Raw genomic sequence first — 56,873 nt, forward strand, 5'->3', positions numbered from 1 at the left:
CCTCGCCATTGGCGAGCGCGAGCTGATGCGCGCGGAAGCCGACGCGATAGACGCCGTCAGCCAGCGACGCATACAGCCCCGAGGCCGGTGAGGCGATGCCGCCGGCATATTGCACGGAGCCATTCCTCTTCTCGATGCCGACGAGGTTGAGCGGCGGATCGGAAAAGACCTGCGCGACGCGCAAGGTCTTCGGCCGGCGGTAGACGCTGGCGGTCTCGCCCATCTGCAGCGCCTGGCCCTCCCACATGCACACCGTGTTGCCGCCGAGCAGCAGCGCCTCGGTCGGCTCTGTGGTGGCATAGACGAAGATCGCGCCCGAGGCCTCGAAGATGCGCGGCAATTCGGCGCGCAGCTCCTCGCGCAGCTTGTAGTCGAGATTGGCGAGCGGCTCGTCGAGCAGCACGAGGTCGGCGCCCTTGACCAGCGCCCGCGCGATCGCGGTGCGCTGCTGCTGGCCGCCCGAGAGCTGGAGCGGCGTGCGCTTCAGGAACGGCTCGAGCCGCAGCAGTTTTGCCGCCTCCGCCACGCGCGCCTCGATCTCGTCGCGCGGCTTGCCCTGCACGCGCAGAGGCGAGGCGATGTTCTCGTAGACCGTGAGCGAGGGATAGTTGATGAACTGCTGATAGACCATCGCGACCGAGCGCTGGCGCACGTCGGCGCCGGTGACGTCCTTGCCGTTGACCAGCACCTTGCCCGTGGTCGGCTTGTCGAGACCGGCGAGCAGCCGCATGATCGAGGTCTTGCCCGACAGCGTCGGCCCGAGCAGGACGTTGAGCGTACCGCTCTCGAGAGTCAGGGAGACATCGCGGATGTGCTCGACACCCTCGACGGTCCGGGTCACGTGATCCAGTGTCACGGTCATGAGCGTCCTCCCGCTTCCAGCAGGGGACTTTGCGGCACGGCGTGGGTCCTGATCCAGTCGTCGAGCGTCGCAATCTCGTCGGCAGATAGTCGCAGGCCGAGCTTGGAACGGCGCCAGACCACGTCCTCCGCCGTGACGGCCCATTCATTGGCCATGAGATAGCGGACCTCGCGCTCGGTCAGGGTCGCGCCGAAAGCCTGGCCGAGATCGCCCAATGATTTCGCATCGCCGAGCAGCTTCATCGCCCGCGTGCCATAGGCGCGCGCGAGCCGCCTTGCATGCTCATGGCTGAGGAAGGGATAGCCGCGCTGAAGCTCGGCGATCAGGCCGTCGATATCCGACACATCCATGTCGCCGCCGGGCAGCGGCCATTTGCCGGTCCAGCCCTCGCGCGCTTTCGCGCTGCGAAGATAGGGCGCAAGGCGTTCCAGGGCCTCTTCGGCGAGCCTGCGATAGGTCGTGATCTTGCCGCCATAGATGGACAGCAGCGGCACGCCACCGGGCGTGTCGAGCTCGAACACGTAGTCGCGCGTCGCGGCCTTGGCTTCGCTCGCGCCGTCGTCATAGAGCGGCCGCACGCCGGAATAGGTCCAGACCACGTCATCCGGCGTGACCGGCTTGGCGAGATATTCGCTCGCCGCGGTGCAGAGATACTGGATCTCCTCGGCCGTCGCCTTCACCTTGGCGGGATCGCCGTCATAGTCGCGGTCGGTGGTGCCGATCAGCGTGAAATCGTCCTGGTACGGGATGACGAAGATGATGCGGCCGTCGGCATTCTGGAACATGTAGGCACGGTCGTGGTCGTAGAGTTTCTTCACGACGATATGTGAGCCCTGCACCAGGCGGACTTTTGCCTTCGCATTGACGCCGACGCCGCGACCGAGCACGTCCTCGACCCAGGGACCGCCGGCATTGACCAGCGCACGCGCCCGGACCTGCGAGCGCTCGCCGGTCAGCGTATTGACCATGCTGACCGTCCAGAGGCCGCCGGACTGGCGGATCTCGGTGGCGCGGGTGCGGGTCCGGATCTCGGCGCCCTTGTCGGCGGCATCGCGCGCGTTGAGCACGACGAGGCGGGCGTCGTCGACGAAACAGTCGGAATATTCGAAGGCGCGGCTGTAGCGATTCGGGATCAGCGGCTTGCCGACCTCGTCGCGCCTCAGATCGACCGAGCGCGTGGCGGGCAGCAGATGCCGGCCGCCGATATGGTCATAGAGGAAGAGGCCCAAGCGCAGCAGCCAGGCCGGGCGCAGGCCGGCATGGTGCGGCAGGACGAAACGCAGGGGGCGGATGATGTGGGGCGCGATGCCCCAGAGGATCTCGCGTTCGATCAGCGCCTCGCGGACCAGGCGAAACTCGTAATATTCGAGATAGCGCAGGCCGCCATGCACCAGCTTGGTCGACCAGGACGATGTCCCGCTCGCCAGATCGTTCATTTCGCACAGGAAAACCGTGTTGCCGCGGCCCACCGCGTCCCGCGCGATGCCACAGCCGTTAACACCGCCTCCGATGATGGCGAGATCGAAAATACGCTCCAACAGACGCATCCCCCGGCGACCGCTCGTTCCGTCGAGCGGCTACTTTCGTTTTTGATTAGATCACACCGAAAAACGAAAGCAAGATGAAAGAGAGGCGGAAGGAAGTGAAAGAGGATCTTTGTTGATGGGCATGAGGGCCGCCAAGTCGGCAGGCAGACGGATAAAGTTGCGGCAAGACGCGCGATTGAACGGCAACCATGGACCAGCCGGCCGGCTTGCATGTAGCAACATTTCTACATAAATTCCCCAAACAGAGCATGGCCACGGCTTGGAGGCTCAGACGATGGTGACCACCCTGACCAGCCGAGAATTCAATCAAGACACCAGCGGCGCCAAGAAAGCGGCATCGCAAGGACCCGTCTTCATTACGGACCGCGGCCGTCCAGCCCATGTCCTGCTAACCATCGAGGATTATCTGCGCCTGACCGGCGGACACATGAGCCTTGCGGAAGCTCTGGCGCAAACGAACTCGGATTTTGATTTCGATCCGCTTCGCGTCAACGAGGGGATCTTCAGGGTTGCTGATCTCGACTGATGTTCCTGCTGGACACCAATGTCATTTCCGAATTGAGGCGACCGGACAAGGCCGATCAGCGCGTCATTGCCTGGGCAGGCGCAAATCCAGCAGCAAATTTCTTCATCTCAGTCATTTCGATTCTCGAGATCGAACTTGGCGCACGCCTGATCGAACGCAGGGACGCAGCGCAGGGTGCCATCTTGCGCAGCTGGATCAACAGCCAGATTCTGGCTCGCTTCGAGGGTCGGATCCTGCCTATCGATACGGCTGTCGCGCAGCGTTGCGCGCAACTTCACGTTCCCAACCCGCGCGCTGAACGCGACGCGCTCATTGCTGCAACCGCGCTGGTTCATGGTTTGACGGTTGTTACGCGCAATGTAGAGGATTTCAAACCGACGGGCGTTCCGCTGCTCAACCCGTGGGACGACGCTTAGCCCCTATCTCAGCCGCACCACTGGCGCGGCTTCCGGCGCGGCATCCTGGGCGTCGGCCGGGGAATCGTCGATATCCGCGCCCTTCGGCATCGCCTCGACCACCTCGATGCCCTTGCTGTGGCAGATGGTGGCGAGGCGCTCGGGGAGCTCCTGGTCGGTGACGAAGGTCTGGATCTGGGTGATGTGGGCGATCCGCACCGGCGCGCTACGGCGCAGCTTGGTGGAATCGGCGACCAGCATGACGCTGCGGGCATTGGCGATGATGGCCTGCGCCACCTGCACCTCGCGATAGTCGAAGTCGAGCAACGCCCCCTCCTCGTCGATCGCGGACGCGCCGATGATGGCGTAGTCGACCTTGAACTGGCCGATCAGCTGCGTCGCGGTCGAGCCGACCACCGCGCCATCGGCGCGCCGCACCGTGCCGCCGGCGACCACCACCTCGATGCGGGGATGGCGGTAGAGCAGCATGGCGACGTTGAGGTTGTTGGTGATGACGAGCAGGTCCTCGTGCGAGGTCAGCGCGCTCGCGACCTCCTCCGTCGTGGTGCCGATGTTGATGAACAGCGAGCAGCCGTTCGGGATCAGCGACGCCGCCGCGGCGCCGATCGCCTTCTTCTCGTCGGCAGCGACGAAGCGGCGCGCCTCATAGGCGAGATTTTCGACGCCGGAGGCGATGATGGCGCCGCCATGGATGCGGGTCAGCGAACGCCGCTCACAGAGGTCGTTGAGATCCTTGCGGATGGTCTGCGCGGACACCTCGAAGCGGCGCGCGAGCTCCTCGACCATGACGCGGCCGGAAGCGCGCGCGATGTTGAGGATTTCGGCTTGGCGATGGGTCAGTCCGGTCACGGCAACGGCCTCAAATCAGAGTGATGCATGGTGCGGCGGTTCGCGCCTTCGGTCAATGCGCGCGCTGATCACGGTTAACGGATGAGGGGCCCTCACCACGCCATTTCCTACCACGCCATGGCACTCGCGAGATGCGCGAGCAGCGTCGGATCGTCGAACGCGCTCGCGGATGTGACCGCGCCTGCTCCAACCAGGTCGGCATGGCTGAGGCTGGTCCGGATGCCGATGGTAGGAATTCCGGCCGCCGTGGCCGATTGCACGCCGGTGCGGGAATCCTCGAATGCGATCGAGGTTTCCGGCCTCGCGCCGACGAAACGCAGCCCTTCCTGATAGGGCAGCGGATGCGGCTTGCCGTGCGGCAGCTCGGCGCCGATCACGAGCGCCTTGAAGCGATGCGTGATGCCGAGACCGGACAGCAGTAGCTCGGCGTTGAGGCGCGGCGCATTGGTCACGGCGACCATCGGGATGCCGGCGCTGTCGGCCCGGTCGAGCAGCGCCATCAAGCCCGGCAGCGGTGCGATCTGCCCGGCCACCAGCGTGCGGAAGACCTCCTCCTTCTCGTCGAGGATCAGGGCCCGCCGTTCCGGCGCCTCGTCGGGCAGAAAGCGCTCGCCGATCGCCACATTGGCGAAACCCTGCAGCTCCCTGGAGAAGCGTGCGTGGTCGAAGACGTGGCCGTGCGGACCGAGCACCTGGTTGAAAGCCTTCAAGTGCAACGGATCGGTGTCGGCGAGGGTACCGTCGATGTCGAACAACAACGCCTTGCCCATCGCATCGTAGCTGGCCTCGATCATTTCCGTACTTTCCCAAATGCGCGACGCATCGATGCGCGAGACGTATCAATACGGTCCCGATCGCGCAATCACGCATTCAGATGACGACAATGCCACCCTCGACAAAGTCACGCGCGGCTGCAACACTCGGTGCAAGATCAAAAAGGAGGAAACGATGACCATCAACCGACGCGATCTGGCTCTCTCCACTCTCGCCGTCTCGGCGCTTGCGCTCGCCACGCCGGCGCTCGCCGCGTCGGCAGACGAGGAAGCCGTGGCAAAGAAGGTCGAGGCCTTCCGCCTTGCCCAGATCGCGGCCGATCCGAAAGCGCTTGCTGCGCTGTGCTGGGACGATCTCAGCTACAGCCATTCCAGCGGCAAGGTCGAGGACAAGGCGACGTTCATCGCCAACGCGACCGACGGCAAGTCGAAGTTTCTGTCGATCGAATACAAGGACCCCACCATCAAGGTCGTCGGCCCCGCGGCGATCGTACGTTTCCACTGGCTGGGCGAGCAGGAGATGGCGGCCGATGGGAAAAAAGTATCGACCAACCTTCACATCCTGATGAACTGGCAGAAGCAGGGCGACGAGTGGAAGCTGCTGTCGCGGGCTGCGACGAAGTTGTGATGACGTCTCTTCCCCCTCCCCTTGTGGGAGAGGGTGGCTCGCCGCGTAGCGGCGAGACGGGTGAGGGGTTTCTATCAACCAGCAAGCCTCTGGCGATTGAATTCGCGGACACATACCCCTCATCCGACGCTTCGCGCCACCTCCTCCCACAAGGGGAGAAGGGAGGGTAGATGTGTGCTCGGCAAAAAATTCCGGCCTCGCGCTTCGCGCGCCCCGGAATGACGGCGCTTACGCCGCTTCCTTCACGTCGCCGTTAACCAGCTTGCGCGCCGCGCGTTCGGCTTCGCGGGCGTTGCGGAAGAGCTGGCCTTCGAGACGGTTGAAGCGGTGGGACGAGGCGAAGAAGCAGTAGCCTCCTTGAGAGCGAACGACGATACCTGCGGTCTGCGAATTGACTTCAATGATGTAGCTGTCCGGCATGGTCCGTGGATCCCTCAGTGCGGGCAAATAACGGCACTCATGCCCAAAGGTTCCCAGGCATTTGAGGCCGTTTCCACCCCGAATCGACACGCAATTGAGTACGCCGGGACCTCATCCGTTTTATGACTGGTTCTTGGCGAAGCCGCGACGAGGATGACTCACCCGCGCCGCGTTCTGCAGCAATCGCCACGTCTCGCAGGATGAGGCCGAGCGTCGCGCGCGATTACGTCGCGATCGGCGGATCGTTTCGCTGGATTTCCTGCGGACGGCCGTGGTCGTCGATCGAGACATAGGTGAAATTGCCGTCGGTGACGAGGAACGGATGAAGCTCCTTGCGCCGCAATGCCCAGGCCTCGAGATGCACCGTCAGCGAGGTGCGCCCGACGCGGACGAGATTGGCGTAGACCGAGACGAGATCGCCGACATAAACCGCTTTGCGAAAGTTCATCGCCTCGATCGCGACCGTCACGGTGCGCGACCTCGCAGCCTTCGAGGCGAACACGCCGCCGCCGACGTCCATCTGGCTCAGGAGCCAGCCTCCGAAGATGTCGCCGTTGGCATTCGTGTCGGCCGGCATCGCTAGCGTGCGGATGCAGAGATCGCCGCTCGGCCCGATGGCTTGTTCGCTCATGTCTTTCTCACTTGAAATTGTCCCAGCCCGGATCAGGCGCGAAGCGCTCGCCGAATCGCTCGGCCAGCGCGCGCAGGGTGGATACGACATTTTCGACGCCGCGCGTGCGCGCATAGTTCAGCGGGCCGCCGCGGAACGGTGCGTAGCCGGTGCCGAAGATCATGGCGCCGTCGACCGCATCGGCATCGTCGACGATGCCCTCTCGCAGAGCCGCGACGCAGACATTGGACATCGGCAGCACCAGGCGGTCGATCATCTGGTCAGTGACGCGCGGGCCGGTCTCGGGAAGCGGTGCCTTCTCCGCCTTGCCGTCCTTCCAGGTGTAGAAGCCCTTGCCGGTTTTGCGGCCAAGCTCGCCCTTGGCGACCTTTTCGCGCAGCCAGGCCGGCGTCGGCGGCAGCAGATCGCCGAACTTGGTGCGCAGCATGTCGCCGACATCGAGGCAGATGTCGAGCCCGACCTGATCGGCGAGCTCGATCGGCCCCATCGGCATCCCGAACTGCTCGGCCGCGGCGTCGATCAGGCGCTGGTCGGTCTTCTCGTCCAGCATCACCATCGCTTCCAGCATGTAAGGCGTCAGCGCGCGGTTGACGAGGAAGCCGGGCGAGCTCTTCACGGCGAGCGGCAGGCGGTCGATCGCGCCGACAAAGGCGAGCGCGTCCTTCAGCACCTGCGGATCGTTGCCGTCATGACTGACGACCTCGACCAGCTGCAACCGCGACACCGGATTGAAGAAATGCAGGCCGACCAGCCGCTCCGGACGCGCCAGAGTGGTGCGCAAGTCCTGAAGCGGAATGCTCGACGTGTTGGTCGCAAGGATCGCGCCGGGCTTCATGCGCGGCTCGAGGCCGGCATAGACCTTCTGCTTCAGCTCGAGCTTCTCGGGCACCGCTTCGATGATGAGATCGGCGTTGCGGACGCCCTCCCCGTCGATGTCGGGGACGAGGCGGTCGAGCGCGTCGCGCACGTCGGTGGGCTTGCGGATGATCTTGCCGTAGAGCTCGGCTGCGCGCTTCACCGCACCAGCGATCGGCTCCGCCTTCATGTCGGCGAGCGAGACGCGAAGGCCCTGCCCCGCACACCAGGCGGCGATGTCGCCGCCCATGGCGCCGGCACCGATGACGTGGACGTGCTTGACCGTGTTGCCGCTGCCTGCCGCCTTCTTCATCTGCTCGCGCAGGAAGAAGACGCGGATCAAATTCTGCGCGGTCGGCGTCACCATCAATTTGGCGAAGGACGCCTGCTCCGCCCGGAGCATCGCGGCCTTGCTGCCGCCATGGGTCTCCCAGAGATCGATCAGCGCGTAAGGCGCGGGATAATGCTCGCGGGATGCAGCCTTCGCCGCCTCTGCGCGCATGCGCCTGGCCAATAGGCCACGCACCGGCCCGAGATTGGCGGCGCGCGTGAGCAGACCGGGCCTGGCCCGCTTCAGCCGGCCGAACAGCGCGTCCTTCACCGCGCCCTGGACGTGGCGCTCCTGCGTCACGGTATCGACGAGGCCGAGCGCCCTGGCGCGGCGCGCATCGATGGTGCGGCCGGTCAGCATCAAGGACATCGACTGGGTCGGATTGACCAGCGCGGTGAACCGCGCCGTGCCGCCGAGACCGGGATGCAGGCCGAGCATCACCTCAGGGAAGCCGAAGCGCGCACCGTCGATGGCGATGCGCGCCTGGCAGGCGAGCGCGACCTCGAGCCCGCCGCCGAGGCAGAAGCCATGGATGACCGCGACCGTCGGCAGCTTCAAGGCTTCCAGGTGGTCGACCACCGCATGCGCGGCGCGGATGCGCGTCTCGACCATGGCGGGATCTGACGCGCCGCGGAATTCGTTGACGTCGGCGCCCGCAATGAAGCCGGAGGGTTTGGCCGAGCGGATCACGAGGCCGGCCGGACGCTCGGTCTCGATCGCGGCGAGCACGGCGTCGAACTCCTCCATCACATCGGAGGACAGCGTGTTGGCGCTGGCGTCAGCGCGATCGAACAGCAGCCAGGCAATACCATCGGCGTCACGCGTCAGCTTGAAATGCCTGTACGGGCTGTCGGCCGCGGGCGGAGGGCCGAGCGTCAGGACGCGGTCGCCCAGCGCGGTCATGATCTTCGAATCCATGGTCACACCGCCTCGATCAGCATGGCGCCGCCGAGCCCGCCGCCGATGCATTCGGTGGCAACGCCGCGCCGTGTGCCGAGCCGCTTCATGGCGTTGACGAGATGCAGCACGATGCGGTTGCCGGACGTGCCGACGGGATGGCCGAGCGAAATGGCGCCGCCGTCGACGTTGAGCCTGTCACGGTCGATCTCGCCGGCGGCGCCGTCCAGCCCAAGAATCTCGCGGCAGAATTTGTCGTCGTTCCAGGCGGCGAGACAGCCGAGCACCTGCGTCGCAAAGGCCTCGTTCAGCTCCCAGGTATCGACATCCTTGATCGTGAGATTGTTGCGCGTGAGCAGCGGCGTCGCCGACATCACGGGCCCGAGCCCCATGATGCTGGGATCGAGCGCGGCCCAGTTGCTGTCGACGATGACGGCCTTCGGCGTCAGCCCATATTTTGCGACCGCGGCGTCGGACGCCAGGATTACCCAGGAGGCACCGTCGGTGATCTGCGAGGAATTGCCGGCGGTGACCTGTCCCCAGGGGCGCTCGAACACCGGCCGGAGTTTTGCCAGCGACTCGACCGTCGAATCCGGACGCACGCCGTCATCATGGTCGAAGAACTTGCCGTCGCGGGAGAACGCGGTCTCGACCTCGCCCTTGAGAAAACCCGCGCCTTGCGCATGCGCGAGGCGGCGATGGCTTTCGGCGGCGTAAGCATCGGACTGTGCGCGGGTGATGCCGAAGAGATGGCCGACCACTTCCGCGGTCTGGCCCATGTTCAGCTCGGTGACGGGATCGGTCAGCCCGCGCTCGAGGCCGATAATCGGCTTGAGATAGCGCGGCCGCAGCTTGAAGGCCGCCGCGAGCTTGGCGGCGACGCCCTTGGCGGTGGCGAGGCCGGCGAACCAGCGCACGCCGGAATTGGGCCAGACCAGCGGCGCGTGGCTGAGCGCCTCGGTGCCGCCGGCGAGGATCATGTCGGCATGGCCTTCGCGGATGTAGCGGTAGGCGGTGTCGATCGACTGCGTGCCGGAGCCGCAATTGATCTGCACGGTGAAGGCGACCATGTCTTCGCCCATGCCGAGCCGGAGCGCAGCGACGCGGGCCGGGTTCATCTCGTCCGCGATCACGTTGACGCAGCCGAGGATGACCTGGTCGAAGCTGTCAGGCGAAAACGGCTGGCGCGCCAGCAGCGGCCGGCCGCATTGCACGGCGAGATCGACCGGCGTGAACGGACCGGGTCCTGAGCGCGCCTTCAGGAACGGCGTCCTGCTGCCGTCGACGATGAAAACCGGTCGTGCCATCAGCTCGCCGCCCTCTGCTCACCGAGTTCCTGGAAGAACTGATGCACATTGACGCTTTTCTTGTAAATCGGCGACAGCGCCTCCGGCGCAAAATCGTCGACCTCTATCACTTTTGTGACGGCTTCGCGGGCTGCGGCGAGCTGCTCGCCCTCAGCCTGCGTGATCACGCCCTTGGCGACCGCTTCCTTCCAGTCGCGGATCTGCGCGGCGCGGAGGCGCCTGGCGATGGCGTCCGTGCCGGCGACCAGCTCGAACGCGCGCTCCAGCCGGGCAAAGCCGCCGTCATCGTCGACCCGGGCGAGATCCGGCGTGAGACGCTCGCGTGCCGCCGACGGCTCCAGAGCCAGGCTCGCGCATTGGTGGACGACGCGGTCGGAAGGGCCGAGCACGCGCGCGCCGAACGGCTGGACCACGAGCCTGAGGAAACCCGCGACGAAGCGGTTGGGCAGATTGGCGAGGATCTCGGCGAGCCGGTTCTCGATGGTCCGGAAGCCCGTCGCCATGCACCATTCCAGCGCGGCAAAATCCTCCTTCTGCCGGCCCTCGTCCTGCCAGCGCTTCAGCGCGGCCGAGAGCAGATAGAGCTCGGACAGGATGTCGCCGAAGCGGGCCGACAGCATCTCCTTGCGCTTGAGCGCGCCGCCGAGCGTCAGCAGCGCCATGTCGGCGCAGACCGCAAAAGCCGCGGAGTAGCGCGAGAGCTGGCGAAAGAACGGCGTCGCATCGCCCGCATCGGGCGCCGGCGCGAATGCGCCAAAGGTCCAGCTGCGGCCAAAGGCGCGGAACAGTGTCCGGAAACTATGACCGACATGCTTCCAGAACGCCTTGTCGAACGCGGTGAGGCCGCGCTCGCGGTCGGAATCGGCGAGCGCATTCATCTCGTCGAGCAGATAGGGGTGCGCGCGGATGGCACCTTGCCCGAACACGATGAGGTTGCGGGTTAGGATGTTGGCGCCCTCGACCGTGATACCCACCGGCACGGCGCGGTGCAGATTGCCGAGATAGTTTTGCGGACCGTCGATCACGGCCTTGCCGCCATGGATGTCCATGGCATCATCGATCGCGGTGCGCATCCGCTCGGTCGCGTGCAGCTTCATGATGCCGGAAATGACGGCGGGATGAATGCCGGCATTCAGCGCCGCACAGGTCAGCCGGCGTGCCGCGTCGAGCTGGTACGCGGTGGCATTGATGCGCGCGAGCGGCTCCTCGACGCCTTCGAACTTGGAGATCGAGATGCCGAACTGCTCGCGGATGCGGGCATAGGCGCCGGTGGTGCGCGCCGCATAGGCGGCCCCGGCGGCCGAGAGCGACGGCAACGAGATGCCGCGGCCGGCGGCGAGCGCGGTCATCAGCATCTTCCAGCCCTGTCCGAGGCGCTCCTTGCCGCCGATCACGTAGTCGAGCGGAATGAAGACGTCGCGTCCCCAATTCGGACCGTTCTGGAACACCTGCATCGATGGCAGATGGCGCTGCCCGATCTCGACGCCGGGCAGATTGGTCGGGATCAGCGCCACGGTGATGCCGAGCTCTTCCTGATCGCTGACGAGATGATCGGGATCATGGGCCTTGAAGGCGAGGCCGAGCAGCGTCGCGACCGGACCGAGCGTGATGTAGCGCTTGTGCCAGTTGAGCCTGAGGCCGACGACCTCGCGGCCCTCGAACTCGCCCTTGCAGATGACGCCGGTGTCGACCATCGAGGCGGCGTCGGAGCCGGCCTCCGGACTGGTGAGCCCGAAGCAGGGAATGTCGCGGCCATCGGCGAGGCGTGGCAGCCAGCGTTCCTGCTGCTCCCTGGTGCCGAAGCGCATCAGGAGCTCGCCCGGGCCGAGCGAGTTCGGCACCATCACGGTGACGGCCGCCGCGATCGAGCGGGTCGAGATCTTGCGCACCACTTCCGAATGCGCGTAGGGCGAGAAGCCGAGGCCGCCGAACTCCTTCGGGATGATCATCCCGAAGAACTTCTCGCGCTTGACGAAATGCCAGACATCCGGTGGCAGGTCGCGCCATTCCCAGAAGATCCTCCACTCATCGAGCATGGCGCAGAGCTCGTCGACGGGGCCGCTGAGGAAAGCCTGTTCCTCGTCGGTCAGCCTCGCCTGCGGCACCTTCAGCAGCTTCGACCAATCAGGGTTGCCGGTGAAGAGATCGGCATCCCACCAGACGTCACCCGCCTCCAGGGCCTCGCGCTCGGTCTCGGACATCGCCGGCAACACGCCGCGCGCCCAGGAAAAGATCGGCTTTGTGATGGTGTCGCGGCGGAAGCTCATGGCAGACCTCATGCATCGGCGCGGTTATCGAGCATTTTAGCGGAAAGTGGCCGGGGTACGTGAACACTTCGCGCGCAAAAGGAAGCGAATTGACGCGGCCGGGCGGCCGCCCAGGCCATAACGGCCGGGGCTCAGGGGCAGTTCCGGGAGGGGGAATGGGGCACAATGTCTTCTCACCGTCATTCCGGGGCGCGCCTCTTGGCGCGAGCCCGGAATCCATACTCCCGATTGTGGTTATGGATTCCGGGCTCGACGCGACGCGTCGCCCCGGAATGACATGTGGAGAGAGAGAGGCGCCGGCCTAATCCGGCCGGATCATCTCGAACATGTTTTCCGGCTTGATCTCGAAATAATCGCCGCGGCGGCCGGCGCGGACGATCGGGCGGGCGGCGGCGGTCTGGTAGACGCCGTCCTTGATCATGGCCTTGTCGATATGGACGGCGACGACCTCGCCGAGCGTCAGCCAGGCGTCGGCCTCCTTGCCGTCGGCGCCCTTGAGGCGGACGATGTCGGACACCTTGCACTCGAAGGCGACGGGGCTCTCACCCACCCGCGGCACCTTGACGAGCTTGCCGGGCACGGCGGTGAGCCCCGCAAGCTTGAACTCGTCGACCTCGGGCGCGACATGCGCCGCGGTCGCGTTCATGTGCTTGGCCAGATCCATCGTGGCCAGATTCCAGACGAACTCGCCGGTCTGCTGCATGTTCTCGACCGTGTCCTTCCAGTTGGTGGAGGAGAAGCCGATGATCGGCGGCACGTAACAGAACGCGTTGAAGAAGCTGTAGGGCGCGAGGTTGACGTGGCCCTTGGTATCGCGGGAGGAAATCCAGCCGATCGGCCGCGGCGCGATGATGGCGTTGAAGGGATCGTGCTTGAGGCCGTGGCCCTTGGAGGGCTCATAGAAGTACAGGTCTTTGTCGGTCACGCGGGTGCTTCCTTTTCGTCATTGCGAGCGCAGCGAAGCAATCCAGAATCCCTCCGCGGAGACAGTCTGGATTGCTTCGCTGCGCTCGCAATGACGGAGTTTGTTGGTCCGTCCTGGCCGCCTCCAGCCGGTCAGCCCGGGCGACCGGCTGCTTATAGAGGGAAACCCGCCGCCCCGTCAGTGGCGCGGCGACAGACCCGCGATGACGAAATCGATCATCTGGTCGATGTTCGGGCCCGGCTTGGTGGCGCACTGGGCGATCATCTGGGGGTGGAAGAAGCGGATCATCGCGGTGCACGAGCAGAGCGCGGCCAGTTGCAGGTCCGGCGCCTCGAACTCGCCGGAGGCGACGCCTTGCGCGATCATCTGGCCCACGACGCCGGCGATGCACTCCATATGGGCGACGCAGACGTCCCAATCCTCCTCCATCGCGATCGCGACCATCTCGTGCAGCTTGTTGTCGCCGACATAGCGCTCGGTGTTCATGCGATGGATAGTGGTGAGCAGCTCGCGGAAGCGCTCCTTGACCGGGCCGGGCCGGGCCACGATCCGCTGCGCCTCGAGCTCGACCTCGCCCATCAGCGAACGGGCGACCGCCTGATGGATCGCCTTCTTCGATTCGAAGAAGCGATAGACGTTGGCGGGGCTCATTCTGAGCTCCTTGGCGATGTCGCCGACCGTGGTCTTCTGGTAGCCGATCTGGCGGAACAGCCGCTCGGCCACCTCGAGGATACGATCCCGGGTGTCGCCTTCGATATGTTCCGAAATAAGGGCCATCAGTCAGGACTCATCGCTCAGCACTTCATCTCACTTATTCAGCCGCTTCAGCAAGCGGAATTGCTGGATGTTCATCGCTGCCATGCTGCGGCGCGGCGGGCTGCTCGGGCGTACCGGCCTCGTCCAGGCTCTTGCGGAACCAAAGTGCATAGAGGCCCGGCAGATACAGCAGGGTCAGGAAGGTCGCGACGAACAGGCCGCCCATGATGGTGATCGCCATGGGGCCCCAGAACGCCGACCGCGACAGCGGGATCATGGCGAGGATGGCGGCGAGCGCCGTCAGCACCACCGGACGGGCGCGGCGGACGGTGGCTTCCACGATCGCCTCGCGCCGGGTCAGGCCGTGGCTGACGTCGGTCTCGATCTGGTCGACCAGGATGACCGTGTTGCGCATGATCATGCCGGCGAGCGCGATCAGGCCGAGCAGCGCCACGAAGCCGAACGGGGCATTGGCGACGTTGAGGCCGAGCGAGGCGCCGACGATGCCGAGCGGCGCGGTCAGGAACACCAGGATCAGGCGCGAGAAGCTCTGAAGCTGGATCATCAGCAGCGTCAGCATCACCATGACCATCACCGGGAAGAGGATGAAGATCGAGGCGTTGCCCTTGGCGGATTCCTCGAACGCGCCACCCGCCTCGATCCGGTAGGCCGGCTCGAGGTGGTCCTTGATCTCCTTCAGCTTCGGCGCGATCTGGTTGGTGACATCAGGCGCCTGCACGCCGTCGACGACGTCCGAGCGCACGGTGATCGCCATGTCGCGGTTGCGCCGCCACATGATCGGCTCCTCATGGGCGTACTCTATCTTGGCGATCTGCTGCAGCGGCACGGCAACGCCGTTGCGCGAGGTGATGGTGAGATCGCCGACGCCGCCGAGGTCGAGGCGTTCGGACGGGACCGCGCGGGCGACCACGCCGACCTTCTCGATGCCGTCGCGCACGGTCGTGACCTGCGAACCCGAGATCAGCATCGCCAGCGCCTGCGAGACGTCCTGCGGGGTCAGGCCCATGGCACGGGCACGATCCTGGTCGACGACGAGCTTGAGGTAAGGCGATTGCTCGTTCCAGTCGAGCTGGACGTCCTTGACGCTCTTGTTCTGTCGCATCACGTCGCGGACCTGGTAGGCGATCTCGCGCACCTTGTTGGCGTCGGGGCCAATGACGCGGAACTGGACGGGGAAGCCGACCGGTGGACCGAAGTTGAAGCGGTCGACGCGCACGCGCGCCTCGGTCAGGAAGCCTTCGGCAGCTGCGTTCTCGATCTTCGCCTTGATGCGCTCGCGCGCCTCGACGCCCTTGGCGACGATGACGATCTCGGCGAAGGCCTCGTTCGGAAGCTGCGGATTGAGGCCGAGCCAGAAGCGCGGCGAGCCCTGGCCGACATAGGCGGTGTAGGTCTCGATGTCCTTGTCGTCCTTCAGCAGCGTCTCGGCCTTCTTCACCGCCTTCTCGGTAACGTTGAAGGCGGTGCCTTCGGGCAGGCGCAACTGAAGGAACAGCTCGGGCCGCTCCGACAGCGGGAAGAACTGCTGTTGCACATGGCCGAAGCCGATGATCGAAGCGACGAAGACGCCGACGGTTGCGACCACCACGGTGATGCGGTGGTTGACGCACCATCGCACGATGGCGCGCAGGCCCCGGTACATGCGGGTCTCGTAGACCGCGTGCGGATCGTGGTTGTGGTGCGCCTTCATGTTCGGGAGCAGCTTGACGCCGATATAGGGCGTGAAGATCACCGCCACGAACCAGGAGGCGACGAGCGCGATCGCCACGATCCAGAAGATGCTGCCGGCATATTCGCCGACCGCGGAATTGGCAAAGCCGATGGGGAGGAAGCCGGCGGCCGTGACCAGCGTTCCCGTGAGCATCGGAAACGCGGTCGATTCCCAGGCAAAGGACGCCGCGCGCACGCGGTCCCAGCCCTGCTCCATCTTCACCACCATCATCTCGACCGCGATGATGGCGTCGTCGACGAGCAGGCCGAGCGCAATGATCAGCGCGCCGAGCGTGATACGGTGCAGGTCGAGCGACATCGTGTTCATGACGATGAAGACGATGCCGAGCACCAGCGGCACCGACAAGGCGACCACGATGCCGGTGCGCCAGCCGAGCGCCAGGAACGAGACGAACAGCACGATGACGAGCGCTTCCATGAAGGAATGCACGAACTCGCCGACGGCGTGCTCGACCACCTTGGGCTGGTCGGCAATCAGCTTGACGTCGATGCCCTGCGGCACGGCCTTCATGAACTCGTTGGTCGCCTTCTCGACCTCCTTGCCGAGCTCGAGAATGTTGGCGCCCTTGGCGGTGACGACGCCGATGCCGATCGCGGGCTTGCCTTCCTGGCGCACGACGAAGCTCGGCGGATCGACATAGCCATGGGTGACGGTGGCGATGTCGCCGAGGCGGAACACGCGGCCGTTGCTCTCGACCGGGGTCTCGGCGACGGCCTTGGCACCGTCGAGCGCGCCGGTGACGCGCAGCGGCACGCGTTGCGACGAGGTTTCGACCGTGCCGGCCGGCGTCACGTTGTTCTGCTTGGCGAGCGAATCGAACAGCGCCTGCGGCGTGATGCCGAGGGTCGCGAGCTTGGCGTGGGAGAACTCGACGAAGATGCGCTCGTCCTGATTGCCGTAGACGTCGACCTTGGTCACGCCGGGCACCTTCAGGAGGCGCTGACGAAAACCTTCCGAGACCTTCTTGAGCTGGGCATAATCGGCGCCGTCGCCGGTCATCATGTACAGGATGGAATCGACGTCGGAGAACTCGTCGTTGACGACGGGCCCGAGAATGCCGGACGGCAGCTGGCCCTGCACGTCGACCAGCTTCTTGCGCAAGAGGTAGAAGAGATAAGGCACGTCCTTCGGCGGGGTGTTGTCGCGGAAGGTGACCTGGAGCGCGGTGAAGGCGGGCTTGGAATAGGTCTGCACCTTCTCGAAATAGGGCAGCTCCTGGATCTTCTTCTCGATGGGATCGGCGACCTGGGTCTGCATCTCCTGCGCGGTCGCGCCGGGCCATATCACGGAGACGTTGACCACCTTCACCGTGAAGAACGGATCCTCGGCGCGGCCGAGCTTCTCATAGGAGAAGAAGCCTGCGACGCCGAGCACGATCATCAGGAAGAGAACCAGCGTCGGATGGCTGACGGCCCAGGCCGAAAGGTTGAAGCGCTTCATCGCTCTCTCCGAAAGAAGATCCAGTTGCAAATACGACAGCCGCTCTATTCAATCCGTCGTCGCGAGGCAGCGAAGCAATCCAGGGGGCTGGGCAGGTTCTGGATCGCTTCGCCGCTTCAGCCTTTGCTTAGGGACAAAGGCCGAAACTCACCTCACACGACGTAACTCTATTCCTGGTCATTCCGGGGCGCCCGAAGGGCGAACCCGGAATCTCGAGATTCCGGGTCTGGTCCTTCGGACCATCCCGGAATGACAGGAACTAGAAACTCAGCGACGACACGACCCGCACCCGCTGGCCCGGATCGAGCTTCTGCACGCCGAGGGCGACGATCTTGGCACCCTCCTCGACTCCGTCCGTGATGACGACGTCCTTGCTCTCGTAGGACTTCACCGTCACCGGCTTCAGCGCGACCGAGCCGTTGTCGTCGACGACGTAGAAGGACGGCTTGCCGCCTTCGTTGAACAGCGCCGACAGCGGCAGCCGGGCGACGCGCTCGGTTGCGGCGTCAGACAGCGTCAGCGTCGCCGTCATGCCGAGCGAGACCTTGTCGTCGGCCTCGGGCAGCGAGAACTTTGCCAGATAGGTGCGCGTGGCCGGGTCGGCCGCCGGCGCGATCTCGCGCAGCTTGGCCGCATACTTCTTGTTCGGCTCGGACCAAAGAGTGACGCTGGCGACGCCCGACTTGGCGCGTCCGACCAGCGTCTCAGGAATCGCGACGACCGCTTCCTTTTCGGCAAAGCGGGCGACACGGATCGAGGCCTGGCCCGCGGCAACCACCTGGCCGGGCTCGATCAGCGTTGCGGTGACGACGCCTCGGGCGTCGGCGTTGAGCGTCGCGTAGGAAAGGGAATTCTTGGTCAGTTCGACCGAGCGCTCGGCCCGGTTCAGGCGCGCACGGGCCTCGTCGGCGGCGGCGCGACTCGAATCCAGCTGCGCATCGGTGGTCCAGCCCTTGGCCTTCAGGTCCTTGGCGCGCTGCTCGGCGGCGGCGGCCTGGGCCAGCACACCGGTCGCGGCAGTCTGCTCGGCGACGGCCTGCTCGGCCTGGAGCTTCAGGTCGACCTCGTCGAGGGTGGCCAGCGGCTGGCCAATTTCGACCGTCTGGCCGACTTCGACCAGGCGCTTGGCAACCTTGCCGGCGACGCGGAAGCCGAGATCGCTCTCGATCCGCGGCCTGATGGTGCCGACGAAGCTGCGCTCCGGCGTCTCGGCACTATAATGCGCGGTCGCAACCAAAACCGGCCGCGGCGGCTCGGCCTTCTCGGCGACAGTATCATTGCACCCGGCCAGGGCTGCGGCCATCAGAGCCAGCGACACACCCGCCAAGAGCTTGGAATAGCTGGATAAAACCGACCGGACGAACATCGAAGGACACTCCTGCATCTCGTTTTGAGGAATGTCGACTAATCACTGACGAAAGTCAATAATCGTCAGTCATCAGGAAAGTGTGATCGTTAAGCGGTGGTCAGGATTGGGACGGCCATGTTGCGAAGGTGAGATTGTGGAGTGCGCAAGGGCTCGTCCGCGGAGCCCTGACGGCGAAGGCAGCAATGGGAGGCAAAGCTGAGCGTGCCCACCAACCCGGCCAACGTAGGGAAAGATGTTGGACACGGCGCGCAGGGGGGCGCGCCCTACAGGGCTAACGCCCCAACCGCCCCTGCTCGGCGAACTCGTGCTTGCTGTCGTGGCCGCCGACGAAGACCAAGATGCCGGCGATCAGGGGCAGCACGGCGAGGACGAGCAAACCGGTCGAGGTCTGCCCCGTGGCTTCCTTGACCCAGCCGATCAGATAGGGCCCGCCGAAGCCGGCGAGGTTGCCGATCGAGTTGATCAGGGCGATCGCGCCGGCCGCCGCCGTGCCGGACAGCCAGGCGGTCGGCAACGTCCAGAACACGCCGAAGCAGCAGAACACGCCGATCGCGGCGACCGTCAGCGCCACCATCGTCAGGGTGGGATCGGTGAGAGAGGAGGAGATGCCGAGAGCGACGGCGGTGAGCAGCAGCGGTGCACCGACATGCATGACGCGCTCGCGCGTCGCATCCGAATGCCGCGCCCACAGGACCATGGCGATGGTGCCGAACAGATAGGGAATCGCGGTAACGAAGCCGGTCTGCGCGTTGGTGAGGCCGAACGCCTTGACGATCTGCGGCAGCCAGAACTGCATGCCATAGAGCGCGCCGACGAAGCCGAAATAGACCAGGCTGAGTGCAATCACCTTCGGTGACGACAGCGCTTCGCCCAGCGAGAAGTGCTTCACCGCCTGCTTTGCCGCGATCTCCGAGTCGAGCTTCGCCTTCAGCCAGGCCTTCTGCTCGGCCGAGAGCCAGTCCGCCTTCTCCGGTCTGTCGGTGAGATAGAACCAGGTGACGATGCCGAGCAGCACGGAAGGAATGCCCTCGATGATGAACAGCCACTGCCAGCCCTTCAGCCCCATCATGCCGTCGAGCCCGAGCAGCAGGCCCGAGATCGGCGCGCCGATCACGGTCGAGACCGGAACGGCGATGGCGAAGGCCGCGAGGAAGCGGGCGCGATATTGGGCCGGATACCAGTAGGTGAGATAGAGGATGATGCCGGGGAAGAAGCCGGCCTCGGCGACGCCGAGCAGGAAGCGCAGCACGTAGAAGCTCGTCACGCCGCTGACCATCGCCATCAGTGCCGAGATGATGCCCCAGGTCACCATGATCCGGGCGATCCAGCGGCTCGCGCCGAATTTCTCCAGCGCGAGGTTGCTCGGAACCTCGAAGATGAAATAGCCGATGAAGAAGATGCCGGCGCCCCAGGAGAAGATCAGCGGGGTGAACTTCAGCTCCGCATTCATGGTCAGCGCGGCAAAGCCGAGATTGACGCGGTCGAGATAGGAGAAGAAGTAGGCCAGCACCAGGAACGGAATCAGGCGCCAGGAGATGGCGCGGATGGTCGAGGTCTCGATGCCGCTCTTGCTGGCGCTGTTGGCACCGCCGGCAGAACCGGCATAGGTGGTCTGGCTCATGGCTTCCCCCCGGGTTGTTGCTTTTCTAGGGCCGAGTGGCGGTTTTGAGCATCGCGGGCAAAGAGTCAATGGAGCGAGCAATGCGCGGGGCGCAGCCGGATCAACCTCTTGCGCCGCTCCTGACATCGCTGATCCGCGCCGCCCTCGCCGCGATGGTGATCGTCTGCGGGTTGTGCTTGCGCTGGTACGGCTTTCCGCTCGGGCTTCCGGCCTTCGTGGTGAAATATGGCGGCTCGCTCTTGTGGGCGACGATGGTGTTCTTGCTGGTCGGGGTTGTGCTGCCGAGGCTGTCGCGGATGCAGATTGCGGCCATCGCGGTGGCGATTGCGGTCATCGTGGAATTCTCCCGCCTGGTGCACACGCCATGGCTCGATGCGTTCCGGCTGACAGCGGCCGGCGCGCTGCTGCTCGGTCGCATATTCTCGCTGTGGAATCTGGTCGCCTACCTCATCGGTATCGTCGCCGGCATCTGGCTCGACAGCCGCGTCGCGAGAAACCGGATTCAGCCCCAGCCGAACACGCTCAATTCGCAACAGGCCGCGTCGACCCGCGAATGATCAATTCCGTCGGCACGGTGAGACCACGGCCGCGCTCGATCTCCTCGCCGCGCATACGCTCCAGCAGCATGGTCGCGGCATGGCGGCCCATCGCCGCGAGATCCCACGCAATCGCCGTGATCGGCGGCGTGTGCAATTCGGCGAGATCCGAATCGCTGCCGGCCACCACCGAAATCCCGTCCCCGACCGCGATGCCCATCGTTCGCAGCGCTCTCAGGCAACCGCCGAGCATATCCATCGCCGCGACGAAGAGCGCCGTCGGGGGATCGGCAAGGCTCATCAGCGACGCCGTCGCCCGATAGGCTTCTTCACTCGAGAGCACATTGTCGCGCAGCAGCCTCGGATCCGGCACGACGCCCGCCGCCGCATAGGCCTCACGAAGTCCCTCGAGGCGGCTGCGCGACGGGAAGGCCTTGGTGTCGCCGACAAGCACGGCAATTCGCCGGTGGCCGAGGCCGAGCAGATGGCCCGTAGCAAGGCGCGCGCCCTGGCGATGATCGGCTGTGACGCGATCCAGCGCCTCGATACGATCCCGGTCGATGAGCAGGACCGGCATCGGCGCCTCCGACAGCGCTTCGCGCACGTCGCGATGCTGCTCATCGGTCAGCGTCATCATCACGCCATCCACCCGGCGCCTGCGGAAAGCGCTCAACAGGGCGATCTCGACGTCGGGACGATTGGTCGTGCTCGCCAGCAGCAAGGTGTATCCGGCCTCACGCAGGACCGCTTCGGCCTCCTTGATGAACAGCGCGAAGCGCGGGATGTCGAAATCACGAATGGCGCAGGCGACGAGCCTCGACCGGCCCGCGCGCATGCTCTGGGCCGTGACGTCGACCTCATAGCCGAGATGCGCCATGGCCCTTTCGACGCGCTCGCGCAGCTCCCTGGTCACCGTGGGATGATCGTTGAGCACACGAGATACCGTGCCGATCGCGACGCCAGCCTCCCGGGCGACGTCCCTGACCTTCACGGTTTGCGATCGGCGAGCGTGTGATGCCATGCCATCTTATGAACCGGTTCACAGATCACGGCAAGCTGGCGCGCCCAATTCTGCTGCATAATTGGCCAATCTGCCTCATAGATGCCCTCGAAGGCCGAGCCATGATGAGTTATAAATGAACCGATTCATTAGCTCCACGATAGAACCCGGCACAATGGCCGTGGGCGGTGAAGCGCCGCTCGAGGGAGACCCGTCCATGCCGCAGCCCAAGATCGCCTTTGTTGGATTTGGCGAGGCCGCGCGATGCTTTGCATCGCATCTGGCGACGCGGACCGGCGCACCGATGCTCGCATTCTGTCAGGGCAAGACCAACGCACCGCCCTACTCCAAGGCCTTTCGTGCGATGGCTGCCGGTTGCGGCGTCACGCTCGCCGAGCGGCTCGAAGACCTCGCCGACGCGGACGTGATCTTTTCCGCCGTTGTCGTTGCCGTCGCGGCTGAGACGGGTGAGGCGATTTCCAGGATCATTCGTCCCGGCTCTCTCGTGGTGGACATCAACGCGGCGACCCCGCGCACAAAAAAACATGTCGCCGCAGCCGTGGAGGCGCGCGGCGGCCTGTTCGCAGATGCGAATCTGATGGGATCGGTCGACCTCTACGGCGCAGCGGTCCCGCTCTACACATCCGGCAGCGGCGCCGCACGCTTTGCGGAGACTTTCGGGCCACTGGGCTTCCGCATCGAGGTGGCCGGTGCAGACGCCGGAACGGCGGCGGCGGTGAAGATGCTGCGGAGCGTCGTGACCAAAGGCATGGAAGCGCTGCTGGTCGAGGCGCTGACCGCCGCGACGCTCGCCGGCGTGCGCGACGAAACCATGCGCGGGCTATGCGCCTCGATGGATGCCACCACGTTCAGCAAGTTCCTGGACATGTGCGTCCGCTCGGACGTGCTGCATGCCGAACGCCGTGCCGTGGAAATGGACGGCGTGGCAGCGGGCCTGCGCGAATTGGGCTTTGATCCCGTCATGACGACTGCCACGGCGGCGCGCTTGAAGGTCTCCGCGCGCCTGGGCCTGCGGGAGGAATTCGCGGAACGCTCCAGCTACTCGGCCGACGAGGTGCTGGACCGATACGCTCATGTCGTGTCCGGAGCCTCGGCCGGGTTCGAAGACAGGCCGTAGACCGGACGACGACGACGCTCACTCCGTGAGCTGAAACCGTTCGAAGCGATCGAGCTCTTCCTCGATCACACGCTTGAGCTCCCTGCGCCCCGCGGTCTTCCTGCCCGGCCCGACCCAGGTCCATTTCTGCATCAAGAGCTTCTTCGCCTGCCGGTCGGTCTTGAGATCGAGCGCGGCGACGATCTCGTCGCCGACCAGCACGGGCAGCGCGAAGTAGCCGAGCTTGCGCTTGGCCTTCGGCACGTAGGCTTCGAACAGATGGTTGTAGCCGAAGATGAGATTGGTGCGCTTGCGCTGGATGATCAGGGGATCGAACGGAGAAAGAATGTGGACGAGATCGGGCGGCGGCCCTTCGCCGCCCGCCTCCAGCGCTGCGGGCGAGGCCCAATGCTCCTGCTTGCCGGCGCCCTCGAGCGTAACAGGCACGAGCTCGCCGCGGCGGACGCGCGAGGCGATCAGGCGCGCGACCGGCTTCTTGCTCGGCGCGTCGAGATGGCAGATCGAATCGAGACTGACCACGCCCTGCGAGCGCAGCGCGCGGTCGAGCAGATAGGCCGTGATCTCCCTTGCCGATGCCGGCCTCGGCAGCTTGTCCCAGCCGAAATGACGGTTCATCAGCTCATAGGTCTTGAGCATGCCCTGGCGCTCGCTGATGGTGACGGCGCCGGTATAGAAGGCGAGTTGCAACGCGCGCTTCGACGGCTTGCGGCTCTGCCAGAGGTGCTCCTTTTCGACGAGCACGTCGTCCTCGATGTCGCGGATCGTCAGCGGGCCGGCGCGCAGCAGTCGCATCACCTTGCGCGTGTCGGCCGGCTTCACCGAACCGAACCATCTGTGTCCCTCGCGCCGGTGCTCGCGCATCGCCGGCAGGAAGAAGCGGAAGTCGGCGGCCGGCACGTAGGAGAGCGCGTGCGTCCAATACTCGAACACGCTTTTGTCGACGCTGTGGGCCTGGCGAAGATCGGCGCGGCGGTAGGACGGGATCCTGCTGAACAGGATGTGGTGATGGCAGCGCTCGATGACGTTGATGGTGTCGATCTGCACATAGCCGAGATGAGCAGTCGCGTCGGCGACGGCCTGCGCGCCCTCCCCGAACGGCGCGCGCACGTCGAGCCGCTGGGCGTGCAGCCAGATCTGCCGGGCCTGTTTGGTCGAGAGCGGAAGTGGTTTCGGGGCGCGGGGCATTGCGGAACGCAATGTAGCCGGATTCGCCGGGAGGCAAAGAAGCAGGGACACGAAAAAGCCGCGCTGCCATCTGCTGCCAGCGCGGCCATCGCGTCCGGGATCGCGGGAGCCTACTTCATCGCCATCGCCTTCTCGGCGCTCATATAATGCTTGCAGGCGCCGCGCATGTTGCCTTTGCTCATGTCGGAATTGGCCGCGGCCATCGACTTCCTCGCTGCGACCTTGCCCGGTGTGTCTTCGCCGCCCATCCCGGCAACGAGCTTGGCCATATTTGCACTGGTGCACGCCATCTTGGCGGCGGATGCGGGGGACAGCGCAAGCGCCACGAATGCCGTCGCGAGCAACAGGGTCTTCATCAATCTTCTCCTCCAGAAAGGGCAGCCGGCCTGATGCCGGCCACCACAACTGCCATTCTTCGACGGCAAGTTTTTCAGGGAGAAGACATTTCGTTGCTGCACAGCCGAATCAGCCCGCTCTCGACGTGCGGCTTTTGGGCGCTCCCCGACGCTCCCGGTCGCAACATTCTGGATGAATTCCTGTTCGCGGGCGGGGCGCGCGGGGCGACGCCCTTTCGACGATCGGGAACGGGCTTTCCGGGGTTCCCAGTTCCGCCTCAAGCCGCAGACGATCAAACCGGATCAGCGTCTCCGCGGCCAATTTCGAATGTGAGGAAGATCACATCGAGGCTTTTGAACCTCCCCTAGGCTCGCAGCATCAAATCGCCATCAGGCGTAGCAGCGAGGATTCGACAATGATCCGTTTTGATAAGTCTTTTGCATTGAAGGCGATTACTCTTTCCGCAGCCCTGTCGATGACGGCAGGGCTGGCCCTGGCCGGCGACAACAATATCTCCACCGACAAGATCCTGGACGCATTGAAGCCCAAGCCGGCAACCCGCGGCCTGTCCGTCGGTCCGCAGGCCGACACGACCGCGCAAACCAAGGAAGCGACCTTCCTGAACACGGTGCGCAACCGCTCGACCCGGTCGCTCTCGACGGGCGAGCGCGAGCAGATCGCCGAATTGGCTGCGACCAAGCCGAAGATCGATCTGGAGATCCAGTTCGATTACAACTCGGCGGACATCGCCAAGACGTCGGTGGCATCGGTGCAGGCGCTCGGCAAGGCGCTGTCCGATCCGGCGCTGAAGGGCTCGACCTTCGTGGTCGCCGGCCACACCGACGCGACCGGCGGCGAAGAGTACAATCAAGGGCTCTCCGAACGGCGGGCCGACACCATCAAGAAATACCTGGTGCAGAACTACGGCCTCAACGGCACCGATCTCGTCACCGTCGGCTACGGCGAGACCAAGCTGAAGGATGCCGCCAACGGCACCGACGCGATCAACCGCCGCGTCCAGGTCGTGAACATGGACACCAAGACCGCGGCGAAGTAACACGCGATCGTCGCGCAAGAGACACGCCGCCTGCCGCTACCCGGCAGGCGGCGTTGTCATATCCAGCTTTGAAACAGCATCAGGCGGCCGAAGGTTCGCATGGACGTGCCGATGAAGGCTGCGGAGATCGGCAACATGACCGCAAAGCCGATCGCAGCGACGCCGACATAGGCCCACAGCAGCCAACGCGGCAGCCCCTCCCGGCGCAGCACATAGACCAGCGCCAGCGACGCCGCGGTCGCGGCCGGCAGGTAGTAGTAGATGAAGCCCAGGGTACGCGGCAGCAACGCCCAGGCGAGCCAAGGACCGAAATAGAATGCCGCGATCAGGAATGCATCCCACCGCCGGACGACGATGAAATCGCGCAGCACCACAACGAGCGCGAGCAGAGCCGGCCAGAGCACCAGCGGATTGCCGAGAAAGACGATCGCAGCGACGTGGTCATCTCCCGTCTTGTCGAACAGGAACCACACCGGGCGCGCGAGCAACGGCCAGGACGGCCATGCGCTCATATAGGTGTGGCCGGCGATGGCCGTCGTGGTGTTGTCGGCGAAGATCCGCCGCTGCGCCTCGATCAGATCCGGCAGCGACACGCCATGGAGCGGCACGAAAGCAGCAAGGTAGGTCACCATCGGCAAAACCACGAAGCAGAGCGCGACGTGATGCGGCCTCAAGCCGGGCCACAGCTCCGGCCGATACCAGTCCTCCGGCTTGGCGTCGGCGAACAGCGTACGCCAGCCCTGCATCAGGCGGATCACCGCAACGATGACGATGCAGACGCCAAGTGGAAACAGGCCGCTCCATTTGCAGGCCGCAGCACAGCCGAACAAGCTGCCCGCGAGCGCGAACATTGCCTGCGGCCGCTCTCTGCGAAAACCATGCATGAAGGCGGCGGTCGCAAGCAGGCCGAAGCCGAGCGCAAAGATGTCGAGCATCGCGATGCGCGCCTGCACGTACAGCATCTGGTTGAACGCCGCAATCAGCGCCGCGGCGATCGCGGGCCCTTGCGCGGAAAACAGCGCGAGCCCGCACAGATAGATTGCGACGATCGCCAGCGCGCCGAACAACGTCGCGGGGTAACGCCAGCCAAGCGCGTTGTCGCCGAAGGTCGCGATCGACGCCGCGATCAGCTCCTTGGCCAGCGGCGGATGCATCGGATTGAGCATCGGCTGCGACATCACGGGCGCCAGCATCTGCCGCGCCGCCGGCACGTAATGCACCTCGTCGAAGACGAATTTATCCGGCGTAGTGAGACCGATCAGCAGCGCCAGATGGGCAACCAGGAAAATCGCGACAGCAAGCACTGCGCTCCGCGACAGCTTTGGAACTGCGAACGCCTCGAGGGGCTGCTGTTGAGATATCTTGCGTGGCAAATTTGCGTCACCGCGGACAAAAACAAGGATCGTCGTTTTCATTGAACGCATTCTGCCGCAACTGTCACTAAGCATAGCGCACGTCCCGCGCCGCTTGTGATAATTACGCCACATCGCAAGCGAGCGCGATCCGGTACGATCAGGGACACATCGATCGGTTGCGAAATGAATTTGCGTTTTTGGCTTTTCTCCATCCTCTCGTCGGCCGCATTGTGCGCCGGCTCTAGCGCGCAGGCGCAGACTCGCGTCGGCGAAGCCGTCGTGATCCAGAACGAGGTGGTGCGCGTGGCCGCGACCACGACGCCGATCAATGTCGGCGACAGCATGCTGCGCGACGAGACCGTGCGGACCGGCACCGACAGCGCCGCGCGTTTCGTGATGGCGGACAGCACCAATCTGTCGCTCGGCCCGAGCGCCACGCTGAAGCTCGACCGCACCGTCTTCAACGACGAGCGCAGTTATCGCGACGTCGCGATCCGCATGACCACCGGCGCCTTCCGCTTCGTCACCGGGCGTTCCGACAAGGCTGCTTACAAGATCACGACGCCGCTTGCGACCATCGGTGTGCGCGGCACCACGCTCGACATTCTCTCGCAACGCGGGCGCTCCGTGGTCGTGCTTCAGGACGGCGCGGCCAGCGTCTGCACCAAGAGCTCCCAGTGCGTGCAGCTCACCCAGCCAGGCGACACCGCGATCATCACCTCGACCGGCGGCAGGGTGAGCATCACCAAGTCCAATACGCCGCCCTGGACGTTTGCCGCCAATTGCGCCGCGAGTGCCGGACTGTGCGCGGTCAATCAGTACGCCGGCGCCTCGCCGACCATCATGCCCGCCGTCCAGGACGACGGCATGCTGTGCGGGCGCTGACGATGACGAAATACCGCTTCCGGCGCCTCATCCTCATCGGCGTGCTGACCGCATCGGCCGCGTTTGCGCTTGTCGCCTCGGGGGCCCGCCCGGCGGCTGCGCAGGCGTCGGAGTGCGGGTCCGAGTGCAGCGAGCCGACGCCTTATCCATCGCCGACCTACTCGCCCTCGCCAACGCCCTCCCCGAGTCCTGCGCCCTCACCATCGCCGAGCCCGTATCTTTCCCCCAGCCCATATCCGTCGCCGAGCCCGACACCGATCGGCGCAGCTTCCAGCGGCAATTCGATCGGCGGCCTCGCCAACCAGCGCTTCAACCAGATGATCACCAACCGGGTGCTCGGCACGGTGCTGCTCGGCGTCAACGAGCAGATCAATTGCGGCGACTGCATCAGCGCATTCGGCTCGGCCGGCTCGTTCTCCGCCGGCATCCACGGCCGCAAGGCGCTGACCAACAATCTGTCGCTGCTCGCCGGCATCGCCTACACGCATTACGACGAGGGCGGCTACAAGATCACGAGCGCACCGATCGGCGCTTTCGCGTTGCGCTATGACTTTACCGATTGGGGCTCGTCGCGGCCGTTCTTCGACGTCGGCACGATCCTGACGCCATGGGAGAAGGCGCGCTACACGCGCAGCTACGACACCAGTCTCGGCCCGGTGAGCGTGACCAGCTCGACCAACGCCTCGAACTACGCCGTCTACGGTCGCGCCGGCTGGATAAATCGCCTCTCGCCACGCGACGAGGTCGCGGCCTCGATCGAGGTCTGGCAGCTCTGGCAGCGCGTCTCCGGCTATAGCGACAGTACGGTGACGTTCAATCCATTCGACGCCAGCATCGCTGATGGCACCGACCGCACCAGCCTCGTCAAGATCGGCGGCCAGTGGACGCATCTCTTCGGCAGCAACATCGAGACAAATATCAATGGCGGCTGGGTGCAGTCGTTTGCAAGCCACAGCGGCATCGTGGCCACCGTGACCGGCAACGGCGTGGTGGTGCCGACCATGGGCAACCAGGGCTGGTTCGAATATGGCGGCCGCCTCGGCTTCCGCGTGCAAAAGGGCTGGATCGTGGATCTCTTCGCCAACGGCACGTTGGGCCCGCAGCCGGTCGGGAACACGATCCACGGCGGCGTGGGACTAAGGATCAATTATTAGGACGGAGATCTCGCCCCAGATTCCGCTGTCATGTCCCGCGAAAGCGGGACATCCAGCACGCCGCGACCCATCCGTTCAATCACTTCCGTCTCGGAGTACTGGATCGCCCGGTCAAGCCGGGCGATGACACCGATCGTATGACGAAAGCATCCGCCTCACGCCGCCGACTTGCCCTCGAAGGCCTGGCGCAGGACGGCCACGTCGAGCTTGACCATCTTCATCATGGCCTGCACCGCGCGCGCGGCCGCTGCCTTGTCCGGGCTCGACAGGAACTCGAACATCACACTCGGCACCACCTGCCAGGCCACGCCCCATCGATCCCGGAGCCAGCCGCACTGCTCTTCCTTGCCGCCATGGGCGAGGAACGCGTTCCAGACGCTGTCGACCTGGGCCTGGTCGTCGCAATGGATCATCAGCGAGATCGCGTGCGTGTACTCCATCTTCATGCCGCCATTGAGCGCGACCAGCGGCTGTCCGGCCACCGTGAACTCGACGACGAGCACGGAGCCCTCCTTGCCGGAGGGGCCGTCCGAAACGTTGCGCTGGACGTGCGTGATCTCCGAGTTCGGAACGAGTGAGACGTAGAATTTTGCAGCGTCCTCGGCATCGCCGTTGAACCACATGCAGGGCACGAGCTTGGACATCGTGAATGCTCCTCTTCAGATCTTGCTCGGATCAGGCGTTCGCCATCTCGGGCTGCAGAGGGGCTGCCGCGAGATCCATCCAGTTCACACCCCACATATGGCCGTCGGGATCCTCGAAGCTGCGGCCGTACATGAAGCTGTATTCGTCCTTCGGGCTGGGATCGGCCACCCCGCCTGCCGCCGCGGCCTTGCCGACGATATCGTCGACGTCGCTGCGACTGTCCGCGGACAGGCAGAGCAGCACCTGGTTCGAGGTCCTGGCATCCACGATCGGCTTCGGCGTGAACTGGCGGAATTTGTCGTGGGTCAGCAGCATGGCGAAAATGGTCTCGGAAAAGACCATGCAGCTCGCGGTCTCGTCGCTGAATTGCGGATTCTTGACCGCACCGACCGCCTCATAAAAGGCGGTCGCGCGCTTGAGGTCGGTCACCGGCAGGTTGACGAAGATCATCTTGGGCATCGGAAGCTCCTCGGGTGGGGTTCTGCCCAAGGACGGACGGCCAGGCCGCCATCCGACACCGCTTCCGACTAATTTTTCGGACCCCGATCAGCGGGGGTCCTGCCGCACCGAACCCCGCGCGCCGAGCAGCCTTACTTCTTCTCGTTGGGATCGCGGTGCACCGGGTCGATCCAGAGCACGGTCTCGGGCTTCTCCACCGGCTCGATGTCGAGATTGATCGCCACCGCCTCGCCGTCGCTGCGCACCAGCACGCATTCCAGCACCTCGTCCGGGCTGGCGTTGATCTCCTGGTGCGGCACGTAGGGCGGGACGAAAATGAAGTCGCCGGGACCGGCTTCCGCGGTGAACTGCAGGCTCTCGCCCCAGCGCATCCGCGCCTTCCCCTTGACCACATAGATGACGCTTTCGAGATGACCGTGATGATGCGCGCCGGTCTTGGCATCCGGCTTGATGCTGACCGTGCCCGCCCACAATTTCTGCGCGCCGACGCGTGCGAAATTGATGGCGGCCGCGCGGTCCATGCCAGCCGTCGAGGGCACGTTCGTGTCGAGCTGGTTGCCCGGAATGACGCGCACGCCGTCATGCTTCCAGCGATCATGATCGTGGTCATGGTGGGAATGCGAGTGGTCATGGCCGGTCATGGGTACTTGCCTTCTGTTGGTTCGTGCGCGGCAAACTACCCCAAAGCTGCAGCCGCAAGCCATACTAAAAATGGAACCCTCGTAGCCGCTCGGTGTTGTCATTGCGAGCAAACCGAGAGGAGAATTTCATGGGCAGCACCACTGACAAGATCAAGGGCACCGCGAACGAGGCGATCGGCAAGGCCAAGCAGGGCATCGGCGAAGCCACCGGGTCCGATCGCATGAAGGGCGAAGGCGTGGTCCAGGAAGTGAAGGGCAAGGGCCAGCAGGTCATGGGCGACGCCAAGGATGCCGCGAAGGAAGCGATGGATCGCGCTGCTGCTGCCGCAAAGCGCGCAGCGGAGTGACGCGCTTAGAGCTGAAAGCGAAAGACCGGCCGAAAGGCCGGTCTTCTTGTTTGTCCAGACATTCGGGGCGGCACGAAGTGCCGACCCCGGAATGACGGCGACGCCGTCACTTCACCGCGAGCAATTCCACGTCGAACATCAGGGTTGCGTTCGGCGGAATCACGCCGCCGGCGCCGCGCGCGCCATAGCCGAGCTGCGGCGGGATGATCAGCGTGCGCTTGCCGCCGACCTTCATCGAGGCAACGCCCTCGTCCCAGCCGGCGATGACGCGGCCCTTGCCGATCGGGAATTCGAACGGCTCCTTGCGATCGACAGAGGAGTCGAATTTCTTGCCCTTCTGGCCGTTCTCATAGAGCCAGCCGGTATAGTGCATCACGCAGATCTGACCGGGTTGCGGCGAGGCGCCGGTGCCGACGGTGGAGTCGATGATCTGCAGGCCTGAAGCTGTGGTCATGGTCTTTCCTGCGGTCTGGGCTGAGGCCGTGGTGGAAACGAAATCGGACACGCCACCAATCACGGTGATCGCGAGTGCCGACATGATAGCGAGGAGCATGCGCTGAAAACGCTGCATTGGGCACCTTCCATTTGAGGCGGGAGGTGTCTAACCCAACGACGTCGCCGTTTCCACCCCTTTAGACCTCGATATTTTCCAGCCGTACCGGCAGCTTGCGGATGCGCTGGCCGGTGGCGTGCGTGACGATGTCGATCACACCTCGGACGCCTCCAGCATGATCGAGATCGAAGCGGTCGATGCGGCCCCTGGCGATGACGCTGGTGAGGGAACGCGCAGGCCGGATTATCCAGCGCATGGACGCGACGGGCACATTCGCATCCCTGCACAGCCGCACGCGCCGTCATCGGAACCAGCAGCACCTTCCATGAAGGCGCGCCGATCGAATGATGTTCCGGAACTTGATTTGTCTGACATGGGCCGGCCTCCGCCGCGATCTCAAAAGCAGCGCACGCCTGCACTGCTCATCGCCCTTAACCGGGAGCAATGAGTGCAGTTCCGAACGAGAAAGGGCGGCACAGCAAATGCCGCGCCGCCCTTCGTCAACTTTTCCTGATCTCGCGCGGGGAACTGCGCCGGCGATCAATAGCCGAGTGCGCAGCCGTCCTTGCGCGGATCGGAGCCGCCGGTGAGCGTGCCCTTGTCCCAGTCGATCCAGATCGCCTGGGCGCCGCCGAGCGGACCGACCACGCTGGTGGTCTTGTGGCCGAGCTTCTTCAGGCCTTCGACGATCGCAGCCGGCACGCTGTCCTCGAGTTGATATTGGCCCTCGTAGTGCAGGCCGCGCGGCATGTCGATCGCCTCCTGCACGTCGCAGCCATAGTCGAGGATGTTGGTCAAGACATGGGTCTGGCCGGTCGGCTGATACTGGCCACCCATCACGGCGAACGGCATTGTCGAACGGCCGCCCTTGGTCAGCAGGCCGGGCATGATCGTGTGCAGCGGGCGCTTGCCGCCTTCGATGCAGTTGGGATGGCCCGGCTGGATGCGGAAGCCGCCGGCGCGGTTCTGGAACAAGACACCGGTCTTGTTCGAGACGATCGCCGAGCCGAAGGAATGCGCAACCGAGTTGATGAACGAGCAGACGTTGCGGTCCTTGTCCACGACCGTGATGTAGATGGTCGAGGGATTCATCGGCGGCGCCACGTTCGGCAGGTCGAGCATGCCGTCCAGGCGGATCTTGCTGATGTACTCGTCGGCAAAGCCCTTCTCGAGCATCTCGGCGACATTGATCCTCATGTGCTCGGGAGAGGCGACATGCATCTCGCGGTTCATGTAGGCGATGCGCGCGGCTTCCGCCTCGAGATGGAAACGCTCGACGCTCACGGGCGCGTACTTGGTCAGATCGAAGCGCGACAGGATGTTGAGCATCAAGAGCGCGGTGACGCCCGGGCCGTTCGGCGGGCACTGCCAGACGTCGTAGCCCTTGTACATGGTGCCGATCGGCGTCGTCACCTCAGTGGTATGCGCGGCAAAATCGTCGAGCGTGTGCAGGCCGCCGATTCCCGTGAGGGTCTCGACCATGTCTTCCGCGATCGGCCCCTTGTAGAAGGCGTCGCGGCCATCCTTGGCGATCGCGCGCAGGGTCTTGCCGAGCTCGGCCTGGCGAATGACGTCGCCGGCCACCGGCGGCTTGCCGCCCGGCAGCAGGTAGCGCACCGTGTTGGTGCCATTCTTCAGCTTCTCGAACTGGTTCTTCCAGTCGAAGGCGATGCGCGGCGCGACGACGTAGCCTTCCTCGGCCGCCTTGATCGCGGGCTGAAGCAGCCGGTCGAAACCGAACTTGCCGTGGTCGCGCAGAACCGTCGCGAAGGCATCGATCACGCCGGGAATCGAGACCGCATGCGCCGAGGTCAGCGGCACGGAGTTGATCTTGCGCTCGAGATACCAGTCGGCGTTCGCCGCCCTGGGGGCACGGCCGGAGCCGTTATAGGCGATGATCTTGCCCTCGCCGCGCGGCTGGATCAGCGCAAAACAATCCCCGCCGATGCCGGTCGATTGCGGCTCGATCACGCCGAGCAGGGCAGAGGCGGCAACGGCCGCGTCCACCGCCGTGCCGCCATCGCGCAGCACCTCGATCGCCGCGAGCGAGGCCTGCGGGTGCGAGGTCGCAACCATCGCGTTGGTGGCGTGGACCGTGGACCTGCCGGGGAAATGGAAGTTTCTCATCGAATTTCTTGCTCTCTTGGCCGTGGGCGCGAGTGGCGCGCCATCTCGAAAACCGCGTCTACATGACACATTCCGGCCCGGCGGGGCAATGCTGGCATACCAGGAAAATGGCTGCCATCTGCTGGGCGTATGGAGTTTTCGACGCCGGCAGCCGTGCGGGTTTTCCGGATGGCTGCCGCCTGCTAAACGAGCCGCCATGTCTGATCCGATTTCGGCCGCTAAGGTCGCGGCCTTCTATCAATTCGTCGCCCTCCCCGATTACCGCGAGCTGCGCGAGCCGTTGCGCGACTTCTGCGCTGGTCTTGCGCTGAAGGGCAGCGTGCTGCTGGCGCAGGAGGGCATCAACGGCACGATCGCCGGCGCGCCGGAGGCGATCGATCGCTTCGCCCACGAACTCGCACACGGCGACATGTTCGGCGGCAGGCTCAACAAGCTCGAATTGAAATTCTCGACCGCCGAGGCGATGCCGTTCGGGCGGCTCAAGGTGCGGCTGAAGAAGGAGATCGTCACGCTCGGTGACGAGACTGCCGATCCGACCCGCCAAGTCGGCACCTATGTCGATGCCATCGAGTGGAATACGCTGATTGCGAAGCCCGACACGCTGCTGCTCGACACCCGCAACGCCTTCGAAGTGGCCATGGGGACGTTCGAGGGCGCGGTCGACCCCGGCATCAAGAGCTTCGGCCAGTTCAAGGACTTTGCCGCGGTTGAGCTTGATCCGGCCAAACATCGCAGGATTGCGATGTTCTGCACCGGCGGCATTCGCTGCGAGAAGGCGAGCGCGCATCTGCTCGCGCGCGGCTTTACCGAGGTCTATCACCTCAAAGGCGGCATCCTCAAATATCTCGAGCAGGTGCCGGAGGCTGAGAGCCGCTGGCGCGGCGAATGCTTCGTGTTCGACGAGCGCGTGGCGCTCGGCCACGGTTTGCGCGAACGGGACAAGGGGCACGGCCGTGACGAATGAGATCAAGACGCTGAGCGAACGCATCGACACGCTGGAGACGCGCCTTGCCTACCAGGACGACACGATCGAGACGTTGAACCAGACCATCACCGCACAGTGGAAACAGATCGACTCGCTGACGCGGCAGATCGCGCAGCTCAACGAGCGGCTCCAGGAGGCCGAGACAAATGCGCCGGGGCACGCCAACGAGCGTCCGCCGCATTATTGATCGGTCTTACTCGCCGGACGCCTTGGGCAGCAAGTTCAGGTTCATGACCTCGCCGGACATCACCAGGCGGTCGCGGCCTGCGTCCTTGGCGGCGTAGAGCGCCCGGTCGGCAGCTTCGACCAGCGAGCCCACTCCCGCCGTGCGCTCCAGCGCCGGCCGGCAGGTCGCTCCGCCGACCGAGGCGGTGACGCATCCGGCCGGCAGATTGGTGCTATGAACGAGGCCGGCCTCGTGAATGGCACTGCGGATCCGCTCGCCGATCCGGGCGCAGCCGGCGGTGTCGATGTTCGGCAGCAGCACGGCGAACTCTTCGCCGCCATAGCGCGCCGCCAGATCGCCGGCGCGCTGCGTCTCGGCCGCGATGATCCTTGCGACCCGGCGCAGGCAAGCATCGCCGGCGGGATGGCCGTATTCATCGTTGTAGGCCTTGAAACGGTCGACGTCGATCATCAGCAAGGCGAGGCTGGAACGGTCGCGATAGGCGCGCGCCCACTCCTCCTTCAACCGCTCGTCGAAGCAGCGACGATTGGCAAGGCCGGTGAGGCCGTCCTCGATCGCAAGCGTCTCCAGCCTGGTCTCCAGCCTCTTCTGCTCGGTAATGTCGCGCGTGATCGCGACCATGCCATCGACGTTGCCGTTGCCCTTGCGTGTCACCCGCATGGTCGATTCGAGCCAGACTTCGCCGTTCTGCCGGTGCGCGTTGCGATAGGTGAAACGCGCCTCCTCCTTCTCGCCACGCTTCATGGCGTCGATGATCGCCTGGACCTCCGGCAGATCCTCCGGCTTGATGCCCGCAAGAGCCGGCGTGCCGATCAGCTGATTGGGGCGCCTGCCGACGACGCGGACCGACGAGGGCGAGACATAGCGCAGCCGCTCGTCGAGGCCGATGCGCGTCACCATGTCGCTGGAGCCTTCGGCGAGCAGACGGAAATGCGCCTCCTTCTCGGCCAGCGCGACGGCCATGCGCTGGCCCCGGTGCAACTGCCGCACCAGCACGCCGCCGATGACCGCGATCAGCATCACCAGCGCGAGCACGTAGAGCATGCGGGAGATTGCCGCGGCACGCCAGGGCGCGAGCAGCTCGTCCTCGTCGACCGAGGCAACCAGAAGAAGCGGGAAACGGCTGCTGCGATTGAAGAAGCTGACGCGTTCGGCGCCGTCCAGCGCCGACTTGAAGTGATAGGCGCCGCTCGGCCGCTGCAGGCTCGGCTCGCGGAAAAAAGGCGTGTCAGCGACGCTACGTCCGACGAATTGCTCGTTGCCGCGATCGCGCGCGAGGATCATGCCGTCGCCATGCATCAGTGTCACGGAACTGTTGCGGCCGATCTCGAACTGCTCGTAGAAATGCGAAAGATATCTGGAGCTGATGGTCGCGAGCACCACGCCGCCGAAGCTGCCGTCCTGCTTGTTGAAGCGGCGTGACAGGGGGACGACCCATTCGCCATCGAGCAGGCTCTTCACGGGACGGCCGACATAGGCCTCGCGCTTCGGCGAAAGCTGGTGATGTCGGAAGAACGCATCATCGCTGAGGGTCGAGCCGACCATACCGGGCGAGGTCAGCCAGTTGCCCTGATCGTCGATGATGTCGAGGCTGTGGATACGCGCGATCGCCTTCTTGCGCGCCTCCAGGAGCTGTCCAATCTTGGCGACCGTGGCCGGCGCGGTGCCATCCATCTCCAGCCGGCTGACCACGCCGACGACGCCGGAATCCAGGAGATCGAGGCTGTCCTCGGCATGCTGTGTCAGCGAACGGGCGACGTTCGCCATCTCCGTCTCTGCAACCTTGAGCACTGCGTCGCGTGTCGCCCACTCGCGCCAACCGCTGACGCCGAGGATGGTCGCGCAGGTCAGCACGACGAAAGCCGCCGCGCGCAGCGGCAGGCGGCTCGATCCAGGTCGTTGGGTAGCAGCGCTCATGCGGCAGTGTCCTCCGGTCGACCGGAAACTCTGCCGCTTCTGTTAGGGAACCCTGAAATCGCTACCGGAATACGTGGCGATCGACCCGCTTCCAGTAGTCCTACGGACGCAACGATCAACGCATCGCTAACAGGGCATTAGCAAGCCTGTCGGAATCCGGCGCGCCCGCCGCTGCTAGCTGAAGATGGCCTTAACCTTGTCCCAGAGCGAGGGATGGTCGGCATCCGCATCGGCTTTCGAGGGCGTCGGCTGCGCGGCGCTCACGGGATCGGAAGCCGGGAACGTATCCTTCAGCCCGGCGTCGAGCTTGGATTGCCGGTCGGCAGCAAGGGCTTCGTGCAGATCGTCGGCATGCTTGTCGTGCGGCGCGGGATTGAATGTCTCAGCCATGATCTCCTCCATGGACTGTCAACGCGGACCGATTGCACAGGTTCCCCTGTTCCGCTGAAGGCCGCGGCGGTGTATCAGGGGCGATAACCTTCTTCAGGACCATTCGTGCCCCAGTCTGCAAAAAAGCCATTCATCGACGTGCTCTCCGGCCAGCGCCAAGCCATCCCGCCGCTGTGGATGATGCGCCAGGCCGGGCGCTACCTTCCGGAATATCGCGAGGTGCGCGCCAAGGCAGGCGGCTTCCTTGATCTCTGCTTCAACCCGGAGCTTGCCGCCGAGGTGACGCTGCAACCGATCCGCCGGTTCGGCTTCGATGCGGCGATCATCTTCTCCGACATTCTGGTGATCCCCTATGCGCTCGGACGCTCGGTGCGGTTCGAGGTCGGCGAGGGCCCGCGGCTCGAGCCGCTGGACGATCCAGCCAAGGTCGCGACGCTGGCGCCGCGCGCGGACCTCGGCAAGCTCGCACCGGTGTTCGAGGCGCTGAAGATCGTGCGCGGCGCGCTGGACCCGAAGACCGCGTTGATCGGCTTCTGCGGCGCGCCGTGGACGGTCGCGACCTACATGGTCGCCGGCCACGGCACGCCGGACCAGGCGCCGGCGCGGATGATGGCGTACCGTCATCCCGAAGCTTTCTCGGAGATCATCGACGTGCTGGTCGACCGCTCGATCGAATATCTGTTGGCACAGCTCGCAGCCGGTGCCGACGCGCTACAGATCTTCGACACCTGGGCCGGCGTGCTGCCGCCCGCCGAGTTCGCGCGCTGGTCGACCGAGCCGACGCGGCGCATCGTGGAGGGCGTGAGGGCCAAGGTGCCGAATGCAAAGATCATCGGCTTCCCCCGCGGCGCCGGCGCACTGCTGCCCGGCTATGTCGAGGCAACCGGCGTCAATGCGGTCAGCATCGACTGGACCGCGGAGCCGGCCTTCATCCGTGAGCGCGTGCAAAGCAGGGTCGCCGTGCAGGGCAATCTCGATCCGCTGGTGCTGATCACAGGCGGTGCCGCCCTCGACCGCGCAGTCGACAATGTGCTGGCCAATTTTGCGCAAGGACGGCTGATCTTCAATCTCGGCCACGGCATCCAGCCGGAAACGCCGATCGCCCATGTCGAGCAGATGATCAAGCGCGTGCGGGGCTGAGGGACAAGCCGTCTACCCAGGTCGTCATGGCCGGGCTTGTCCCGCCTGCGCGGCCGAAGCCGCTTCGGCGCGGCGAAGGCCCGGCCATCCACGCCTTGCCGTGCGACACGAAGAACGTGGATGCCCGGGACAAGCCCGGGCATGACGAGCCGTTTTAATCGGGTCCTACGAGAAGTACGAAAACAACCCCATGCACAGTAGCCAAGTCATTGAAAACACGAAGCGGGCATGATTCCTCCCACCCGTTTGACACGTCGGGCAAAACAGGCGCAGAACGGCATGATCGGAATTGCGATTTTTGCGTAGCTCAGCGCGGCCGGCTGCGCTCGATGATCTCCGCCGCACCCTTCGCCAGCAGGTCCAATCCCACCGCACGGCCGAGCTCGCGCGGACGATCGGCGAAGCCGTCGCGCGCGGCCTCGATGATGGTGTTGCCGGCGAGGTCGAGCACAGATGCCGTCAGCGCCATCCGATGGACAATGACGGTCGAAAATGCCGCCACAGGCGAATTGCAATGGCCGTTGAGCACCCACAGCACCTCGCGCTCGGCGTCGGCACAGGCACGCGCGGCCGGATCGTCGATCGACGACAGGATTTGTCGCGTCTGCCAGTCCTGCGCGGCGCATTCGACGGCGACGATGCCCTGCCCTGCCGCGGGCAGCATCTCCGCTGCCCTGAATTCATAGGCAATGCGGCCGGACAAGCCGACGCGATTGAGGCCCGAGCGCGCCATGATCAGTGCATCGGCCGGTCCGACCGCGCCGCCGTCGGGCAGCCGCTGCTTCTCGCCGTTGTCGAGCTTTCGCACGCGCGTGTCGGCTGCGCCGCGGAAGTGGATCACCTCCACCTCCGGAAACAGGCGCCGCGCATAGGCCGCCCGACGCACGGCGTTGGTACCGATCTTGAACCCCTTGCCGCGCGACTGGCGCAGCGCTTCCAGCGTCACGCCAGGCCGCAGCACCAGCGCGTCGCCGGGCGGATCGCGCGACAAGGTAGCGCCGATGACGAGGCCCGGCGTGTCTTCGTTGCCGGGCATGTCCTTCAGCGAATGCATCGCTGCCTGGAGCTCGCCCGACAGCACGGCAGCGCGGATCTGCGCCACGAAGGCGCCGCCCTTGCCGCCATGCGGCAAGAGCTTGCTGGTCTGGTCGAGATCGCCCGTGGTGTCGAACTTGACGATCTCGACCTCGAGACCGGGCACCGCGGCGGTCAGGCGGCGCGCGATCTCTTCCGTCTGCGCCAGCGCCATGGTGCTCTTGCGTGTGCCGATCTTCAGTCGCCTTGCCAAATCGTGGTCCTCTCGACGATCGCGGGTCAGCCCGCATCCTCCAATAACATGTCGGAGGCCTTTTCGGCGATCATGATGATCGGCGCGTTGGTATTCCCGGAGACGAGATCCGGCATGATGGAGCCATCGACGACGCGAAGGCCGTCGAGCCCCCTCACCTTCAGCCGCTGATCGACCACCGCGAGCGCGTCGTTGCCCATACGACAGGTCGAGGTCGGATGATAGATGGTGCTGCCGCGCTCGCGGCAGTAATCCAATATTTCGGCGTCCGTAGATACCTTTGCCCCGGGATCATACTCATCCACCACGAACGGCTTCAGCGCCGGCGCGTTCAGGATCTTGCGCAATATCTTCAGGCCCTCGACGTTGGTGGTGCGGTCGGTCTCGGTCGACATGTAGTTGATGCGGATCTCCGGCGGCACGGTCGGGTCCGCGCTCTTGATGCGCAAGGTCCCGCGGCTCTCGGGCCGGAGCTGGCACACTGACGCCGTGAAGCCGGAGAAATCGTGCAGCTTCTCGCCCATCTTGTCGGTCGAGAACGGCAGGAAGTGGACCTGGATGTCCGGCGAGGCGAGCCGCGGGCTGGTCTTGAAGAATGCGCCCGCCGTGCCGGCCGCAATCGTCAGCCAGCCCTTGCGGAACAGCGCGTAGCGCGCGCCGGCCATGGTGCGGCGGAGCGGATGATTGACGGTGTCGTTCAGCGTGATCTTCTGCGAGCAGCGCATCACGATGCGGACCTGCATGTGGTCCTGGAGATCGCGCCCGACGCCGGCTGCGTCCAGCACCACATCGATGCCGTGCTTGCGCAGGAGATCGGCAGGACCGACGCCGGAAAGCTGGAGCAGCTGCGGCGAGTTGTAGGCGCCGCTCGACAGCACGATCTCCTTCCGCGCGCGCACACGGCGCAACGCGGCGCCTTGCCGGTATTCGACGCCGACCGCGCGGCGCCCTTCGAACAGGATACGCTGGCCGAGGGCGGACGTCTCGATCTTCAGATTGCCGCGCGTCTTGGCGGGCCCGAGATAGGCCACCGCCGTCGAGGCACGCCGGCCGTTGCGCGTCGTGGTCTGGAACAGGCCGACGCCTTCCTGCGTGGCGCCGTTGAAGTCGGCATTGTAGGGCAGACCGCTCTCGACCGCGGCGTCGATGAAGGCTTTCGACAGCGGATCGGTCACGATCATGTTGGACACCGGCAGCGGGCCGCCGGTGCCGTGATACTGATCCGCGCCGCGCGACTGGTTCTCGGCCTTCTTGAAATACGGCAGCACGTCGTCATAACCCCAGCCGGTGTTGCCGAGCTGGCGCCAGCGGTCATAGTCCTCATGCTGGCCGCGGACATAGAGCAGGCCGTTGATCGAGCTTGACCCGCCCAGCGTCTTGCCGCGCGGCTGGAACACCTGGCGTCCCTTCAGCTCGGGCTCCGGCTCGGTCTGGTACATCCAGTTGACCGTCTTCTCCTTGAACAGCTTGCCGTAGCCGAGCGGGACGTGGATCCAGATGTTGGAATCCTTCGGGCCGGCTTCGAGCAGCAGCACGCTGTGCTTGCCGCTCGCGGAGAGCCTGTTGGCGAGCACGCAGCCGGCGGAGCCGGCGCCGACGATGACGTAGTCGAATTCGGGATCGGACGGCGCGAGGGAGGAATTTGCGTTCATGCGCTACTGTTCTTCTTGTTGGTGTGGGCGTTTCCAGTGTCGTCACTTCACCTCTCCCCAGCGGGGAGAGGTCGGATTGCGTAGCGATCCGGGTGAGGGGCCGCAACGGCAGGTGAGACCGTAACCCCTCACCCGGATCGCATCTTCGATGCGGTCCGACCTCTCCCTACGGGAGAGGTGATCCGAGTGCGGCGTCGATACCGCCCACATCACTCAGTCCGCATTAGCACAATCATGGCTTGACGCGCAGCGCCTCGACCAGCGACTTGAACGCACGGGCGTATTCCGCGCCTGCCCTTGCGATGTCAGCGCGTCCGGCGCAGGCCACCGCGGCTTCCGTCACCGCGCCGAGCAGCAGCCGCGCCAGCGGCTCGACCGACTGGCGGGCGATCAGGCCGCCCTCCATCGCCGCCGCAATCGCCCGCGGCAGCTTGCCGCCGAAATGCCTGGCGTCGATCTCGCGCCAGCGTTCCCAGCCGAGCACGGCGGGACCGTCGCGCAAAATGATCTGGCCGGTCGGGCCCTTCGCTGTCGCCGCAAAGTAATGCTGGGTGCCGGCGACCATCGCGGCGAGCACGTCCTTCTCGGCCCGTGCAGTGCGGTCGATCTCGGCAACGAGGTCGCGCGAGACCTGGTCGAATACGGCTTCGAACACCGCCTCCTTGGTCTTGAAGTGATGATAGACCGCTCCCTTGGCGACGGAAGCGCCTTCCGCGATCTCGTCCATGGTGGTGGCGGCAAAGCCTTGCGTCCCGAACAAGCGGCGCGCCGCCGTCAGGATCGCCTCCGAAGTCGCTGCCCGTCGCTCCGCCTGCTTCGCCATGGCTCCCCTCTAGTCGAATTCGCTGCACGCGGCCAGTTGACTTTTCGACTATCGGTCGGTATTTACCGACTATCAGTCGGTTTTGTTGTGAGGTGGTCCATGCCCAGCCGTGACATCGTCGAAGCATTTGCCAGGCGTCTGGAAGATGGAGACTTCGTCGGCGCGATCGAACAGTTCTATGCGCCTGACGCCGCGACTTACGAGAACAACGCCGCCCCGACGGTCGGGCGCGACAAGCTCGTCGCCAAGGAGCGCGGCGTGCTGGCGGCTTCCAAGAAGGTCAAGGCCGTCCGGATCGGACCGAGCCTGATCGAAGGTGACAATGTCGCGACGCGCTGGACCTTCAGCTTCACCAATGCCGAAGGCGTCACGCGGACGCTGGACGAGATCGCGTGGCAGATCTGGCGGAGCGACCAGTTGATCGAGGAGCGCTTCTATTACGATCCGAAGCAGCTCGGACGCTGACCTGCAGCGCGCATAGGCGCGACGCAGGTGCTCACTCTCGGCCGGGAAGGTGAAGATCATCCAGAACTGGTTGCGGGTCCTTCGCGGCACTTGCCATTTAAAGACCGATAGGTCTATATATCTGCATGAGGCAAAAGACTCCAGCGCGGCTGCCCCGTGGCCGGCCGCGAAGTTTCGACATGGACGTCGCTGTCGAACGCGCGATGGATGTGTTCTGGTCGCGCGGCTATCACGCCACGGCGCTGCCCGACCTTCTTCGTGCGACCAGGCTGTCCCGGGGCAGCCTCTATGCCGCTTTTGGTGACAAGCATTCGCTCTTCCTGCGCGCGCTTGACCGCTACATCGCGGATGCCTTGACGCGGATGGAAATGGAATTCGACCCCGGCAACGATCCGGTCGCGGGCCTGCGGGCCTACCTTGCCGGTTACGTCGAGCGCACCAGCGGGAGCAACGGCCGGCGCGGATGCCTCTTGGTGGCCACAGCAATGGAATTGGCCGGCCAGGATGCCGAAGTGGGTCGGCGCGTTGCGAGCTTCTTCAAGGCGATGGAAGCCAAGGTAATGGATGCACTGTCCCGCGCGAAAGCGGCGGGCAAGTTGGCGGACGGTGTTGAGCCGGCAACAGCCGCCCGAATTCTCGTCTGTTTCGTCGAAGGGCTGCGCGTGGTCGGCAAGACCGCACCGGCACGGATCACATCCCAAGCCACCGCCGACGCTCTCATCGGCCGTTTCGTCAGGTAAGCACCCATGCGCCCCTCGCTCATCGGCTTGCCTAAATCTGGACTGATCGATCTTGAAAGGACGCGCGCCATGTCTGCCATCCAGATCGTCTGCGCAATCGCCGTTCCCCTGATCTGGGGCTATCAGTTCGTGGCCATCAAAGTGGGCGTTGCGGAGTTTCCGCCGCTCTTCTTCCTCGCACTGCGCTTTCTGGCGATCGCGCTGCTGCTTGTTCCGTTCGTCGACAGGCCCGCGCGTCGACAGCTCGGCCCTGTCGCAGCCATTTCGCTGTTCCTGGGTGGACTGAATTTCGGGTTGTTCTATGTTGGCCTTGGGCTCGGCTCGGGGAGCATGTCGGCGGTCGCATATCAACTCGCAACGCCCTTCACCGTCCTGTTGGCCTGGCCGCTGCTGGCGGAGAGGCCGTCTCTCGCCACCTGTGCCGGAGTCGTGCTTGCATTCGTCGGCGTGACCGTGTTGGCAGCGGAGCCGGGCCAGTCCGCCAACCCGCTTCCGCTGCTGCTTGTGGTTGGAGCAGCTTTCGCCTTCGCGGTGTCCAACGTCTTGACGAAACGCTACGGCCCCTTCGATCCCTTGACGCTGATGGGATGGTCGTCGCTGTTCACGGTGCCGCAGGTCATGTTGATGTCGTTGCTCCTCGAATATGGACAAGCGGCGAGCCTTGTGACGGCAGGCGAACGAGGCTGGCTGGCGCTCGCCTACACGGTCCTCATCGGTGGCATCATTGGGTTTGGCCTCTGGTTTTGGCTGATCGCCCGTTGCTCGATGGCTCGCGTCGCTCCCTTCGGTCTGCTGCTTCCGGTATTTGCCTTGCTTTCGAGCGTTTTCTTCCTTGGCGACCGCATTACGCCGAAGCTGATCATCGGCGGGCTGCTCGCGATTTCCGGGGTCGGCATCACACAAGTAAGGCCGCGCGCTCGCTCAATTTGACCCCGGAAGCCCCTTCGCGGTGGCCTGCGGAGCTCGCGGCCGGGGGTGAGGCGAACATCGCCCGAGCTGCTGCGGCGCCAGTTCAAGAGGATACGAGCACGGCGCCGTCGCCGCGCGTTGTATCGATTTTGTTACCGATACCGTGAATTGAACACGCAGATGTGGTCACGCCGGTCGTGGCAAACGGGGATAATTCATAGTTCGTCAAAGGTTTGCAACGAATTCTCCTGATCGAGCCGGACAACGGCCGGTGCTGCTAGGCTATCGCATGCGGACTCAAACGACCAACTATGTCGCGCGGCTGTTCGCCGGCGATCTGTCGGCCTTTGGCGGTCCCGCGACCGACGAGGCCGTGGCCGGGTATATCCGGGCCGAACAGATGTCGCTCGTGCTCGGCTATTCGGTCGGCATCATGCTCGCCAATGCCTGCAATGCCGTCGTTCTCGCCATCGCACTGTGGCAGTCGCCGGCCAAGATTCCGGCCCTGATCTGGGGGGTCACCGTCGCCGGCGCCGCGATTGCTTTCGGGCTGCAATCGCGCGCGTCGCGCCGCATCACCAAGCCGCAATTCGTCTCGCGTCGTGCCATGCACCGGCTGGTGCGTAATGCCTTCATCCTCGGCGCCGCCTGGGGCATCGTCCCGGTGGCCTTCTTCGCCGACGCTTCGAGCGGCGGCCAGCTCGTCATCACCTGCCTGTGCTCGGGCATGCTGGCCGGCGGCGCACTGGCCTTCGCCACCATTCCGATCGCGGCCATCGCCTTCACGGCGCCGATCTTCGTCGGCATCGCGATCTGCCTCGGCAGGAACGGCGACCTGGCCTTCCTGCTGATCGCCTTCCTCGTCGTGGTCTATGGAAGCGTGCTGCTGCGCGGCGTGTTCGTCAATTCGTTCGCGTTCGCGCGGCGCGTGATGCGGCAGATCGAAGCCGAACGCACGGTGCGGCTGGATCCCCTCACCCATCTGCCCAACCGCGTCGCCTTCAACGAAACGCTCGATGCCGCGCTCAAGCGGCTGGCGCTGTCGGGCGAGGAATTCGCGGTGCTGCTGCTCGACCTCGACCGCTTCAAGGAGGTCAACGACCAGTTCGGTCATCCCGCCGGGGACGAATTCCTGGTCCAGGTTGCGAGCCGGCTGCAACGCTGCACGCGCGCGGCCGAACACGTCGCGCGCATCGGCGGCGACGAGTTCGCGCTGGTCATGGCCAATCTGGCGCGGCCGGAAGATGCGCTCGAAATCGCCGAGCGCTTCGTCGCGGCCTTCACCGAACCGTTCCAGATCGAGGGCCGCCAGATCGTCGGCGCGACCAGCGTCGGCATCGTGCTGGCGCCACGCGATGGCAGCACCGCGCTCGACATCATGAAGAACGCCGACGCGGCGCTCTACCGCGCCAAGAAAGCGGGGCCGGGCACGGTGTGCTTCTTCGAACAAGCCGACGACAGGCTGTCCCGCGACCGCAAGGCGCTGCAATCAGACCTCGAAGGTGCGATCGCGCGAAACGAGCTGTTCCTGGTGTTCCAGCCATTCCTCGATCTCGGCACCAACCGGATCACCGGCCTGGAGGCGCTGCTGCGCTGGCAGCATCCTTCGCGCGGGCTGGTGCCGCCAAGCGAATTCATCCCGATCGCGGAGGAGACCGGGCTGATCCACGAGATCGGCGAATGGGTCATCCGACGCGCCTGCGCAAGTATTGCCGAGTGGCCGGAAGACATCAGGGTCGCCGTCAATTTCTCGGCAGCGCAATTTCACAACACAGGCATCCTCCAGATCATCGTGCAGGCGCTCGCCGATGCCAGGATCGCCCCGCACCGGCTCGAGATCGAGATCACGGAATCGATGCTGCTGTCGAAATACGGCTCGGCCGCGACGATCCTGAACGCGCTGCTGGAGCTCGGCGTCACGGTGGCGCTGGACGATTTCGGGACCGGATTTTCCTCGCTGACCTACCTGCGCAAGCTGCCGTTCAACCGCATCAAGATCGACCAGTCCTTCATCCGCGACATGCTGGTGCAGCCGGACTGCGCCGCGATCGTCAAATCGGTGATCGGGCTCGCGCGCGATTTGCGGATCGGCGTGGTGGCGGAGGGTGTCGAGACTGCCGACCAGCTCGAATGTCTGCGCCAGATCAGTTGCGACGAAGTGCAGGGGTACCTGATCAGCCGGCCGGTGTCGGCCAATGGCGTGCTGGCGTTGCTGGATGCGAGGAAGCCTCGGGCGAATTTTGCGGCGTAGGCGATTGGCGCAAAGTAGTGGCCACAGCGGCGGTGAGCCCCCTCTCCCGCTTGCGGGAGAGGGTTTGGGAGAGGGTGTCTCCACGGCGGGATTCCCCAAGAGGAGAGAGCCCTCACCCGCGCCTTTGGCGCGACCTCTCCCGCAAGCGGGAGAGGTCGAGCCCGCGGCGCGGTCCATTGCTCCCAGCCGGCGACAGAACTTGCTCAGACCGCGTCCGCCCGCAGCAGCGTGTCCACCGTGATGGTGCCGCGGGCGCGGGAGACGCAGGCGCAGATCTTCTGGTTGCTGTGCTTCTGGTGATCGCTGAAGAAGACGTCGCGATGGTCGATCTCGCCGTCGACCTCGACCACGTCGATGGCGCACAGGCCGCATTCGCCGCGCTTGCAGTCGAACATCACGTCATGGCCGCTGGCGTTGAGCACGTCCAGCATCGAGCGCTCGCGCGGGATTTCGAGCTCGATGTTCGAGTCCTTCAATCGCACGCGAAACGTTTCGGTCGGCAGCGTGCCGCTGGAGCCGAAGGTCTCGTAGCGGAGATCGGAAAGCGCATGGCCGGCGCCGATCCAGGCATGGCGCGCGGCGTCCAGCAGCCGCATCGGGCCGCAGAACAGCGCCAGCGTTGCCTGCGGCAACGAGGCGAACAGCGCGTCGAGATCGAGCCGCCTGCCCTCGTCGCTCGCGTGGACGACGAGGCGATCGCCAAGCATCGCGGCGAGCTCGTCGAGATAGGCGGCCTCGCGGCGCGAGCGCACCGCATAGTGCAGCATGACATCCGACCCGCGGCGCGCCAGCGCCTGCGCCGCGCCGAGGATCGGGGTGATGCCGATGCCGCCGGCGATCAGGCAATAGTTCTGCCGCGTCCAGTCCACGGCGAGCAGCGAGGCGGGCTGCGTGATGTCGAGCCGCGCGCCCGGCTGCAAGGACCACATGTAGCGCGAGCCGCCGCGGGAATCCTCGGCGCGGCGTACCGCAATTCTGAAGCCGTGCGAAGCGGCCTCGCCGACCAGCGAATAGGACCGCGTCTCCGGCTGGCCGTCGATGGTTACGCTGACATTGATGTGGCTGCCGACCGGATAGGCCGTGACGTCGAGCTGATCCGGCCTGATCAGGAATTCGCGGATGCCGGGCGCGAGGTCGCGGGTCGAGACGAGCGTTGCAGGAATCCAGGTTTCGATGAAGCGCATGGTGACTGCCCTCAATCGTTTGCGGTCTTGATCAACGCGAGCGCCGGCAAGAGGTCGAGATGGGTCCGGTTGCGCAGCGCGAGCCGCAGGTTTCGTACCGCAAGCCGCGCATGCTCGCGCATGACGGCCTCGGCGCGCGCGCCTTCGCGGTTCTCGATGGCGTCGATCACGACGCGATGGTGCTCCTGGGCGATGATCAGGATCTGCTGCGCCTCAGGCAGCGCCGACTGCGCCATCACGAAGCCGCTCGGCGAGGCAAACGGCAGCGCCGAGGCGCGGTCGATCTGGCGGATCAGCGGCGGGCTGCGCGACAGTTCCGTCAGCACGGCGTGGAAGCGCGCGTTCAGCGTGACATAGGACGAGAAGGCATCGACCGAGATCGGCACCTGCCGCAGAAGCTCGTCGATCGCCGCAAGACATTCCTTCAGCGGCTCCAGCTCGCGTGCGGAGACGCCGCGTTCGGCCGCGAAGCGCGCAGCCAGGCCTTCCAGCGTGCCGCGCAGCTCGATGGAGTCGGAAATGTCGCGCTCCGAAAACGCCTTCACCATGAAGCCGCCGGAAGGGATCGCCTCCAGCAGGCCCTCTTCCTCCAGCCGCACCAGCGCCATGCGCACCGGCGTGCGCGAGGCGCCGGTGGTCTCGACCGCCTGAAGCTCGGAGATGCGCTCGCCCGGGCGCAACGCCCCCGACAGGATCTGGTCGCGCAGCGCGAGCTGCGCCTTCACGGTCTGCGAGACAGAGCGGTCGACCTCGCGCTCGGCCATGTCCCTACTCCGCGGCCTGGAGGTGTTGCGGCGCATTCTCCCTGGCAATCATCTTGTCGATCAGCTTGCGCGACCACATCGCGCCGGCGTCGATGTTGAGGTTGTAGAAGATGCGATCGGGGTTCTCGTCCATCGCGCGCTGCTGCGCTTCCAGGATCAGCTCGTCCTCGTGGAAGATGCCGGAGACGCCCTCGCGGATCTCGGTGGTGATGCGCTGCTCGCCGAGGCGGTAATTGCGGACGAACGCCCAGAAATAATGGCAGGTCTTCTCGGTCTCCGGCGTGATGGTGTTGAGCACGAAGCCGTTGACGCCCTGCGAGCGGTCGCCTTCCGGCGCGCCGCTGCCGCTAGGTGCGACGCCGACGTCGATCGCGATGGTGCACGGCGCCTCGAAGCGGATGATCTGCCAGCGATCGACGAGCCCGGGCTTGCCGAGCTGCCTGGCCCAGAACGGCGGCGGCTCGATGTTCCGCATCCAGCGCGTCACCGTCACCGTCTTTTCGCCATGGGTGACGTCGAACGGCGCTTCGGCGACCGCGTCGTTGCCGATCGATGAGCCGTGCACGAAAGTCTCGTGGGTGAGGTCCATGAGATTGTCGAGCACGAGGCGGTAGTCGCAATTGACGTGGATGGTCTTGCCGTCGCCCGCCCAGGCCGGATCGTGATTCCAGTGCATGTCCGGCACCAGCGCGGGATCGGCCAGCGCGGGATCGCCCATCCAGAGCCAGATGTAGCGGTGACGCTCGACCACGGGATAAGCGCGCACGCAGGCCGACGGATTGATGGTCTCCTGCGAAGGCATGAAGGTGCAGCGCCCCTGCGCATTGTACTTCAGGCCGTGATAGCCGCAGACGACGGTGTCGCCTTCGAGCCGGCCCTTGGACAGCGGCACCAGGCGATGCCAGCAGGCATCCTCCAGCGCGGCCACCGCGCCGTCGGCCTTGCGGTACATCACGACATGCTTGCCGCAGATCGTCCGCGGCAGCAGCGCCGCCTTGACGTCGGCGTCCCACGCGGCGGCGTACCACGCGTTCATGGGGAAGGGTTTTGTCATTGTCTCACTCCCACGGGCTTATGTATGCGTTGTGTATACATTATCGCGGGAGCAGAATCATTCAAGGCTAAAATTTGCTTATCTAAATACCTTATTCGTCCATTCGGTATACAGATAAGCCACGCCGTTACCCTCCCCCTGGAGGGGGAGGGTCGCTTCGCATGGAGCAAAGCGGAATGCGGAGCGGGGTGGGGTGATCTCTCCACACGGACACTGCCCGAGAGGAGAGATCACCCCACCCCGCTCGCGCTGACGCGCGATCGACCCTCCCCCTCCAGGGGAGGGTAAAAGAGTGGCCAGGTTGGCGCCTACGCCCCGAACACCTTCGCCAGCCCTGCCTGCGCTTCTTCCTGAATCTTCTTCAGATGCTCGGGGCTGCGGAAGCTTTCGGCGTAGATCTTGTAGACATCCTCGGTGCCGGACGGCCTTGCGGCGAACCAGCCGAAATCGGTCTCCACCTTGATGCCGCCGAACGGCTGGCCGTTGCCGGGCGCCTTGCTCAGCGTCGCGCGAACCGGATCGCCGGCGAGATCCTTCAGGCCGAGTTGCTCGGGCGTGACGGACTTCAGGATGTTCTTCTGCGGCCCGGTCGCGGCGACGTCGATGCGCGCGTAATGGGGCATGCCGAACTCCGCGGTGAGATCGCCGAAGAGCTGGCTGGGATCTCGGCCGGTCTTCGCCATGATCTCGGCAGCTAACAGGCCGAGGATGATGCCGTCCTTGTCGGTGGTCCACACCGTGCCGTCGCGACGCAGGAACGAGGCCCCTGCACTCTCCTCGCCGCCGAAGCCGAAGCCGCCGGTGAGGAGGCCGTCGACGAACCATTTGAAGCCGACCGGCGTCTCCACCAGCTTGCGGCCGAGCTTTTTCGCGACGCGATCGATGATCGAGCTCGACACCACCGTCTTGCCGATTGCGGCGTCCTTGCCCCAATGCGGGCGGTGCGCGAACAGATAGGAGATCGCGGTCGCCAGATAATGGTTGGGGTTCATCAGGCCGCCGGTGCGCGTGACGATGCCGTGACGATCGGCATCGGTGTCGTTGGCAAACGCGACGTCGAAGCGGTCGCGCATCGCGATCAGGCTCGCCATCGCGTAGGGCGAGGAGCAATCCATGCGGATCTTGCCGTCCCAGTCCACCGTCATGAAGCGGAAGGTGGGGTCGATCGCCTCGTTCACCACCGTGGCCTTCAGGCCGTAGCGCTCGATGATCGGATGCCAGTAATGCACGGCGGCACCGCCGAGCGGATCGATGCCGATGGTGACGCCGGCGGATTTGACGAGGTCGAGATCGACGACATTGCCGAGATCGGCGACGTAAGGGGTGATGAAGTCACAGGCGTGGACGTTCGCGGACTTGCGCGCCCTGGCATAGTCGATGCGCTTCACGCCCTTGAGGCCATCGGCGAGATAGGCATTGGCGCGCTTCTCGACCACGCCCGTGACGTCGGTGTCAGCGGGGCCGCCATGCGGCGGATTGTACTTGTAGCCGCCGTCCTCCGGCGGATTGTGCGACGGCGTGATGACGACGCCGTCGGCGAGGCCGCTGGCGCGGCCCTTGTTGTAGGTGAGGATGGCGTGCGAGATGACGGGGGTCGGCGTGTAGCCGCCGTCCTTGTCGATCATGACATCGACGCCGTTGGCGGCGAACACCTCGACGGCGCTGACGAGCGCCGGCTCGGCCAGCGCGTGGGTGTCGATGCCGATGAAGAGCGGGCCCGTCAGCCCCTTTTCTCGTCTGTAGTCACAGATGGCCTGCGTGGTCGCGAGGATGTGTCCTTCGTTGAACGTGTTCTTGAACGAGGTGCCGCGATGGCCCGAGGTGCCGAACGCCACGCGCTGCGCCGGATCCGATGCATCGGGCTTGCCTGCGAAGTAGGCCGTCACCAGCCGTGGAATATTGGTGAGCGCGTCCGGCGAGGCCTGCTTGCCCGCCGCGGGATGAACATCAGCCACTGAAATATCCTCGTCCTGTCGTCACGGAAATAGCGGGACACCATAGCATCGGCCGCGCCCCCGCCAAGGCCACAACACGCGCGACGGGGAAGGCGTTCCCTGGGGGTGATGGTGGGGTTACGTCACCGATTGGAGCGCCCGCGCGCGGCGGTGACCGCGCGCCAATGGCCGGTTTGTTAACTCCGGAGCTTTATGACAGAGCCATGCTGTGGGATCGGGCACGCTTCAATCTGGGCGCGACGTGGAGGCACGTGGCGGTCGCCTTGCTGTTGCTGGCCTCGAACGGCGCACATGCGAGCGACGGTGATATCGACGGGCCGCGCACGACATCGGCGATCTCCAGCGTCGGGGCAGAACTCGGCGCCGGCGAAACGCCCTCATCCCGGGCCATGATCCGGAAGATCATCGAGAGAGAAACCGCAAAGACCAATTTGCCGGCCGACGTCGCCGAAGCCGTCGTCTTTGTCGAAAGCGGCTATAACCCGGCGGTCATCGGCAGCGTTGGCGAAATCGGCGTGATGCAGGTACGGCCCGAGACGGCGGCGATGCTGGGATTCCGCGGAAGCAATGCGGAACTCGCAGAACTGGACGTCAATATCCATTACGGGGTGCTTTATCTCAGCCGGGCTTGGCACCTGGCGGGCGGGGATCTCTGCCGCGCCCTGATGAAGTACCGGGCAGGTCACGGCGAAGAAGAGATGACCACGCGGTCGCAGGTCTACTGCAATAGAGCCCGCAACCGTCTCCTCGCCATGAACGCGATGCCGCCAGGGACGGCAGCTGCGGCTGCCCCCGATGCGGCGCCCCCGGTCGCTGCCGCGGCTCCGGCAAAACCGGCGAGCCGCCCGAAGATGCCGGTGCAGCCCAAAACGGTCTATGCCCACTATCGTCAGGGCACCGCGGCCGCCAGCCGCGCCTATTGGGCCGCGCACGAGGCCCGGATCAGCCAGATCAAGGCGCGCATCGGAGCCAGATGGAAGCGCGTCGCATCGCGTTGACGGCCGCCGGCTTGCTCCGCCGTAAGCTCCGCATCTACTGTGTGTCGCAAGAATCCGCAATCTGGGAGGTGGCGCCATGGAGGTCATACTGCTGGGCACCGGTGGCCCGCGCCCGGACCCGCACCGCATGGCGACCACCACGCTGATCAGGCTCGGCGACGAGAACATCCTGTTCGACGCAGGCCGCGGCGTCGTGGTGCAGCTCAGCAAGGCCGGTGTGCCGCTCGGCGCCATCAACACGGTCTTTCTCACGCACCATCACTTCGACCACATCGGCGACCTCTATGATGTGATGCTGAATTCATGGATGCACGGGCGCAAGGACGAGCTGCGCATCTATGGACCGCCGGATACCGAACGGCTCGTCAGCACGCTGATCACGCAGGTCTACGACAAGGACATCACGTGGAGGGATAAGGGCGAGCCCGCCTTCGGCGGCTGGAAGCCTGTCGTCGCAACGGACATCGTACCGGGTCCTGTTCTCGACACCGGCCGCTGGAAGATCAGGGCCGAGCCGGTCTCGCACGGCGACGGCCTCGACATGCCGCCGGCCTTCCTCGCGCGCTGGATGTGTCTCGGCTACCGCTTCGAGGCGGAAAGCAAGGTCATTGCGATTTCCGGCGATACGGTCCCTTGCCCCGGTCTCGAGCGGCTGGCCGAGGGCGCCGACCTGCTCGTCCAGTGCTGCTTCCTCGCAACTCCCGAGATCAACAACGAGCACCTCCGCCGCCTTGCGAAATACACGATCGCCTGTGGTGACACTGTCGGCAAGGTCGCGGCCAAGGCCGGCGTCAGGAAGCTGGCGCTGACCCATCACCGGCCGCGCACCGACGACACCATGCTGAAGGCGCTGCTTGACGATGTGCGGCAGGACTATTCGGGGCCGGTCGTGCTCGGCGAGGATCTCACGCGCATCGAGGTCTGAGACCATCGGCCGTCCGGCCTCAGGACGATCCGACCTCGATCCGGAACGACAGTTGCTCTTGCGCCTCCGGCGCAATGTGCATCAGGCCCGGCTTGTCGGTGAACTCGCCGTCGAAGCCGGCTGGACTGGCATGGCCGCGCCACGGCTCGATGCAGAGGAACGGCGCACCTGACGGTTTCGACCAGACGCCGAGCTCGCGGAAGCCGCGCCAGGACATTTCCAGCCACGGACCGGTCGATACACCCTGCCCCGCGGCATAGCGGACCGACGTGCTCTCGATCCGGTCGAAGATGATGGCGTCGTCGGTGAACAGGGAGTCGGACAGAGGAAGCGAGTTGCCCATGACCGGGCTCGGCTCCGCCACAGGCCGCAGCAGTCCACCATCGAGACGGCGGACGGGAGACGACTCCGCGCGCGCGAAAGTCAGCGCATAGCTCTCCTTTGCCATACCGGGCCGGAGCGGCCAGTTGAAGGCGGGATGACCACCGAGCGACGCGGGCAATGTCTCCTTGCCGGTGTTGGCAATCGTGAACGTCAGATCGAGGCCGGTGTCGTCGATGGCATAGGCGGCCGTGAGCCGGAAGCCGAACGGATAGAGCGCGCGCGTCGCCTCGCTGTCTTCGAGCACCAGGGAGCAGCGGCTCTCGCCGCGTTCCGCCCACGCAAAGCGGCTGTCGCGGGCAAAGCCGTGCTGGGTCATCCGATACGTCTTGCCCCGGTGCCGCAATTCGTCGTTGGCGAGGCGCCCGACGATCGGAAACAGCAGTGGCGCGTGGCGCGGCCATTCCGGCCCCGCCTGCCAGACGAATTCGATGCCGCTGTCGTCCTTTAGCGACCACAGTTCGGCACCGTGCGCCTTGATGGTTGCCGTGAGGGAGCCGCTGCGGAGAGAATAGGTATCGTCGCTCATGCGCGACGTCTACACCCCCAACCCACCCGCAGCAAGGCAGCGCCGACCATCCAACTCGAACGTTTTGGCGCCGATCGAGCGCTGCGTCATATTTCCGTACCCAACGATTGCTCTGTTGGCGCAATCACCGTCTGTCTCCCCGAGGCCGATCCGACCCTGCCGATGAAATCCCGTGGTAGCCAATTGAAGTTCTTCATCAACGGCCGCTTTCTGTCGCAAAAGCTCACCGGCGTTCAGCGTTATGCCGCTGAAATGGTCAAGGCGATCGACGTGCTGCTGGCGTCGGAGCAGACTCCTGCCTCGCTGCGCAACGCCGAGTGGGAGTTGCTGACGCCAGCGGATGCAAGCGAGACCCTTCAACTCGATCGGATCAAGATTCGCGCCGTCGGCCGGTTGCATGGGCACGCTTGGGATCAGATCGATCTCGCGCGCGCCGCGGCCGGAGGCCGCTTGATCAGTCTGGCCAATTCCGGCCCCGTCTTCCATCGCGACCACATTGTCGTGCTTCACGACGCCCAGGTCTTTCGCAGACCCGACTTCTTCAACTGGCGCTACTTGACCGTTCATCGCACAATGGGGCGGCTGCTCGCCCGCCACGCAGCCATCGCGACGGTGTCGGCATTTTCCCGCAGAGAACTTGCCGAGGTGCTGAATCTATCGGCACCGAACATTCCGGTCTTCCCCAACAGCGCCGAACACTTCGCCGCCACGAAGCCCGACCTTGGCATCCTTGCGCGCCTGGGCATTCAACCGCAGAAATTCTTCCTGTTCGTAGGCTCGAAGACCAAGAACAAGAATCTCTCCGTAGCGATTCGCGCGGTCCAATTGCTCGACCGGGCCGACGTTCCACTGGTCATCGTCGGAGGCGATAACAGCAAGGTCTTTCAGGACAATTCGGGCGAAGGAGTTTCCGGCCTGCTGCTTGCCGGGCGTCTGACGGACGGCGAGATTGCAGCTCTCTATGCGCATGCATCGGCATTCGTGTTTCCCTCGCTCTACGAGGGGTTCGGCGTACCGCCGCTCGAAGCCATGATCTTCGGCTGTCCCGTCATCGCCTCGACGGCAGACGCCGTCGTGGAGACGTGCGGTGATGCGGCTGCGTATTTTCGCGCCACTGATGCCGACGCACTGAAGCAGCTGATGCTCGAAAGACTGGCAATCGGCGCGATCTCCGACCAGGAACGCATACGGCAGCAGGATCGCCTCGCCTTCTATTCGTGGAAGAAGTCGGCGAAAGCGCTGCTCGATCACCTCGAACGACCGGCGCACATCGCCAGCGCTGCTTGAAGCTCGGCGCAGCTCGCCTATTGCGCGCAATGGTTCTTGCACAAACCGTTTGCAACCCACGGCTCCCTGCACAGTTCCACAAGAAACTTTTTTCGCTCCTGCAGCGATTGCGGCGCAACAACACCACATCGCTGCCCCAATATCGCTACGTATTCGAGGAACTGTTCCACCAGCAGTGAAGCTCAGAACAAGGATGCACGATGCCCGGCTCTCCGACGCAGCCTTATGCAAGACAGACGACGAAGGTGCTGCACGTCGCGGAGACGATTCGTGGCGGGATTGCAAGCTACCTGAATGAGTTACATCCGCAACAACAAGCGAGCTTCGGCGCCGAGAACGTGCACTATGTCGTTCCCTCGGATCATCGCCGCGATCTCGCCGCCGTCGATGACAACCAGATTACGACATTCGAGCGATCCGGCCGCAGCATCGCCGGGCTATTGCAGATGCTGCGCGCAAGCATGCAGGCGCTGGATGCGTTCAGGCCGGACGTGGTGCACCTGCATTCCTCGTTTGCGGGCCTCGTGCTCCGGCCCGCGCTGGCGGCCCGCTCGGACGGACCGCGCGTCGTCTATTGTCCGCACGGCTGGGCGTTTTCGCGCGAGACCGGCCGCCTCAGTCACGTGGTGACAAAGGCGGCGGAGAACCTTCTCGCGCGCACCTCGGACCGGATCATCTGCATTTCCGGCGACGAGTTCAACGAGGCGGTCCGCGCCGGAATTCCCGCCGACCGCCTCACCGTCGTCCACAATGGCATCTCGAAGAGCCGCACGCTGCAGCCCGTTGCGGCGGAATGGACTTCCAAGAAGGTCAAGGTCCTCTTCATCGGTCGTCTGGACCGGCAGAAGGGCTTTGATCTCCTGATCGAAGCGGCTCGCTCGCTCGAGGATGTCCTCGACGTCCGCATGGTCGGCGCCTCCGTCGTCAACAAATACGAAGGCCCGGCCGTCCCCTCCAACGTGTCCCTGCTGGGCTGGCTGGACCGCCCAACCATCGAGACCCAGCTCGAGGCCGCCGACCTCGTCGTGATCCCGTCACGATGGGAAGCGTTTGGCCTCGTTGCCCTGGAGGCGATGCGCGCAGCCAAGCCCATTCTGGCGTTCCGCAGCGGCGCATTGCCCGAGATCGTCGTCGATGGCGTCACCGGCGTACTGTGCGAGCCCGTCGCCGTCCAGCCGCTCGTCGACGGTTTCCGGCGAGCACTGGATCTCGATCTCAAGGTGCTGGGGCAGCGCGGCTACGACCGGTTCAAGCAGCTTTATGACGTTCAGAAGACGCATGGACAATTGCAGCAGGTCTATGCCGAGCTCCTTCAGGACGACCGGACACCGATCGCAACGAAGGCGGGGCTGCAATCGGATCTCTCAAAGTGACGATCAGCATGCACGCTTGCCCTTGCAGATGCCGGAGATCGCGCTGGCGATCCACCAAGCCCGGTCTGGTGTCACCGCCGATGTA

Annotated in this window: 54 protein-coding genes (1 of these 54 cut by a window edge); 20 read left to right on the plus strand and 34 right to left on the minus strand. The window is 65.0% G+C overall.

All coding sequences use genetic code 11. The annotated features are described in order from the left end of the window. Together XH96_RS30650 and glpD are read right to left on the minus strand one after the other, a co-directional pair. A protein-coding gene (locus tag XH96_RS30650; protein WP_194389276.1) for an ABC transporter ATP-binding protein crosses the window boundary here: on the minus strand, positions 1-862 show its 5' portion. The gene continues 218 nt to the left of window position 1, outside the view; only the first 862 of its 1,080 coding nucleotides appear in the window; the start codon lies at positions 860-862; the stop codon falls past the left edge of the window. Beyond that, entirely contained in the window at positions 859-2,409 is a 1,551-nt protein-coding gene (gene glpD / locus XH96_RS30655) for a glycerol-3-phosphate dehydrogenase (RefSeq protein WP_194389277.1), read from the minus strand. Before glpD ends, XH96_RS30650 begins: the two co-directional genes overlap by 4 nt. 274 nt (positions 2,410-2,683) lie before the next feature. Here glpD and XH96_RS30660 point away from each other — a divergent pair, with 274 nt between their 5' ends. Together XH96_RS30660 and XH96_RS30665 are read left to right on the plus strand one after the other, a co-directional pair. Further along, positions 2,684-2,935: a type II toxin-antitoxin system prevent-host-death family antitoxin gene (locus XH96_RS30660; protein WP_194389278.1), complete on the plus strand. Its 252-nt coding sequence runs from the start codon at positions 2,684-2,686 to the stop codon at positions 2,933-2,935. After that, entirely contained in the window at positions 2,935-3,351 is a 417-nt protein-coding gene (locus tag XH96_RS30665) for a type II toxin-antitoxin system VapC family toxin (RefSeq protein WP_194389279.1), read from the plus strand. Before XH96_RS30660 ends, XH96_RS30665 begins: the two co-directional genes overlap by 1 nt. A gap of 3 nt (positions 3,352-3,354) precedes the next feature. Here the strand turns inward: XH96_RS30665 and XH96_RS30670 are convergent, their stop codons facing one another. Then, entirely contained in the window at positions 3,355-4,200 is an 846-nt protein-coding gene (locus XH96_RS30670; protein ID WP_028179658.1) for a DeoR/GlpR family DNA-binding transcription regulator, read from the minus strand. 107 nt (positions 4,201-4,307) lie between these two features. After that, positions 4,308-4,994: an HAD family phosphatase gene (locus XH96_RS30675; protein WP_194389280.1), complete on the minus strand. Its 687-nt coding sequence runs from the start codon at positions 4,992-4,994 to the stop codon at positions 4,308-4,310. 154 nt (positions 4,995-5,148) lie between these two features. On the opposite strand from XH96_RS30675, the gene XH96_RS30680 reads away from it, so the two are divergent. After that, positions 5,149-5,601 (plus strand): nuclear transport factor 2 family protein, encoded by a 453-nt coding sequence (locus XH96_RS30680; RefSeq protein WP_194389281.1) that lies wholly within the window; start codon positions 5,149-5,151, stop codon positions 5,599-5,601. 228 nt (positions 5,602-5,829) lie between these two features. Here XH96_RS30680 and XH96_RS30685 read toward each other — a convergent pair whose 3' ends face one another. The 10 genes from XH96_RS30685 to XH96_RS30730 all read right to left on the minus strand — a co-directional run bounded on the left by XH96_RS30685 (position 5,830) and on the right by XH96_RS30730 (position 20,173). Beyond that, on the minus strand, positions 5,830-6,021 hold the full coding sequence (locus XH96_RS30685; RefSeq protein ID WP_024341426.1) for a hypothetical protein: 192 nt from the start codon (positions 6,019-6,021) through the stop codon (positions 5,830-5,832). Positions 6,022-6,244: 223 nt separating this feature from the next. Next, positions 6,245-6,652: an acyl-CoA thioesterase gene (locus XH96_RS30690; RefSeq protein ID WP_194389282.1), complete on the minus strand. Its 408-nt coding sequence runs from the start codon at positions 6,650-6,652 to the stop codon at positions 6,245-6,247. 7 nt (positions 6,653-6,659) lie between these two features. Beyond that, on the minus strand, positions 6,660-8,756 hold the full coding sequence (locus XH96_RS30695; protein ID WP_194389283.1) for a 3-hydroxyacyl-CoA dehydrogenase NAD-binding domain-containing protein: 2,097 nt from the start codon (positions 8,754-8,756) through the stop codon (positions 6,660-6,662). Between the two features lie 2 nt (positions 8,757-8,758). After that, positions 8,759-10,042, minus strand: a complete 1,284-nt coding sequence (locus XH96_RS30700; RefSeq protein ID WP_194389284.1) for an acetyl-CoA C-acetyltransferase — start codon at positions 10,040-10,042, stop codon at positions 8,759-8,761. Beyond that, positions 10,042-12,309: an acyl-CoA dehydrogenase gene (locus XH96_RS30705; RefSeq protein WP_194389285.1), complete on the minus strand. Its 2,268-nt coding sequence runs from the start codon at positions 12,307-12,309 to the stop codon at positions 10,042-10,044. The genes XH96_RS30700 and XH96_RS30705 overlap by 1 nt, the downstream gene beginning before the upstream one ends. Positions 12,310-12,610: 301 nt before the next feature. Continuing rightward, positions 12,611-13,234 carry a flavin reductase family protein gene (locus tag XH96_RS30710; protein WP_194389286.1) on the minus strand — a complete coding sequence of 208 codons (624 nt, stop codon included), beginning with the start codon at positions 13,232-13,234 and terminating at the stop codon, positions 12,611-12,613. A 177-nt stretch (positions 13,235-13,411) separates the two neighbouring features. Continuing rightward, positions 13,412-14,011 (minus strand): TetR/AcrR family transcriptional regulator, encoded by a 600-nt coding sequence (locus XH96_RS30715; protein ID WP_061878580.1) that lies wholly within the window; start codon positions 14,009-14,011, stop codon positions 13,412-13,414. Between the two features lie 34 nt (positions 14,012-14,045). Further along, the gene (locus XH96_RS30720) at positions 14,046-17,183 is read right to left on the minus strand and encodes an efflux RND transporter permease subunit (protein ID WP_194389287.1); all 3,138 of its coding nucleotides are present in this window, start codon (positions 17,181-17,183) and stop codon (positions 14,046-14,048) included. A gap of 259 nt (positions 17,184-17,442) precedes the next feature. Continuing rightward, entirely contained in the window at positions 17,443-18,549 is a 1,107-nt protein-coding gene (locus XH96_RS30725) for an efflux RND transporter periplasmic adaptor subunit (protein ID WP_194389288.1), read from the minus strand. A gap of 274 nt (positions 18,550-18,823) precedes the next feature. After that, on the minus strand, positions 18,824-20,173 hold the full coding sequence (locus XH96_RS30730; protein WP_194389289.1) for an MFS transporter: 1,350 nt from the start codon (positions 20,171-20,173) through the stop codon (positions 18,824-18,826). Positions 20,174-20,253: 80 nt separating this feature from the next. On the opposite strand from XH96_RS30730, the gene XH96_RS30735 reads away from it, so the two are divergent. Then, a complete protein-coding gene (locus XH96_RS30735) occupies positions 20,254-20,730 on the plus strand; it encodes a DUF2809 domain-containing protein (protein ID WP_194389290.1) in 477 nt (158 codons plus the stop codon). Here the strand turns inward: XH96_RS30735 and XH96_RS30740 are convergent. After that, entirely contained in the window at positions 20,696-21,700 is a 1,005-nt protein-coding gene (locus XH96_RS30740; RefSeq protein ID WP_246789795.1) for a LacI family DNA-binding transcriptional regulator, read from the minus strand. The two genes, XH96_RS30735 and XH96_RS30740, sit on opposite strands and share 35 nt — an antisense overlap. A 226-nt stretch (positions 21,701-21,926) precedes the next feature. On the opposite strand from XH96_RS30740, the gene XH96_RS30745 reads away from it, so the two are divergent. Beyond that, the gene (locus XH96_RS30745) at positions 21,927-22,847 is read left to right on the plus strand and encodes a DUF1932 domain-containing protein (protein WP_194389292.1); all 921 of its coding nucleotides are present in this window, start codon (positions 21,927-21,929) and stop codon (positions 22,845-22,847) included. A gap of 18 nt (positions 22,848-22,865) precedes the next feature. Here the strand turns inward: XH96_RS30745 and XH96_RS30750 are convergent, their stop codons facing one another. Beyond that, on the minus strand, positions 22,866-24,032 hold the full coding sequence (locus tag XH96_RS30750) for a winged helix-turn-helix domain-containing protein (protein ID WP_194389293.1): 1,167 nt from the start codon (positions 24,030-24,032) through the stop codon (positions 22,866-22,868). A gap of 110 nt (positions 24,033-24,142) precedes the next feature. Beyond that, positions 24,143-24,388, minus strand: a complete 246-nt coding sequence (locus XH96_RS30755; protein ID WP_194389294.1) for a hypothetical protein — start codon at positions 24,386-24,388, stop codon at positions 24,143-24,145. Positions 24,389-24,783: 395 nt separating this feature from the next. On the opposite strand from XH96_RS30755, the gene XH96_RS30760 reads away from it, so the two are divergent. Next, positions 24,784-25,425: an OmpA family protein gene (locus tag XH96_RS30760; RefSeq protein ID WP_194389295.1), complete on the plus strand. Its 642-nt coding sequence runs from the start codon at positions 24,784-24,786 to the stop codon at positions 25,423-25,425. A 56-nt stretch (positions 25,426-25,481) separates the two neighbouring features. On the opposite strand, the gene XH96_RS30765 is transcribed toward XH96_RS30760, so the two are convergent. Continuing rightward, positions 25,482-26,912, minus strand: coding sequence for a phospholipid carrier-dependent glycosyltransferase (locus tag XH96_RS30765; RefSeq protein ID WP_194389296.1), 1,431 nt, complete (start codon positions 26,910-26,912; stop codon positions 25,482-25,484). Positions 26,913-26,963: 51 nt separating this feature from the next. On the opposite strand from XH96_RS30765, the gene XH96_RS30770 reads away from it, so the two are divergent. Both XH96_RS30770 and XH96_RS30775 read left to right on the plus strand, forming a co-directional pair. After that, a complete protein-coding gene (locus XH96_RS30770; RefSeq protein WP_194389297.1) occupies positions 26,964-27,665 on the plus strand; it encodes a FecR domain-containing protein in 702 nt (233 codons plus the stop codon). Between the two features lie 2 nt (positions 27,666-27,667). Further along, entirely contained in the window at positions 27,668-28,819 is a 1,152-nt protein-coding gene (locus XH96_RS30775; protein WP_194389298.1) for a hypothetical protein, read from the plus strand. Positions 28,820-28,974: 155 nt separating this feature from the next. Here the strand turns inward: XH96_RS30775 and XH96_RS30780 are convergent, their stop codons facing one another. From XH96_RS30780 to XH96_RS30790, 3 genes are all read right to left on the minus strand, one after another. Then, positions 28,975-29,463 (minus strand): VOC family protein, encoded by a 489-nt coding sequence (locus tag XH96_RS30780; RefSeq protein ID WP_194389299.1) that lies wholly within the window; start codon positions 29,461-29,463, stop codon positions 28,975-28,977. Between the two features lie 31 nt (positions 29,464-29,494). Further along, positions 29,495-29,923: a VOC family protein gene (locus XH96_RS30785; protein WP_194389300.1), complete on the minus strand. Its 429-nt coding sequence runs from the start codon at positions 29,921-29,923 to the stop codon at positions 29,495-29,497. Positions 29,924-30,054: 131 nt separating this feature from the next. Beyond that, positions 30,055-30,564, minus strand: a complete 510-nt coding sequence (locus tag XH96_RS30790) for a cupin domain-containing protein (protein ID WP_024341406.1) — start codon at positions 30,562-30,564, stop codon at positions 30,055-30,057. A gap of 128 nt (positions 30,565-30,692) precedes the next feature. On the opposite strand from XH96_RS30790, the gene XH96_RS30795 reads away from it, so the two are divergent. Then, positions 30,693-30,911: a CsbD family protein gene (locus XH96_RS30795; RefSeq protein ID WP_194389301.1), complete on the plus strand. Its 219-nt coding sequence runs from the start codon at positions 30,693-30,695 to the stop codon at positions 30,909-30,911. 106 nt (positions 30,912-31,017) lie between these two features. Here the strand turns inward: XH96_RS30795 and XH96_RS30800 are convergent, their stop codons facing one another. The 3 genes from XH96_RS30800 to ggt all read right to left on the minus strand — a co-directional run bounded on the left by XH96_RS30800 (position 31,018) and on the right by ggt (position 33,591). Then, a complete protein-coding gene (locus XH96_RS30800; RefSeq protein ID WP_061878596.1) occupies positions 31,018-31,482 on the minus strand; it encodes an FKBP-type peptidyl-prolyl cis-trans isomerase in 465 nt (154 codons plus the stop codon). Positions 31,483-31,543: 61 nt separating this feature from the next. Continuing rightward, entirely contained in the window at positions 31,544-31,735 is a 192-nt protein-coding gene (locus XH96_RS30805) for a hypothetical protein (protein WP_194389302.1), read from the minus strand. Positions 31,736-32,004: 269 nt separating this feature from the next. Further along, positions 32,005-33,591 (minus strand): gamma-glutamyltransferase, encoded by a 1,587-nt coding sequence (gene ggt, locus XH96_RS30810; RefSeq protein ID WP_194389303.1) that lies wholly within the window; start codon positions 33,589-33,591, stop codon positions 32,005-32,007. Between the two features lie 196 nt (positions 33,592-33,787). Between ggt and XH96_RS30815 the strand changes: the two genes are divergently transcribed. Beyond that, positions 33,788-34,555: a rhodanese-related sulfurtransferase gene (locus XH96_RS30815; protein WP_194389304.1), complete on the plus strand. Its 768-nt coding sequence runs from the start codon at positions 33,788-33,790 to the stop codon at positions 34,553-34,555. Continuing rightward, entirely contained in the window at positions 34,545-34,763 is a 219-nt protein-coding gene (locus tag XH96_RS30820; RefSeq protein ID WP_194389305.1) for a SlyX family protein, read from the plus strand. The genes XH96_RS30815 and XH96_RS30820 overlap by 11 nt, the downstream gene beginning before the upstream one ends. A gap of 6 nt (positions 34,764-34,769) precedes the next feature. Here XH96_RS30820 and XH96_RS30825 read toward each other — a convergent pair whose 3' ends face one another. Both XH96_RS30825 and XH96_RS30830 read right to left on the minus strand, forming a co-directional pair. Then, entirely contained in the window at positions 34,770-36,680 is a 1,911-nt protein-coding gene (locus XH96_RS30825; protein WP_194389306.1) for a diguanylate cyclase, read from the minus strand. A 174-nt stretch (positions 36,681-36,854) separates the two neighbouring features. Further along, positions 36,855-37,070, minus strand: coding sequence for a hypothetical protein (locus tag XH96_RS30830; RefSeq protein ID WP_165935713.1), 216 nt, complete (start codon positions 37,068-37,070; stop codon positions 36,855-36,857). A 105-nt stretch (positions 37,071-37,175) separates the two neighbouring features. On the opposite strand from XH96_RS30830, the gene hemE reads away from it, so the two are divergent. Further along, positions 37,176-38,210, plus strand: a complete 1,035-nt coding sequence (gene hemE / locus XH96_RS30835) for a uroporphyrinogen decarboxylase (protein ID WP_194389307.1) — start codon at positions 37,176-37,178, stop codon at positions 38,208-38,210. Between the two features lie 307 nt (positions 38,211-38,517). On the opposite strand, the gene hemC is transcribed toward hemE, so the two are convergent. The 3 genes from hemC to XH96_RS30850 form a co-directional block, all read right to left on the minus strand. Beyond that, complete coding sequence (gene hemC, locus XH96_RS30840) at positions 38,518-39,498, minus strand: hydroxymethylbilane synthase (protein ID WP_194389308.1); 981 nt, start codon at positions 39,496-39,498, stop codon at positions 38,518-38,520. Between the two features lie 26 nt (positions 39,499-39,524). Further along, positions 39,525-41,150 (minus strand): GMC family oxidoreductase, encoded by a 1,626-nt coding sequence (locus tag XH96_RS30845; protein WP_194389309.1) that lies wholly within the window; start codon positions 41,148-41,150, stop codon positions 39,525-39,527. Positions 41,151-41,382: 232 nt separating this feature from the next. Next, on the minus strand, positions 41,383-41,973 hold the full coding sequence (locus XH96_RS30850) for a TetR/AcrR family transcriptional regulator (protein ID WP_194389310.1): 591 nt from the start codon (positions 41,971-41,973) through the stop codon (positions 41,383-41,385). 99 nt (positions 41,974-42,072) lie between these two features. Here XH96_RS30850 and XH96_RS30855 point away from each other — a divergent pair, with 99 nt between their 5' ends. The 4 genes from XH96_RS30855 to XH96_RS30870 all read left to right on the plus strand — a co-directional run bounded on the left by XH96_RS30855 (position 42,073) and on the right by XH96_RS30870 (position 46,338). After that, entirely contained in the window at positions 42,073-42,438 is a 366-nt protein-coding gene (locus XH96_RS30855) for a nuclear transport factor 2 family protein (RefSeq protein ID WP_194389311.1), read from the plus strand. A 179-nt stretch (positions 42,439-42,617) separates the two neighbouring features. Beyond that, entirely contained in the window at positions 42,618-43,178 is a 561-nt protein-coding gene (locus XH96_RS30860) for a TetR/AcrR family transcriptional regulator (protein ID WP_246789796.1), read from the plus strand. 69 nt (positions 43,179-43,247) lie between these two features. Further along, positions 43,248-44,108, plus strand: coding sequence for a DMT family transporter (locus XH96_RS30865; RefSeq protein ID WP_194389313.1), 861 nt, complete (start codon positions 43,248-43,250; stop codon positions 44,106-44,108). Positions 44,109-44,376: 268 nt separating this feature from the next. Further along, positions 44,377-46,338 (plus strand): bifunctional diguanylate cyclase/phosphodiesterase, encoded by a 1,962-nt coding sequence (locus XH96_RS30870; RefSeq protein ID WP_194389314.1) that lies wholly within the window; start codon positions 44,377-44,379, stop codon positions 46,336-46,338. A 203-nt stretch (positions 46,339-46,541) separates the two neighbouring features. Here the strand turns inward: XH96_RS30870 and XH96_RS30875 are convergent, their stop codons facing one another. From XH96_RS30875 to pgm, 4 genes are all read right to left on the minus strand, one after another. After that, positions 46,542-47,522 carry a PDR/VanB family oxidoreductase gene (locus XH96_RS30875; RefSeq protein ID WP_194389315.1) on the minus strand — a complete coding sequence of 327 codons (981 nt, stop codon included), beginning with the start codon at positions 47,520-47,522 and terminating at the stop codon, positions 46,542-46,544. A gap of 11 nt (positions 47,523-47,533) precedes the next feature. Then, complete coding sequence (locus XH96_RS30880; protein WP_194389316.1) at positions 47,534-48,286, minus strand: GntR family transcriptional regulator; 753 nt, start codon at positions 48,284-48,286, stop codon at positions 47,534-47,536. Between the two features lie 4 nt (positions 48,287-48,290). Then, positions 48,291-49,340, minus strand: a complete 1,050-nt coding sequence (locus XH96_RS30885; protein WP_194389317.1) for an aromatic ring-hydroxylating dioxygenase subunit alpha — start codon at positions 49,338-49,340, stop codon at positions 48,291-48,293. 308 nt (positions 49,341-49,648) lie between these two features. Beyond that, entirely contained in the window at positions 49,649-51,295 is a 1,647-nt protein-coding gene (gene pgm, locus XH96_RS30890) for a phosphoglucomutase (alpha-D-glucose-1,6-bisphosphate-dependent) (RefSeq protein WP_194389318.1), read from the minus strand. Positions 51,296-51,498: 203 nt separating this feature from the next. Between pgm and XH96_RS30895 the strand changes: the two genes are divergently transcribed. Both XH96_RS30895 and XH96_RS30900 read left to right on the plus strand, forming a co-directional pair. Continuing rightward, positions 51,499-52,293: a lytic transglycosylase domain-containing protein gene (locus XH96_RS30895; protein ID WP_194394326.1), complete on the plus strand. Its 795-nt coding sequence runs from the start codon at positions 51,499-51,501 to the stop codon at positions 52,291-52,293. 76 nt (positions 52,294-52,369) lie between these two features. Beyond that, positions 52,370-53,218 (plus strand): MBL fold metallo-hydrolase, encoded by an 849-nt coding sequence (locus XH96_RS30900; protein WP_194389319.1) that lies wholly within the window; start codon positions 52,370-52,372, stop codon positions 53,216-53,218. A gap of 19 nt (positions 53,219-53,237) precedes the next feature. Here the strand turns inward: XH96_RS30900 and XH96_RS30905 are convergent, their stop codons facing one another. Continuing rightward, positions 53,238-54,128: an aldose 1-epimerase family protein gene (locus XH96_RS30905; RefSeq protein ID WP_194389320.1), complete on the minus strand. Its 891-nt coding sequence runs from the start codon at positions 54,126-54,128 to the stop codon at positions 53,238-53,240. 183 nt (positions 54,129-54,311) lie between these two features. Here XH96_RS30905 and XH96_RS30910 point away from each other — a divergent pair, with 183 nt between their 5' ends. Beyond that, complete coding sequence (locus XH96_RS30910) at positions 54,312-55,415, plus strand: glycosyltransferase family 1 protein (RefSeq protein WP_194389321.1); 1,104 nt, start codon at positions 54,312-54,314, stop codon at positions 55,413-55,415. Positions 55,416-55,615: 200 nt separating this feature from the next. Beyond that, positions 55,616-56,788, plus strand: coding sequence for a glycosyltransferase (locus XH96_RS30915; RefSeq protein WP_194389322.1), 1,173 nt, complete (start codon positions 55,616-55,618; stop codon positions 56,786-56,788). Positions 56,789-56,873 lie beyond the last annotated feature (85 nt).

The organism is Bradyrhizobium sp. CCBAU 51765, from assembly GCF_015291725.1.
GTDB classification, from domain to species: Bacteria; Pseudomonadota; Alphaproteobacteria; order Rhizobiales; family Xanthobacteraceae; genus Bradyrhizobium; species Bradyrhizobium liaoningense.

Bases quoted from the DNA above. Each gene is read 5' to 3' on its own strand.
- XH96_RS30800 (WP_061878596.1), bottom strand. From the start codon at position 31,482: ATGCAGCGTTTTCAGCGCATGCTCCTCGCTATCATGTCGGCACTCGCG.
- XH96_RS30875 (WP_194389315.1), bottom strand. From the start codon at position 47,522: ATGCGCTTCATCGAAACCTGGATTCCTGCAACGCTCGTCTCGACCCGC.
- XH96_RS30675 (WP_194389280.1), bottom strand. From the start codon at position 4,994: ATGATCGAGGCCAGCTACGATGCGATGGGCAAGGCGTTGTTGTTCGAC.
- XH96_RS30765 (WP_194389296.1), bottom strand. From the start codon at position 26,912: ATGTGGCGTAATTATCACAAGCGGCGCGGGACGTGCGCTATGCTTAGT.
- XH96_RS30705 (WP_194389285.1), bottom strand. From the start codon at position 12,309: ATGAGCTTCCGCCGCGACACCATCACAAAGCCGATCTTTTCCTGGGCG.
- XH96_RS30825 (WP_194389306.1), bottom strand. From the start codon at position 36,680: ATGAGCGCTGCTACCCAACGACCTGGATCGAGCCGCCTGCCGCTGCGC.
- XH96_RS30720 (WP_194389287.1), bottom strand. From the start codon at position 17,183: ATGAAGCGCTTCAACCTTTCGGCCTGGGCCGTCAGCCATCCGACGCTG.
- ggt (WP_194389303.1), bottom strand. From the start codon at position 33,591: ATGAGAAACTTCCATTTCCCCGGCAGGTCCACGGTCCACGCCACCAAC.
- XH96_RS30900 (WP_194389319.1), top strand. From the start codon at position 52,370: ATGGAGGTCATACTGCTGGGCACCGGTGGCCCGCGCCCGGACCCGCAC.
- XH96_RS30860 (WP_246789796.1), top strand. From the start codon at position 42,618: ATGGACGTCGCTGTCGAACGCGCGATGGATGTGTTCTGGTCGCGCGGC.
- XH96_RS30865 (WP_194389313.1), top strand. From the start codon at position 43,248: ATGTCTGCCATCCAGATCGTCTGCGCAATCGCCGTTCCCCTGATCTGG.
- XH96_RS30830 (WP_165935713.1), bottom strand. From the start codon at position 37,070: ATGGCTGAGACATTCAATCCCGCGCCGCACGACAAGCATGCCGACGAT.
- XH96_RS30735 (WP_194389290.1), top strand. From the start codon at position 20,254: ATGCGCGGGGCGCAGCCGGATCAACCTCTTGCGCCGCTCCTGACATCG.
- XH96_RS30745 (WP_194389292.1), top strand. From the start codon at position 21,927: ATGCCGCAGCCCAAGATCGCCTTTGTTGGATTTGGCGAGGCCGCGCGA.
- XH96_RS30905 (WP_194389320.1), bottom strand. From the start codon at position 54,128: ATGAGCGACGATACCTATTCTCTCCGCAGCGGCTCCCTCACGGCAACC.
- XH96_RS30855 (WP_194389311.1), top strand. From the start codon at position 42,073: ATGCCCAGCCGTGACATCGTCGAAGCATTTGCCAGGCGTCTGGAAGAT.
- XH96_RS30775 (WP_194389298.1), top strand. From the start codon at position 27,668: ATGACGAAATACCGCTTCCGGCGCCTCATCCTCATCGGCGTGCTGACC.
- XH96_RS30750 (WP_194389293.1), bottom strand. From the start codon at position 24,032: ATGCCCCGCGCCCCGAAACCACTTCCGCTCTCGACCAAACAGGCCCGG.
- XH96_RS30845 (WP_194389309.1), bottom strand. From the start codon at position 41,150: ATGAACGCAAATTCCTCCCTCGCGCCGTCCGATCCCGAATTCGACTAC.
- XH96_RS30790 (WP_024341406.1), bottom strand. From the start codon at position 30,564: ATGACCGGCCATGACCACTCGCATTCCCACCATGACCACGATCATGAT.
- XH96_RS30895 (WP_194394326.1), top strand. From the start codon at position 51,499: ATGCTGTGGGATCGGGCACGCTTCAATCTGGGCGCGACGTGGAGGCAC.
- glpD (WP_194389277.1), bottom strand. From the start codon at position 2,409: ATGCGTCTGTTGGAGCGTATTTTCGATCTCGCCATCATCGGAGGCGGT.
- XH96_RS30815 (WP_194389304.1), top strand. From the start codon at position 33,788: ATGTCTGATCCGATTTCGGCCGCTAAGGTCGCGGCCTTCTATCAATTC.
- XH96_RS30685 (WP_024341426.1), bottom strand. From the start codon at position 6,021: ATGCCGGACAGCTACATCATTGAAGTCAATTCGCAGACCGCAGGTATC.
- XH96_RS30760 (WP_194389295.1), top strand. From the start codon at position 24,784: ATGATCCGTTTTGATAAGTCTTTTGCATTGAAGGCGATTACTCTTTCC.
- XH96_RS30665 (WP_194389279.1), top strand. From the start codon at position 2,935: ATGTTCCTGCTGGACACCAATGTCATTTCCGAATTGAGGCGACCGGAC.
- XH96_RS30690 (WP_194389282.1), bottom strand. From the start codon at position 6,652: ATGAGCGAACAAGCCATCGGGCCGAGCGGCGATCTCTGCATCCGCACG.
- XH96_RS30785 (WP_194389300.1), bottom strand. From the start codon at position 29,923: ATGCCCAAGATGATCTTCGTCAACCTGCCGGTGACCGACCTCAAGCGC.
- XH96_RS30795 (WP_194389301.1), top strand. From the start codon at position 30,693: ATGGGCAGCACCACTGACAAGATCAAGGGCACCGCGAACGAGGCGATC.
- XH96_RS30715 (WP_061878580.1), bottom strand. From the start codon at position 14,011: ATGGCCCTTATTTCGGAACATATCGAAGGCGACACCCGGGATCGTATC.
- XH96_RS30770 (WP_194389297.1), top strand. From the start codon at position 26,964: ATGAATTTGCGTTTTTGGCTTTTCTCCATCCTCTCGTCGGCCGCATTG.
- XH96_RS30880 (WP_194389316.1), bottom strand. From the start codon at position 48,286: ATGGCCGAGCGCGAGGTCGACCGCTCTGTCTCGCAGACCGTGAAGGCG.
- XH96_RS30680 (WP_194389281.1), top strand. From the start codon at position 5,149: ATGACCATCAACCGACGCGATCTGGCTCTCTCCACTCTCGCCGTCTCG.
- XH96_RS30915 (WP_194389322.1), top strand. From the start codon at position 55,616: ATGCCCGGCTCTCCGACGCAGCCTTATGCAAGACAGACGACGAAGGTG.
- XH96_RS30780 (WP_194389299.1), bottom strand. From the start codon at position 29,463: ATGTCCAAGCTCGTGCCCTGCATGTGGTTCAACGGCGATGCCGAGGAC.
- XH96_RS30730 (WP_194389289.1), bottom strand. From the start codon at position 20,173: ATGAGCCAGACCACCTATGCCGGTTCTGCCGGCGGTGCCAACAGCGCC.
- XH96_RS30700 (WP_194389284.1), bottom strand. From the start codon at position 10,042: ATGGCACGACCGGTTTTCATCGTCGACGGCAGCAGGACGCCGTTCCTG.
- XH96_RS30885 (WP_194389317.1), bottom strand. From the start codon at position 49,340: ATGACAAAACCCTTCCCCATGAACGCGTGGTACGCCGCCGCGTGGGAC.
- XH96_RS30870 (WP_194389314.1), top strand. From the start codon at position 44,377: ATGCGGACTCAAACGACCAACTATGTCGCGCGGCTGTTCGCCGGCGAT.
- XH96_RS30660 (WP_194389278.1), top strand. From the start codon at position 2,684: ATGGTGACCACCCTGACCAGCCGAGAATTCAATCAAGACACCAGCGGC.
- XH96_RS30850 (WP_194389310.1), bottom strand. From the start codon at position 41,973: ATGGCGAAGCAGGCGGAGCGACGGGCAGCGACTTCGGAGGCGATCCTG.
- XH96_RS30695 (WP_194389283.1), bottom strand. From the start codon at position 8,756: ATGGATTCGAAGATCATGACCGCGCTGGGCGACCGCGTCCTGACGCTC.
- XH96_RS30725 (WP_194389288.1), bottom strand. From the start codon at position 18,549: ATGTTCGTCCGGTCGGTTTTATCCAGCTATTCCAAGCTCTTGGCGGGT.
- XH96_RS30755 (WP_194389294.1), bottom strand. From the start codon at position 24,388: ATGAAGACCCTGTTGCTCGCGACGGCATTCGTGGCGCTTGCGCTGTCC.